Raw genomic sequence first — 55,991 nt, forward strand, 5'->3', positions numbered from 1 at the left:
TCGGTGCGCGCGACGCCGCCCTGCACGAAGGGGTCGCGCGCCAGCACCGCCTCGAGCCCCTCGCGGTCGCCCGAGCGCGCGAGGATCACGCCACCCTTGCGCGGCACCTGGCGCCCCGAGGCCACGAACAGGCCGCTGGCGTAGTGCTTCTTGAGCCAGGTGACATGCGCATCCATCAGCGCGTCGAGTTCCTCGAGCGGGCGGATGTAGGTCAGGGTGACGATGAACATGGCAAAGGCAGGTCGATGCGGAAGATGACCCGATCCTATGACCTCGCCACGACCGTGGCGGGGCGAGAGTGTGTCTCGCGGGTAACTGTCGCATGCGGCATGTGCATGCCGGCCTTGTCGCCCACCGGACCTGCGCGGCGGCGTGCGATCTCGTAGATTCGGTCGTTGCATTCCTCAGTTCATGTCACTTCACCGGAGACCCTGTTCCATGATCCAAGTCGTTGCCGTCATCACCGCCAAGCCCGGCCAGCGCGCCCTGCTGCTCGAAGCCTTCAAGGCCAACCGCGCCGCCGTGCTCGCCGAAGAGGGCTGCATCGAGTACGGGGCCACGATCGACGCGCAGGGCATTCCCCCGTCCAAGGCCAGCTTCGGGCCTGACACCTTCGTGGTGATCGAGAAGTGGGCCTCGCTGCCGGCCCTGCAGGCGCACGCGGTCGCGCCGCACATGGCGGCCTTCAGCGCCCAGACCAGGGAGCTCACCGAGAGCAAGCGCATCCACGTGCTCGAGCCGATCTGACCCTGCTGCGCCGCCGCCACCTTCGCGCGCGGCGCGATGCCTGCTACCCTCGCGCCGGGGAGAAGAAGACATCTCGGACAAGGGGGTTCAAGACATGGCGATCGTCTCCAGACCGCAGGGTCTGCGCTGGCGCACCGGCGCGCTCCTGCTGGCGGCACTGGCCACGGGCTGCGCACAGCTCGGCGCACCGCCGTATGCCGCCGACTACGAGGCGCTCGACCGGCTCGAGGCCCACAACCCCGGCAAGGTCGCGGTGGCCAAGGTGCAACCGACCGACCCGAACGACAAGATCAACACCCTGGGCCTGCGCCGCGCCAGACTCGTGTCGCCCAGCGGCACCTTCGCCCAGTACCTCGAAGACGCGCTGATGCGCGACCTGGGCGAAATCTCGGTCTACGACCCCAAGGCGCCGACGCGCATCGCGGCGCGCATCCTCGTCAATGAACTCGACCTGGGCGTGATCAACGGCTCGGGCCGCATGGACGTCGAAGTCACCGTCACGCGCAACGCCGCGCAGACGCTGCGCAAGACCTACCGCGGCGAGATCGCCTTCGATTCGAGCTACGCCAACATCGTGGCCGTGCCCGCCGGGCAGGCCGCGTACCCGCGCTTGGTGCGGGCGCTGCTGCGGCAGGTGTATGCCGATCCGCAATTCGTCGCGGCCATCGCGCCGCCTGCGCAGTAAGGCCGGGAACGCACCATGTCGCTTCTTTCTTCCCTGACGCCCCGACTGGCCGCCGCACTGGCAACCGCCGTGCTGCTGGCGGGCTGCGCCCACCCGATCACGATGATCACCGAGACCGCACCGCCCCGGTCGGCCGCCCACCTCATCCCCAAGAAGGTGGCCTACGTGATGACCGATGCGCAACGCGATCTGCAGGTGACCACCGCCGGCGGCAGCGGCGACCGCGTGAGCTACTACCCGTACCGCGACCTCGAGAAATCGATCCGCGACGCGCTGCGCGCGGTCTACCGCAACGTGGTCGTGCTGCGCACTGCCGGCGATGCCAAGGCCAACGAGGCAGCGGGCGTGTCGCTGGTGTTCACGCCGCAGATCAAGACCGATTCGAGCTCGTCTTCATGGATCACCTGGCCGCCCACCGCCTTCACGGCCGAGGTGGCCTGCGTGGTGACCGACACCGCAGGCGCCGAAGTCACGCGCGTGCGCGCGGTCGGCAACGGCACGGCGGAGTTCGGCGAGTTCAACGGCGACTACGGCCTGGCCGCCCGGCGCGCGGCCACGCGGATGACGGCGCAGCTCAGCAGCGAGATCCGGCGCAACGAGAAGCTGCGCTGAGCCGTTCAACGACCACTCGCCCAATAAAAAAACGCGCCCGAGGGCGCGTTTTTTGTGGGAGCCGCGAAGTCTTACTTCGACACGACCTTCACCATCTCGAGGCACTTGTTCGAGTAGCCCCACTCGTTGTCGTACCAGCTCACGAGCTTCACGAAGGTGCCGTCCAGCGCGATGCCGGCTTCGGCGTCGAAGATCGAGGTGCGCGGGTCGCCGCGGAAGTCGGTGGCGACGACCTTGTCTTCGGTGTAGCCCAGCACGCCCTTGAGCGCGCCTTCGCTCTGTGCCTTCATTTCGGCGCAGATCTCGGCGTAGGTGGCGTCCTTGACGAGTTCGACGGTCAGGTCGACCACCGACACGTCGGAGGTCGGCACGCGGAAGCTCATGCCGGTGAGCTTCTTGTTGAGCTCGGGGATCACCACGCCCACGGCCTTGGCCGCGCCCGTCGACGACGGAATGATGTTTTCCAGGATGCCGCGGCCGCCGCGCCAGTCCTTGTTGCTCGGGCCGTCCACGGTCTTCTGCGTGGCGGTGGCGGCGTGCACGGTGGTCATCAGGCCGCGCTTGATGCCCCACTTGTCGTTCAGCACCTTGGCCAGCGGCGCCAGGCAGTTGGTGGTGCAGCTGGCGTTGCTGATGATGGCTTCGCCGGCGTACTTCTTGTCGTTCACGCCGTAGACGAACATGGGGGTGTCGTCCTTCGAGGGGGCCGACAGGATCACCTTCTTGGCGCCTGCGTCGATGTGCTTCTGCGCGGTTTCCTTCGTGAGGAAGAGGCCGGTCGACTCGAGCACGATGTCGGCGCCGACTTCGTTCCACTTGAGCTGCGACGGGTCGCGCTCTTGCGTCAGGCGGATCTTCTTGCCGTTGACGATCAGCGTGTTGCCTTCGACCGTGACTTCACCCTTGAAGCGGCCATGCACCGAGTCGTACTGGAGCATGTAAGCCAGGTATTCCGGCTCGAGCAAGTCGTTGATGGCAACGATTTCGATGTCGTTCTTGAAGTTCTGCACGGCTGCGCGCAGCACGTTGCGACCGATGCGGCCGAAGCCGTTGATACCGAGTTTGATAGCCATCTGACTTGCTCCTAAGGTTGAAAAACTTTTGATCGGACGGGAAGAGGACGAACCGCGCGACGCTCAGTCGCGCAGGGCCGCTTCCACGGTGGCGGCCACGTTCTCCGCCGTGAAACCGAAGTGCTTGAACAGCACGGGCGCGGGGGCCGACTCGCCGTAGCTGTCGATGCCGACCACGGCCGCGCAGCCGTACTTCCACCAGCCGTCGGTGCAGCCCATTTCGACCGCGACGCGCGGGATCTTCTTGGGCAGCACGGCCTTCTTGTAGGCCAGGTCCTGGCGGTCGAAGGTGGTGGTCGAGGGCATCGACACCACGCGCACGGCGATCTTCTTGTCGGCCAGCAGCTTCTGGGCGGCCAGCGCGAGCTGCACTTCGGAGCCGGTGGCGATGATGACGGCGGCTGTCTTCTTGTTCTTGAGGCCGACGTTCTCGGGCTCGGACAGCACGTAGGCGCCGCGGCTGATGTCGCCCAGGTCGCTCTTGGCGGCGTAGGCGATGTTCTGGCGGCTCAGCAGCAGCGCGGTCGGTCGCGACTGGTTCTGCAGCGCCACGGCCCAGGCCACGGCGGTTTCGGCCGTGTCGCCCGGACGCCAGACGTCCAGGTTCGGAATGAGGCGCAGCGAGGCGGCGTGCTCGATCGACTGGTGCGTCGGGCCGTCTTCACCCAGGCCGATGGAGTCGTGCGTGAACACGTGCACCACGCGGCGCTTCATGAGCGCGGCCATGCGGATGGCGTTGCGGCTGTAGTCGCTGAAGGTGAGGAAGGTGCCGCCGTAGGGGATGTAGCCGCCGTGCAGCGCCACGCCGTTCATGATGGCGGCCATGCCGAATTCGCGCACGCCGTAGTTGATGTGGCGGCCGATCTCGCCGTGCGGCGGTTCGACGGCATCACCTTGTGCGGCTTCGTCTTCGCCGCCCTGGGGCACCACCGGTGCGGGGGGCGCGTTCAGCACGACGGCGCCGGTCTTGGCGTCGAAGCGCAGCGCGGCGGTGCTCTTGGTGTTGGTGAGGTTGGAGCCCGTGAGGTCGGCGCTGCCGCCGAGCATTTCGGGCAGCGCGGCCGTGAAGGCTTCCAGCGCGAGCTGGCTGGCCTTGCGGCTGGCCACGGTTTCGCCCTTGGTGTGGGCGGCGACCACGGTGTCGAACGCGACCTGGTGGAAGTTCTTGGGCAGCTCGCCCTTCATGCGGCGCGTGAACTCGGCGGCGAGTTCAGGGTACGCGGCCGTGTAGGCGGCGAAGGTGTCGTTCCAGGCGGCTTCGGTCTTGGCGCCTTCGGCCTTGTGGTCCCAGTCGGCATACACCTCGGCCGGGATTTCGAAGGCGGGGTAGGGCCAGCCGATGGCTTCGCGCGTGAGCTTGATTTCTTCGGCGCCCAGCGCCTCGCCGTGCGCCTTGGCGGTGCCGGCGCGGTTCGGGCTGCCCTTGCCGATGGTGGTCTTGCAGACGATCAGCGTGGGCTTGGTGGCTTCCTTCTTGGCCTTGGCGATGGCCTTGGCCACTTCCTTGGCGTCGTTGCCGTCGATGGGGCCGACGACGTTCCAGCCGTAGCCCTTGAAGCGTTCTTCGGTGTTGTCGATGAACCAGGGCTTGACCTGGCCGTCGATGCTGATGCCGTTGTCGTCGTACAGGGCGATCAGCTTGTTCAGGTGCCAGGCGCCGGCCAGGGCGCAGGCTTCGTGGCTGATGCCTTCCATCATGCAACCGTCGCCCAGGAAGGCGTAGGTGTGGTGGTCGACGATGGCCAGGTCCTTGCGGTTGAACTCGGCGGCCAGCAGCTTCTCGGCCAGCGCGAAGCCCACGGCATTGGTGATGCCCTGGCCCAGCGGGCCGGTGGTGGTTTCGACGCCGGGGGTGACGTCGACTTCGGGGTGGCCGGCGGTCTTGCTGTGCAGCTGGCGGAAGTTCTTGATCTCGGCCAGGGGCAGGTCGTAGCCCGTGAGGTGCAGCACCGCGTAGATCAGCATCGAGGCGTGGCCGTTGGACAGCACGAAGCGGTCGCGGTCGAACCAGTGCGGGTTGGCGGGGTTGTAGCGCAGGTGCTCGCCCCACAGGGCGACGGCCATGTCGGCCATGCCCATCGGTGCGCCCGGATGTCCGGAATTGGCTTGTTGAACGGCATCCATTGCCAGCGCGCGGATCGCGTTGGCCATCAGGGCTTGGTTTGCCATGGGCAGTGGGCTTTCGGGGGAAAAGGGTGGGTGGGGGATACGGGAGAACCCGAGATTTTACCGGGCGAGCCGCGCCCGGCCTCGATACAGGGCCAACACCCCACTGATGCTCTCTTGTGTCGCAGGCCCGGCTGCTAGAGTTGCCCCCCATGCAAGGGCTGCACCTCACCGCCGATCTCCACGACTGCCAATGCGGCCTCCAATGGCTCACCGACGGGCGCGCGCTCGGCGAGGTCTGCACCAAGGCCGTGGCTGCCGCGGGGCTGCAGGCCGTGGGCAAGCTGGTCCACGGCTTTCCGGCCACGCCGCAGGGGCCGGGCGGCGTGACGGCCACGCTGCTGCTGGCCGAATCGCACCTGTGCATCCACACCTGGCCCGAGCAGCGCGGCGTGACGCTCGACGTGTACGTCTGCAACTTCGGCGCCGACCACTCGGCCAAGGCGCATGCGCTGATGGCCTGCCTGGTGGCGCTGTTCCAGCCCCGCCACAGCGAACGCAACGAACTGCAACGCGGCCGTGTGGCCGGGTCGGTGCAGTGATGGCGGTGCGCGCGATGATCCTGGCCGCCGGCCGCGGCGAACGCATGCGGCCGCTGACCGACGCCACGCCCAAGCCCCTGCTCGAGGTGCGCGGCAAGCCGCTGATGCAGTGGCCGATGGAGGCGCTGGCCGAGGGCGGCTTCACCGAGCTGGTGGTCAACACCGACTGGCTCGGCGCGCAGGTCGCCGCCCGGTTCGGCGCGCGCCCCGTGCTGGACGGGCGTGGTGCGCTGTCCATTTCGTATTCCGACGAGGGCCGCGACTTCGGCGGCGCGCTCGAAACGGCCGGCGGCATCGTGCGCGCGCTGCCGTTGCTGGGTGAGGTGTTCTGGGTCGCGGCCGGCGACGTGTTCGCGCCCGGCTTCCGCTTCACCCAGGCCGCGGTCGACCGCTTCCTGGCCAGCGGCAAGCTCGCCCACCTGTGGCTGGTGCCGAACCCGGCGCACAACCCCAAGGGCGACTTCGGCCTCTCGGCCGACGGGCTTGCGCTGAACCAGGCGGCCGAAAAATACACCTTCTCGACCATCGGCCTGTACCGCGCCGCGCTGTTCGCGCCGCCGTACTGCGACATCCCGGCTGGCAATCCGGACGGCATCAAGGCCCCGCTGGCACCGATCCTGCGCGCCGCGATGGACAACCAGCAGGTGAGCGCCGAGCTCTACACCGGCGACTGGACCGACGTGGGCACGCCGCAGCGCCTGCAGCAACTCAACGCCGGGGTCGCGCCGGCAGCGGGCGCATGACGCTCGCGCCGCTGCCCGACGCCCTGCGCCTGCTGCCGCAGCGCCTGCACGAGCTGGCCCTGGCCACCGCCGCCGAACGCAACGACGGCGCGCCCGAAGACCCGCTGACCGTGCCGCTCTACGTGAGCGACTTCACGCGCCTGAGCCTCGCGCCCATGCGCCAGGGCTGGCACGTCGAATACTTCGGCGACACCTGGGGCGACGCCTTCGACGAAACCCTGGCCTGCCTGAGCCGGCAGGACGTGGCCGACTGCATCACCTCGCTGTCGTTCAGCGGCCCCGACAGCGGCGCCAACGGCTCGCGCGAATGGATGTTCACGCCGCTGCTCGAGAGCCCGGTGATGTTTCCCCGCCTGCGCTCGCTGTTCATCAAGCCGACGCAGCCCGAGGACCACAACCAGTCGCTCGTCTGCACCAGCGACGGCATCCTCGAGGAAGGCGGCGACATCGCGCGCTGGGTGCGCAAGACGCCGCACCTGAGCGAACTGACGGTGCCGAACGCGCCGAACGCCGACTTCTTCGCCGTGCCGCTGCCGCAACTGACCAGCCTGTGCGTCGGCGCCCATTTCGCCACGCAGCACTTCATCCGCCACCTGGCCGCCGTAACGCAGCTGCCGGGCCTCAGGCTGCTGGATTTTTCCGAATCCACCGAGCAGCAGATGGCGTGGCCGGCCGACCGGACGCCCGGCGGCATCACGGCCTTCGAAGACTACGAGGCCTTGCTGCACAGCCCCGTGGGCGCGCAGCTGCGCGTGCTGAGGCTGCGCAACACCTGCCTCGACCTGGCCCAGCTGCAGCAGCTGCAGGGCGTGCGGCAGCGGCTGCAATTCATGGTCATCCAGTCAACGATCGGCGGCTACGTCAGCCACTTTGCACAGGATGTGTTCCCATGGCGGCATCTGGTACCCGCGGACCCCGGACTTGCACCGTATCGAAAGTGAAATCCCATGCTCAATGACACCACGATCTACGCCGAGCGCCGCGCGCGCCTCGCTTCGCAACTGGGCAAGGACGGCATCGCCATCGTCCCGACCGCGCCCGAGCGCCAGCGCAACCGCGACAGCGACTTCCTGTTCCGCCACGACAGCTACTTCTACTACCTGACCGGTTTCACCGAGCCCAACGCCTGGCTGGTGCTGGCGGGCGACGGCCGCGCCACGCTGTTCTGCGCGCCGAAAGACCTGGAGCGCGAGATCTGGGACGGCTACCGCCTCGGCCCCGATGCTGCCCCCGCCGCGCTGGGCGTGGACGAGGCCTTCTCGGTGAACGACCTCGACGCCAAGCTGCCGAAGCTGCTCGAGAACCGCGCCACCGTGTGGTTCCCCTTCGCCACCCACAAGGGCCTGGAAACCCGCATCGACGGCTGGCTGCAGTCGGTGCGCGCGCGCGTGCGCTACGGCGCGCTGTGCCCCGAGGAGCAACGCGACCTGTGCGGCCCGCTCGACGAGATGCGCCTGGTCAAGGACGCGCACGAGCAGGACATCATGCGCCGCGCCGCGCAGATCAGCGCCCGCGCCCACATCCGCGCGATGCAGCTGTCGGCGCGCATGCTGCGCGAGGGCAAGGACGTGCGCGAGTACCACCTCGACGCCGAGCTGCTGCACGAGTTCCGCCTGGGCGGCTCGCAGTACCCGGCCTACGGTTCCATCGTCGCGGCCGGCGCCAACGCCTGCGTGCTGCACTACCGCGCCGACGCCGCGCCCGTGCGCAAGGGCGAGCTCGTGCTGATCGACGCCGGCTGCGAACTCGACGGCTACGCCAGCGACATCACCCGCACCTTCCCGGCCGATGGCAAATTCAGCGGCCCGCAGCGCGCGCTGTACGACCTGGTGCTGGCCAGCCAGGACGCCTCGGCCGCCGCCACCAAGGCCGGCAACCGCTTCAACGACCCGCACGACGCGGCCGTGAAGGTGCTGGCGCAGGGCATGCTCGACCTGGGCCTGCTCGACGGCAACAAGGTCGGCGGCGTCGACGACGTGATCGACTCGCGCGCCTACTTCCAGTTCTACATGCACCGCACCGGCCACTGGCTGGGCATGGACGTGCACGACTGCGGCAGCTATGTCGAACCCACGCAGGTGGGCGAGGTGAGCGAGCGCAAGGACCCGCTGTCCAACGAACTCATCAAGAACCGCCCGAGCCGCATCCTGCACCCGGGCATGGTGCTGACGCTGGAGCCCGGCATCTACGTGCGCCCCGGCGAGGGCGTGCCCGAGAAATTCCACAATATCGGCATCCGCATCGAGGACGACGCGATCGTCACGGCCACGGGCTGCGAACTGATTTCGCGGGGGGTGCCGGTGAAGGCGGATGAGATCGAGGCGTTGATGCGGGGGTGAACACCGTCCGCAAGCGGCGCGCCAGGCTGGTGGACGACCGCCCGCCGTATTGGATGCAGCAGTGGCTGCTGCATCACAAGGAATCAGACCGGTTCGATGGACGTGAGTACCGCATCTACGACGTCCACGCGTCCAAGGGGGCGCCACTGTCCTCGGTCTGCGCCGAAGGCGTGATTTCGCGGATCAGCGATACCGCACTGGAATTGCGGGAGCCCGAGTCCGTCGTGTCCGCCTATGCGGTCTGGTTCGGTCTGCTGATGGCCGCGCCGCTGGTGGCCTTGCTGTTCCATGTAGACATACCCCAGACGATCATGGGCACGCTGATCGCGCTCTGGTTGATCGGCGTGACGCTGTACGCCGTGATTTTCGGCGCGCGCTCGATTTTTTTGACCTTCAGGGAGGTGCTGCACCCCTCGCCGTTGAACGTCGGGATTCTGTGCGACCGGCGCAACCAAAGGCTGTGGTGGCGCGAGGGAGGGAAGGACCGCTGGGTCGCGTGGGACCGCATCCGTGTCGCCCATCGCAAGGGATGCCCCGCGACGCAGACCTCCGAAGACTTGCGTCTGCTGATGCTGAACAAGGACGATGCCCTCGTCACCACCGTGGAGCAGGGCACGGAGCCATTGACGTTGCCGCTGCCGAGCTGGGGCTTCGGTCATCGATGCACGCAATCGCATGAGAACGAGACGTGCAAGGCCGTCGTCGACTTCATCGCGGTGTTCATGCGTCACGGCCCCGAGCAATTGCCCGCCACCCGCTGGCGGACACCGAAACACGACCGCGAACGCCTGTTCCTGGACCTGGCTGGCACCCTGAATTTTTTCGCCGGGCCTCGTGCGCATGCATCAAGACCGTTGCGCGCCTTCTGCGCCGTGTTGATGGCACTGGCTGCACCGCTCCTGCTACCACCGCAATGGCTGCATGCGCTCGCCGAATTTCGGCGTCGGCCGAGCGAATGGTCAGAAGCCACCCTGCAGGCGGTCGGGATCGATTCGCCGACGACCCGCCTGGCCGTGCCCGCGGGCAGCCGGCCGTTGCACGCGCCGCTCGATCAGGAGCAACGCGCTCTGGCGTGGATCTGGATCGCCACCGCCTTCGCGACCTACCTCATCGTGGGTTGGAAGATCGTCCACTGAGTGCGCGGACGGGTGCGGGCCCGGATGCCCGCGCGATCACAGGCAGAACAGCAGACTGAGAAACGCAACGCCCCCTGCTGCAGACGCGATCCAGTGAAAGCGATGCGGCAACCCGCTCAACAGCCCCACCGTCGCCAGCGCCGCCGCAGTCAGCGCCCCGAGCCACAGCACCCACCCCACCGACCCGCCCGCCGCCTCCAGGCTGGCCCACAGCGACAGGCACAGCAGCGCCGCGCCCCCGAGCTGCAGCCATCGGCGCCAGGCGCCGGGCGTGTGGCCGCGGCCGAAGACGTCTTCGCTGTGGCGGTCCATCGCGAGGCTCAGCGCGCAGAAGCCGGCCAGCGAGGCCGCGAACACCAACCCGAGCAGCGGCATCACGACCCCTGGCCCGAAGCTGCGAGTTCTGTCGGCGGCGGCTTGACGGCTTTCTTGGGCGCCGCCAAGGCCTTGCGGCGCTTGCGCTCCACCAGCCAGGTCGCACCCGCGAGTCCGAGGCCGAGCGCAATCGCCACGAGGTCGAAGCCCGCCACCGAACTCGGCCCGGTGCGCAGGCTCACGGTGAGCGGCGCGGGGCCGGTGAAGGCATTGAGCACCGGCAGCAATGCGAACAGCAGCGCGCCGAGCGCAAGCTGCGCCTGCCACATGCGCAGAGTCGGTCGCAGCAGGCCCAGCACGGCGGTGGCGCCCCAGACGATGAAGAACCAGCGGATCTCGGCCTCGTTGCGGCCGGCCACGTCGACCGGCAGCAGGCGGTTGGCCCAGAAGAAGGCGGCCATCGCCACGGGCAGGCCGGCGATCGCGCCGAGGTTCAGTCCGTCGACCAGCCGCAGGCCGAAGCCGATGCGTCCGCCCTGCTTGAGGGTCTTGGCGTATTTCTGGCGTTCCTTCACGGCCCACAGCAAGAGGCCCGTGGCCACCATCAGGCAGCCCGCCAGGCCCGAGACGAAGAACAGCGCGCGCAGCAGCGGATCGGCAAAACGGCCGATGTGCAGACCGTAGAGCACGCCGCGCGTCTCGGCCGCGGCCTTGGGCACGTCGCCGAAGGTGCCGATGAGCGCGCCGGTCGTGCCGTTGAACTGCATGCTGGGCTGGTCGTACGACAGGTGCCGGCCTTCGGCCCGCGTGAGCGAGACCACGGCGTTGGCGTCGTTCGGCTGGTGCACCACGATGCGGCCGACGGGCGCGCCGTCCCAGTGGGCGGTGGCCTGCGCCACCATGGGCGCGAGGGGCGCCAGCGCGGCCTTCGTGCCCGAGGCCTTGATCTGCGTGCGCACGCCACCCGGGAAGGCCTCGGCGAAGAAGGTGTCGTTGCCGCCGTGCGCCTTGTAGGCCACCTGCGGCCCCCACGGCATGTACATGAACATCAGCGTGACCAGCCCGGTGTAGGTGATCATGGCGTGGTACGGCAGCGCGAGCACGGCGGTGACGTTGTGCGCGTCGAGCCAGCTGCGCTGGCCCTTCTTCGGGCGGAAGGTGAAGAAGTCCTTGAAGATGCGCTTGTGCGTGACGATGCCGCTGACGATGGCCACGAGCATGAACATCGCGCAGAAGCCGACGATCCAGCGGGCCCAGAGCGCGGGCATGTAGTGCAGGTCGAAATGCAGGCGGTAGAAGAACTCGCCGCCGCGCGTCTCGCGCGGCGCGGTGATCGCCTGGCCCGTGGCCGGATCGAGCATGGCGCGATCGAAGCTGCGGCGCCGGTCCACGGGCGGCGAACCGGGTGGCGGCGGCGGCTTGGCCCACAGCAGGCTCACGCCGGGCTCGCGCTCGGTGGGCAGGGTGATGAACCAGCGCGTGGCATCGGGCGCGTGGCGCTGCATGAAACCCAGCGCGTTGTCGGCGGCCACCGGCTGCGGCACCGTGCCAGGCGTCACGGCGTGCAGCTCCGGCTTCATCCAGAAGGTGATCTCGTCCTTGAAGTACGAGGCCGTGCCGGCCGCGAACACCATGAAGAGCACCCAGCCGACCAGCAGGCCCGACCAGGTGTGCAGCCAGGCCATCGACTGACGGAATCCTTCCTTCATGCGGCACCTCCGCCGCCCTGGGTCCACAGCAGCAACAGCAGGCCCTGCAGGGCCGCCGCGATGGCGAGGCCGGTCCAGGCGCGCCACGCCGAGCGCGCCGCGAAGACCCACATCACGGCCACGGCGTAGACGAGGAAGGAGGCCAGCGTGCCGGTCAGCGCGGCTTCGCTGCGCGCCATGTCGAAGAGGACGGGCAGGCCCAGCGCGAGCACGGCGGCCGACAGCGCGGCGACGCCGTAACCGCCCGCGATGGCGGCGACGGCCCGCGACGCGACGCCCATCCGGTAACGGACGCCGGCGCTCACGACGGGCGCCGGACGACGTGCAAGGTCGTTCGGAAATTCATGGGACAGAGGGAGAGGAGAAACCTGGAGAATGAGAATCATACTCATCTTCTCGGTTTTTCTCGCCCCCGCCCATCCCGCGAGCGGGGCCTTGAAAGGCGGGCGGCGCCGTACGCCTTACTTCGCCTGCAGCAACGCGCCGGCTTCGAGCAGCACCAGCTCGTTGTCGTCCGCCTTGTTCGGCTCGCGGCTGCTGGAGAACGGCAGGTTGTTGTCGTTGCCGACCACGATGTGCGTGGCATCGACCACGTCGACGTTCTCGATCGTGAAGAACGGGAACTTCAGCACGCCATCGTTCAGCGGCTTGCGTGCGAGCTTGTCGGGGTCGGCGATGTTCAGCAGGTCGATGTAGCCGATCTTGCGCACCGCGCCGCCCGCGTTCGCGTCGCTCAGCTCGACCTTGTAGACGCGCTTGAACTTCGCGATGTCATGGAAGCAGTCGGTGCGCTTCTGGCCTTCGGGGCAGGCCTTGTCGCTCGTGCCTTCGCCGTTGTCGCGTTCGATGATGAGGCCGGTGGTGCCGTCGATCATGTTGAAGTCGCCGATGGCGTGGCCGTTGGCTTCGAGCACGTACTTCCAGTGGCGGCCCGTCCACTTCTCGGTCGCGACGTCGAACTCCAGCACGCGCAGCGCTTCCTTGCCGTCGAGCTTCTCGTAGTCCTTGGCCTCGGCGTTCCACACCGGGCCTTCGAGCAGCGCATAGAGCTTGCTGCCGTCCTTCGACGACGCCATGCCTTCGAAGCCCTTGGAGCGCTTGATCTGGAAATCGACCGCGCCGCCCGGTGCGCCCGACGTGGTCACCGCGGGATGGTCGGGCGAGCGCACGGCCTTGCCGTCGACCTGCGTATCGAACACCGCGAGCACCTTGCCCTTCAGGTCGGCCTTGATGAGGAAGGGGCCGAACTCCTCGCCGATCCACAGCGCGCCGCCGGCGAACTGGAAGCTCTCGGGATCGAAGTCCGAGCCCGTCAGGTAGCGCTGCTTCGTGCCTTCGTGAACGATGCGGAACGGCACCTTCTTGTCGGGGTCGTGCAGGAAGATGGTGTTCAGGCGATTGAACTTGCCGCTCTTGAAGTCCACCTTGTAGTGGTTCAGGTAGAGCATGAAGTCGGGCGAGTTGGCCTTCGCGCCGGCACCGTTGTCGGTGAGGATCCAGAACGAGCCGTCGTCCATCTTCTTGATGCCCGAGTGGCCCTGCAGCGGCTGGCCCTTGAAGGGCACCGACACGCCGGTGCCACGGCCGGCCGAGAGGCCTTCGACAGTGCCCAGCGCCTCGACGCGCTTGCCCGAGGTGAACTTGCCGCTCGCTTGCAGGTCGGCGGGCGCGTCTTTCGGCGCGGCGACGAAGCTCTGCGCGGGCAGCACGGCGTGGCCGGCGAGCGTGGCAGGGAAGGCGGTCTGTGCGGCCGCGCCACCGCAGGCGAGTGCGGTGGCCAGGGCGATGAAGGAGAGGGAGGCGAGACGCGTCATGGGCAGAAGAAAGGTTTCAGTCGAAACGCGAGACCATGCCGATTGCGCGTGACGGTGCCGTGACATCCACCGGCTTCAAGGTGCGATGTCCACCGTCACTTCGCGCGACTCGGCGCGGCCTTGGTCATCGACCGCGCGCAGCACATAGCGCCGGCCTGAATCGGCCATGTCGGGCATCCACGTGATGCCTTCGCCGGGCGCCGCCTTGCCGACCAGGGCGTCATCGGCGAACCAGTAGATCGTCTGCGTGCCCGCCGCCGCTTCGGCGCGCAGCACGAGCGGCTCGGGCTTCTTCACACGCAGCGTGTGCCGCACGCCGCGCAAGGGCGATGTGATGAGCGGCGCCGTCTCCGAAGCCTCGCCCTTCTCGCAGCCGTCGGTCGGCAGGCTCGCGCGCGGCAGGCCCGCCTGGCGGAACAGCCGCCGCATGTCGCTGCCCCATTGCTCGACCACCTGCTGGCGCGCGTTGGGCTGCGGCCCGCACACCACCTTGCCGGTCGTTTCATCGACCCACACGGCGCGGTGCAGGTTGCTGACCTGGATCGGCGACTTGCCGGCGATGAACCATGTGGTGGTGCGCACCGGGCACAGCGCATCGGGCAGCCCGCCTGTCGCTGTGCACACCTCGACCTGCCGGAGGTCGGCCGGCTGCCGCGTCGCGATCTCGCCGGGATCGAGCCGCTCCGCACGCAGCGCATCGACCATGCGCAGGAACAGCGGCGCGGCTGCATCGACGCCCACGAGCGCGGGGTTGCTGCTGCCGTCGAAGTTGCCGACCCACACCACCAGCACATGGCGGCCGAACACGCCCGCGGTCCATGCATCGCGAAAGCCCCACGAGGTGCCCGTCTTCCATGCGATGGCGGGTCGTGCGGGCAGCGTGGTGTCGGGGCGCGGCGTGTGGCGCAGCATGTCGAGCGTGATGAACGAGGCCTCTTCGCTCAGGAGACGCAGCGGCTGCGTGGGCCGCTCGTCGGGTGCGGGCTGCGTGTAGCGCAGCGGCTGCGAGATGCCGCCGTTGGCCAGCGTGGCGTAGAGGCACGCAAGCTCCTCGGGCGTGACTTCGCCGCCGCCCAGCACCAGCGCGAGGCCGTAGTGCGATTCGCTCTGCAGCTTCTGCACGCCCGCGAGCCGCATGAAGTCGTAAAGCCCGGGCTTCGAGAGCTTCGCGGCGACGGCCACCGCAGGGATGTTGCGGCTGCGAATCAGCGCCTCCTGCGCAGGCAGCGGGCCGGCAAAGCGGTGATCGAAGTTCTCGGGCGTGTAGGGGCCGAAGGAGGTCGGCGCGTCCTTCAGCATGGTCTTCGGATGCAGCAACCCCTGGTCGAGCGCGAGCGCATAGATGAAGGGCTTGAGCGTGGACCCCGGCGAGCGCTTGGCCTGCGTGCCGTTGACCTGCCCCGCGATCGCATCGTTGTGCCAGTCGGCCGAACCGATCAGCGCGCGCACCTGCATGGTCGAGGCGTCGAGCAGCAGCGCGCTCGCATTGGTCATGCCCACGTCGGCGTGCGTGCGCAGGTACTGGCCCATCACGCGTTCGAGCGTGGCCTGCATGCGCAGGTCGATGGTGGTGCGAACTTCCTGCACACCGCGCTCCTGCGCGAGCAGCATGTCGGTGGCGTGCGGCGCGAGAAAGGGGAGGCTGCCGCGCGACTGTGCCGAGAGCGCGAGCTGCGCATCGGGCGCATGCTGCTTCGCGGTCGGATCGCGCTCGGCCCACAGCGCCCACAGGCGTTCGCGTGCCGACTGCAGCTCGGCATTGCGGCCGCGCTCGGCAATGCGCTTGACCGGGTTCTGCGGAATCACCGCGAGCGTCAGCGCCTCGGGCAGGCTGAGCTTGGCGGCGTCCTTGCGAAAGTAGATGAGGCTCGCGGCCTGCACGCCTTCGATGTTGCCGCCGTAGGGCGCGGTGTTGAGGTACGCCTCGAGGATCTCGCGCTTGCTGAAGCGCGCTTCGAGCCAGAGCGCCGCGCCGATCTGCGCGATCTTGCCCATGGCCGTGCGGCTGTCGATGCCGTAGACACGCCGCGCCAGCTGCATCGTGAGCGTCGAGCCGCCCTGCCTGCGCTCGCCGCTGGCGATGCGCCACGCGCTGCGCGCGAGCGCGGCGGGGTTGACGCCGGGGTGCCCGTAGAAGCGGCGGTCTTCGTACAGCAGCACCGCATCGACCAGCGTCGGCGAGATGCGGTCGAGCGGCACCCAGAGGCGGTATTGCTCGTCGCTTGCGAGGGTGAGGCGCAAGAGTTCGCCACCCTGCGCGTACACGGCGCGCGAGCTGCCGACGGTTTCGCTGAGGGGCGCGTGCGGCCAGAGACGCAGCAGCGCAAGCGGGACGGCCACCGCCAGCGCCCACAGCGCGGGCTTGCGCAGCCTTCCCAACTTCACGCTGAAGCGCATGACGGCCCCCGCTGCCTTGCGTCAGTTCGCGACGACCTGGAAGCGCGCACCCGCCGAGCGCGAATACACGCGCCGGTCGTACATCGCCTCGCCATACGCCGCAGGCACCACGAAGTCGCCGACGTTGGTGGCCCGCGCCTTGTAGGTCACTTCGAGCAGGTTCTTGTCGACGGCGCCGTAGAACACCACGCGGTCTTCACGGATGTCGGCGTACTGCACCTTCCACGAACCGCCGCCACCGAGGCGCTTTTTCCAGATCGGCGCATCGGCATTGGCTTCCTGGTCGTCGCCCACGGCCTGCAGCACCGGCTCCAGGCCGCCGGGCAGCAGGTCGACCAGCGCCACATCGTTGAGCTGTGCGCGCTCCAGGCTGCGCACGCGCACCCGCACGGTGACTTCTTCGCCGAGCCTGGCCTTGGTGATCGGGTTGCCCTTGGCATCGAGCACTTCATGGAAGATCTCGAGGCCCTGGTTCACCGGCGTGGTGGGCACGTTGCGCTCGAAGCCCTGTTCGGCCCAGCTGTAGTACAGGTTGAAGTCGCTGTCGTTCGACAGCTTGAGCTTGGCCGTGCCGGCGGGCACCGCGGCGCGCGTGATCGGGTTCACCGAGCCCAGCGCGAGTGCCGCGGCCTGCCCTTGCGCGTTGATGCTCTGCGCCGTGAGCTTGCCCTCGGCGTTCTGCGCCACCGCTTCGAAGTACGCATCGACCGCGAGCAGCATCGAGGCCGACGACAGGCTGTTGTACCAACCGTCGCGCACCATCGCGCCCATGCCCTCCCACACTTCGGGCTTCAGCGTCTTCAGGCGCGAAGGGAAGTGGCGGCCCACCAGGTGCAGCGTCATGCTGTCGTGCACCAGCGGGTCGTAGTAGGCGCCCCACACGTTGCGGCGCTGCTTCTTCTCGGTTCGCGCGAGCAGGTCGGACCACACCGGGTTGAGCAGCTCGTTGGCCACTTGCTCCTGCTTCACGAGCTGGTAGCTCGCGGCGAGGTACACGGCGCCCAGGTCGTCGCTCCAGCCTTGCGTCTGCTTGTTGCGCCACGCTTCGCGCAGGTTGGCCAATGCGGCCGGCGCGATGATGCCCTGGCGCGTGAGCAGGTAGGCCGCCTGCGTGCGCTGGCGCCAGCCGTCGAGCGAGGTGTCGCCGCTGCCGAGCCAGCCCTGCAGGTAGGTGTTCGCCTTCTGCAGCAGGTCTTGCGGCACGGGCAGCTTGTGGTCCTTGGCTTCGATGAGCAGGTGCACCGCGTAGAGCGTGGCGAAGGCGTCGGTGCCTGCGCCGGGCCACAGCGAGAAGCCGCCGTCGGCCGTCTGCCGTGCGCGCAGCTGCACGAGATAGCGCTCGAAGGTCTTGCGCGCCTCGGGCATCGGGCCCTGCTCGGGCGTGCGGCCGCGCGCCATTTCCTTCACCAGCTCGGGCCGACCCGACAACAGCACGGCCGGGAAGGTCTGGCTCGTGATCTGCTCGGTGCAGCCGTGTGGGTACACCTCCAGGTACTGCATGAGGCCGGTCGCGAAGGCCCACGGCGCAGCGGACACCGCGACATCGCTCTTGCGGAAGTTCGGGTACAGGTCGGCCTTGCTGCTCAGCTCGCCCGCGCGCTGGAAGCTGCCCGCCTGCACCAGCGTGACGAACGGCGATGCGGGCCGCACGCTCACTTCGGTCGACAGGCGCGCGCTGAAGGTCTTGTGCGTCGAGGTGAACACCAGCGCCGACGAACCCAGCACCGCCTGCTCGCCCGGCTTGGCGCGCACATTGAACCTGGTGCTCGCTTCGCCGCGCTCGTTGACCTTGAGCGTCTGCGTCGCATCGCCCACCACTTCGAGTCCGCCCGAGGCGGTGAGCGTGAGCGCAATGGGCACGTCCTTGCCCGAACCCACGATGTTGTTCGCGAGGCCCACGCCCACTTCGACCGTGTCGCCGGGCGCCATCGCGAGCGGTGCGTTCGGCAGTATCACCATGTCGCCGCGCACCACGGTGCGGGTGCTCTTGGCGGCGGTGGTCTCATCGTTCACCGCAACAGCCATCACACGCAGGCTGCCGTTGAAGCTCTCGGGCACGGTGTAGCTGAACTCGCGGCTGCCGTTCACATCGACGAGGCCCGACCAGTACGCCACCGGCTTGTCGCGCTTGCGCTTGAACGGGTTCAGGTGCTTGCCGAGCTCGCCTTCGCCGTCACCGCCGGGGGCGGCACCCTGCATGAGCTTCTTGAACTCCGGCAGGATCAGGTCGAGCGTCTGCAAGGTGCCCACTTCGAGCGCCCGCTTCTGGAAGAAGTGCTTGAGCGGATCGGGCGTCTTGTAGCGCGCCACCTGCAGGATGCCTTCGTCCACAGCGAACAGCACGGCGCGCGTGGGCTTGTCGCTGGTGAGCTTCATCTTCACGGTCTGGCCGGGCTTCACGAGTTCGCTGCTGGTGAGCTGCAGGTTGGCGGTGCGCTTGGCCAGGCTGGTGGCGAAGGGCACGACGCCGTACGACAGCGGGCTCATGTAGACCTCGTCCGAGGCCGGGTCGCGCACGAAGTGCACGTTGATGTAGCCGGTGCCCTCGAAGTCCTTGGGCAGCACGATCTTCTGCACCGAGGCGGTCTTGTCGGTCTTGAACCATGCGTGGGCATAGACCTTGTCGCGCTCGATGGTGATGAGGCCTGCGCCGACGTACGGCGCGCGGATGCTCACCTCGATCTCCTGGCCCGGCTCGTAGTCCTTGCGGTCGAGCGTGAGCTGCAGTTCGGCGTTGCGGTCCAGCGAGCGCGAGACGTTCGCGTTGCCTGCCACGCTGTACTCGACGCGGTTCAGCTCCAGCCCGCCGGCATTGCGCACCACGTAGGCGAAGTTGCCGGGCGTGGAGGTGTTCAGCGCAATGGTGTTGCCGGCCGCGACGATGGCCAGCGGCTTCTCGTCGATCACGATTTCCTTCTTGCGCGACTCGTAGCGGTACAGGCCGTTGTCCTGCTTCACGAGCACCGACAGCACCTTGCGCTCCACGCGCTCGATCTTCAGGGCGTCCACGGCGGTCTTCTTCGCCTGCGGGTCGATCGCGATCACGGTGGCATTGCGCGCGGCGCCCTTGCTCACGTAGCTGGTGTCGCCATCGACCTTCACGCCCACGAGGTAGGACATGTCGCTCACCAGCGTCTGCGCCTCGGCCGAGACGCTGCGCCCGCCTTCGGGCTCGAAGGCCTTGGCGAGCACGTGCACCTGGTAGGTGGCCGCATCGAAGCGCGAGAGGCGCAGGTCGAACTCGGCCTTGCCTTCGGCGCTGGTCTGCACGCTGCCCAGGTCGTCGACCTGCTTCTCGGTGGCGCGCTGCGGATCGAAAAAGGCGTAGTCGGCGAACGCGCGGAACACCGGGAAGGCCGGGCTCAGCGTGAGCGTGCCCTCGACCTTGCGGTCGGGCGCGGGCGTGCCGAAGAGGTTCTGCACGTCGATGAGCGCCTTCAGGTCCTTGGGCCTGACCCAGCCTTCGGCGACCTCGCTGCTGAGCTTGGCGACCACCTTGGTGCGGTCGGGCAGGAACTCCTGCACCTTCACCGTGGTGCTGCCGATCAGCAGGCCCTGCACCTCGGGGTTGCCGGGCGAGGATTCGCGCGGCAGGTAGAGGTTGACGGTGTAGTTGCCGGTGGGCGAGGTGTCCTGCGTGGCGTGGGCGATTTCCGCCGCACCGCCGGGGCCGAGCTTGAGCTTCTCGCGGCGCACGCTGAGGCCGCGCGCGTCGATGATCTCGGCCTCGAGCGGCAGGTCGCGCAGCGACGTGGCCCAGTTGCCCGCCTTGACCATCATCGCGATGTGCATGGTGTCGCCCGGGCGGTAGATGCCGCGGTCGCTGAACACGTACGCGGTCATCTGGTTCGGCACGCCGGCCGCGCGCAGGCCGCCGACGTCGAAGCGCGAGATGTCGAGCGTGCGGTCGCTGCGGTTGAAGGGCAGGAAGCTCAGGTCGCCGTCCTTGCGCACCACCAGCACCACGGGCGCTTTCTCGCGCTGGTAGCCGGCGAGGTTGGGCAGCTTGGCGGCGCCCGTGGCGTCGGTGGATTGCGACGCGACGATCATGCCGTTGCGGCCCCACACCTCGACCAGCGCACCGGCCACCGGCTGGCCGTTGGCGATGCTCTGCACGAACACGTCGCGCGTGCCGTCGAGCGACTTCTTGGCGACGATGCCCAGGTCGGTGACGAGCACCAGGCGCTGGTCCTTCTGGTCTTCGGGGTTGCCGCTTTCGGGGTCGCCTTCGCCTTCCGATGGCTGTTCTTCCTGTTGTTCCTCTTCGGCCTGCGTCGCATCGCCTTCGGCCTTCTTCTTGGCCTTGGGGTCGTAGCCCTGCACCTTGAGCAGGAACACGCCGCGGCGGTCGGCCACGTCGCTGCGCAGGTACTGCGCGAAGTCGACGGTCTCGTAGTGCGCCTTGCCGGCGGGAATGCTGAGCGGAATTTCCTTCTGGAAGCGGTCGACGAGGTTGTCCGACTGCAGGCTGCCGTTGAACTGCGGATGCGCGAAGTCGCCGTTGGTCTGCGTGACCAGGTGCTGCAACTGCTGCGGCAGCAGGCGTCCGATTTCCAGGCGGATGCCGGGCAGGTCGCGCACCAGGATCGGCAGCTTGCGTTCACCGGAAAGTGCGAGCAGCGAGCCCTGGCTCATGATGGTGAGCTCGGGCGCGAAGGTCTTGAGCAGGCGAACGTCCTGCCGCGCCGCGCCGAGCTGGTAGCCGCCCGGCGTCTTCAGGCCCTTGGCCACGCGCACCAGCAGGTAGCGGCCGCCTTCGGCTTGCGGGAGACGGAAGCTGACCATCTCGGTCACTTCGCGTTCGCTGGCGATGGGCTGCAGATTGATCTTCTTCGCGCGGCGCAGCACCGCGTCGGTGACCTTCGAAGGATCGGCAGACCAGTCGAACTTTTCTTCCGGGTCGCCCTTGGCTTCTTCCGTGGCGGGCAGCAGCCAGGCCTGCACCACGCGCGCCATTTCGCGCTCGTGCACCGGCATCGAGGCGGTGACGTGCATCACATGCTCGGGCTCGCCGTTCTCGCCGGTGACGATGGTGGGGTCGATGCTCGAGATGTCGAGGCTGAAGAGGCCGGGGATGTCGACCGCGCGCGAGATGTCATTGCGCTGGCCGGGGCCGCCCTTCTGCGCGACCGCGCCGGAGGTGAGGCTGAGCACCACGGGGCGCGTCTTCTCGGGGATGGGCAGCGGCTCGGACTGGAGGGTGGCGGTGAGGCGCAGCTTGTCGTAGCTGACGGTGAACTTCTCGCTCGCGCATTTGCCCACGCTGAAGATCGAGGTGCCGCAGGCCTGGTCATAGGTCAGCACCAGGCGCTTTTCGAACTCTGCCGTGTTGACGGGGTGCGAGAAGCGCACCTGGAAGAGCGCGCGCCGCACGTTGGCTTGCACCGGGTCCTGGTAGAACTCCGCGCCCGCGATGCGCGCGCTGAATTCGGGCGAGGTGAACTCGTACTTGCGCTGCTCGATCTCGATGTGCGGCGCGAGCGCGTCCTTCGCCAGCTGCACCTTGTAGGGCTGGCCGACCGGCCAGTCCTGCGCGGGAAGGAATTCGAGCTTCTTCTGGCTGCTCCACGACCAGCGCCCGGCGATGGCGGGCTCGATGGTGACGCCGGTCGCCTCCTGGCCGATGCGCGCGATGGGTGCGACCGAGGCGGAGAAGTTGATGACGACCGGGTTGGGCCCCTTGTCGTTTTCGATCTGCGTGCGCGGCGGCGGCACGATCTGCGCGGTGGAAACGACGGGCTCGACGCGGTCGGGCGTGAGGCCGTGCCACCACTTCAGCACCTGCGGGCTGGCGAACCAGCCGGCCAGCACCAGCAACGCCAGCAGCACCACCCAGGCCAGCCGTTGCTGCAGCCACTGAAGCCCGAAGAGAAGAAAGGCGCCCACGATGCGCAGCCACCCCGGGGGTCGCCAGGAACCGATGAGTCCGCGTGCCAGCGGACGCAGGAACCCGAGCACGCGGCCCAGTCCGGTGAAGAGCACGTCGCTCAGCGACGCGAGTTTTCGATTGGCAACTTGAAGCATGGACGCTCCCCCGATGTTTTTGTTGGCGCCTGACAGTCTCTGCCCGGTCTGTGAAGCCATGGCGCTGTGTGTGAAGTCTGCGTGAAAACCGCACAGGGCCCGCGCACCGGCCCGGTTCAGATCAAAACGGAATGGCGGGCTTGTTCACCATCAGCCAGAACACGATGGCCATGGCCACGAAGGCCGGGTAGCCCAGCAGTTCCCAGTAGCGCTGGTAGCGCAGATACAGCGACGGCAGCGCGGTGCCCTCGTGGTGCGCCTGCCCCGCGAGGGCCGCCATGCGGATCTGCAGCCACACCACCGGCAGCCAGCATGCCCCCGCGAACGCGAACAGCCCCAGCGACAGCGCCAGCCACGGCGTCGACAGCGGCCAGCCCGCCAGGTGCGCCAGCGCGAAGCCGGTGACCGGCTGCAGGATGACGGTGGGCGTGGTGAACCACCAGTCCGCGCGCACCACCAGCCGGCTCACTACCGCCTGCGCCGGCACGCTGCCGCTGCGGTTGGCAAAGAACATGTAGAAGGCCGAGCCCAGCCCCGTGCCGACCATCAGCACGCTGGAGACGATGTGCAGCCACTTGAGGACGAGGTAGGTGTTCATGGCGTGGCGCGTCGGTACAAGTGCCAGAGCAGCGCGGCGATGGGCAGGTTCTTGAGCAGCGGGCCCAGCGGATGCAGCCACAGGTCCGGCTGCAGCATGGTCGCCACGAGCGTCATGGCGAGCATCAACGCGAAGGCGGCCAGGTAGACGGTGCGGCCGGGTCGCAGCCACAGCGCCAGGCCGATCGCAACATCGGCCGCCGCGCCGCCGACGATCAGCGCCTGCACCAGCCACGGCGGCGAGGCGATGCCCGCATCGGCGAGCACGCGCCGGCTCTGGCCGTCGAGTTCGACGATGCTGGCGACGGCGGTGAAGAGCCAGACGGCGACGAGGCTCAGGCGCAGCAGGCGGTCGTCGTCACGCGTCCTTGTCATGCCGCATCGCTCCCATGCTGTGCCCGTTGCCACTGGACGACCTCGTCCGCATGCCCCGCGAGAAAGTCGCGCATGCGCGCGAAACGCCGCTGTGTCTGCCGCGCGAAGACCTGGGCCACCACGGGCTCCAGCAACCAGCGCAAGGCTTTCGGTCCGGCTTCGATGGTGTAGACGTAGATCAGCACCGAATGACCGGGCTGTGTGTCCTGGTGCCGCATCGATGCGGCCCAGCGGCTGAAGGGAAAGGAACGGCCGACCATCGACGCCGCGGCCACACGCGGCCGGTCGAACGTGACGAAGCGCGTGCGCATCGACAGGCCGCGCAACCAGCCGCCGCCGGTGTTCTCGGTTTCCGCGCCCACGAAGGGGCAGGGCGCGCCGCCCACCACGCGGGCGTTGCCGACCAGCGAGTCCCAGCGCGCACGCCAGACGTGATAGTGGAAGGCATCGAAGACCACGTCGGCCGGCGCCGGCATGTCGAATTCAAAGCGCTGGTGTGCCATGGCCTGCTGCGCTTGCCCCTTCGTCGATCACATCCGTCACCATGCCCCAGCGCGCGAACTCGGGGTCGAACTCGGGCAGTGCGAGCAGGCCGGCGCAGGCGTGCGCGCCCACCGGCAAGGCCTCGCCGTGCGCGAGGCGGCGGGCCAGCAGGATGGCGGCCATGCAGGGAATCTCGGGGCCGTGGTTGTCGTCGGCCGCGATGTGCCAGGCGCGGCGCGCGATGGCGCCGTGCGCATCGGTGCCTTCGACGCGCACCACCATGCCGCCCAGCGCGGTGCCGAACGCATCGAACACGCCGCCCGTCGCGTGCAGCAGCGGCGCCAGCTTCTGCGGTGCGCGCAGCAGGCCCGTGCGGCGCAGGAACGCCAGGAAGGCGAAGGCCTGCTGGGTCAGGCCGACTTCGAGCGCGGCGCGGAACATGACCGACTGCACGCCGGCGTAGCGCGCCGGAAAAAGTTCGAGATCGGGGATGTCGCACAAGGCGCCGCGGCGCGGCTTCATGCGCGCGAACTGCACCTTCGCGGGATGCGCCCAGCCGGGCTGCTCGGTCCAGCGGCCGCCGTGCCAGACACGGATCGGCGCGCCGCAGTAGGCGAGCACGCCCGCGAGCGTGGCTTCGCCGCGCGGTGCGCCTTGTGCCGGCGCGATGCAGATGTCGATGCTGCGGATGCCTTGCCAGCCGGCGGCAAGGTGGTCGACCACTGCCGACGACAGCGCGGGCACGGTGCTGGCGCCGGTCACGGCGGTGCGGCCCGCGCGGCGGAAGGCCGCGTCCATCGCGGCGGGAAAGTCGCAGACGAAGCGCCGGCCGTCAGCGAGGTCGATGTAGTGCGCGCCGGCGGCTGCCACGGCCTGCGGCACGCGGTAGTCCTGGCCCTGGAACGGGCCAGCTGTGTGGATGACGAGGTCCACGCCCAGGTGGCCCAGGCCCTGCGCGAGGTCGGGCGACTGTGCATCGACGCGCACACCGCGTGCACTGCCGCCCAGCGATTGCGCAAAGGCCGTGGCCCGTTCGAGGTCGCGCCCGCCAACCCACAACTCGATGCTCGGGTCCTGCGCCAGCGCGCGGCTGATGCGCGCGCCGAAGTTGCCGTAGCCGCCGAGCACCAGCGTCTTCATGCGAGGCTCGCTCCGGCGATGTGGCCGCGCGTGAAGGCTTCCTCGAAGATCGAATAGCCCGACCAGTCCGCGTGCGCGAACGACAGCCGGCCCGCGGCCACGCGGTCGCCATGCGCGCCGATCTGCGCGAGCAGGCCCGGCTGCGGGATCGACATGGCGTGCCCATAGCGCGTGATCTCGACGCGCGTGGCGAGCGCGGGCAGGTCGGGGTGCGGCACCGACAGCTCGGCCAGGAGCTCGTCGCGCCATGCGGTCCACGGGCGCTCGAGCAGCAGCTGGCGGCCGTCGCCGGTGTCGTAGCCGCTCGGGCCCAGCGGGCGGTACCAGCTCAGCACCGTGCCACGCGGCGTGGGGTCGAGCGTCTGGTGGCGCGCATCGACATACCCGAGGCCGCGCGTGCCGTAGATCACGTTGTCCCAGCTCGGCGCGGCGCCAACGCGGTCGGCCAGCGGGCCGCGCAGGTGCACGTTGGCGACCAGCCACGGCGCATAGTGCACGTGCGCGGCGGCGCTCGTCAGCAGCGAGGGCGGGTTCTCGACCACGCGCGCGGCGATGAACACGGGCAGCGCGACGATGCAGCGCTCGGCCTGCCAGCGCACCATCGATTTCGACGCGGCATCCCATGCATCGACCTCGACGCCCCCGCGCCCTTCGGCGATGCGCGTGACGACCTGGCCGGTGTGCAGGCGCTCGCCCAGCGGCGCGGCCAGCTGCTTGGTGAGCCAGCCGTTGCCTTCGGGCCAGGTGAGCACGCCGTCGCGATCGGGGTTGGTGTCGCTGCCACTGTCATTGGTGCTGCCGCTGGCGTCGCCCGGCGCATGAAAGCCGTGCCGGCTTGCGAAGTAGTGGATGCCGGCCCAGGCCGACACCTGCGCGATGCCGGCGCCGTAGTCGTCGCGGCAGCAGTAGTCGAGGTACCAGCGCAGGTGGGCGTCGTCGAAGCCTTCGCGGTCGAGCCAGCCCGCGAAGGGCAGGGCGTCGAGCGCGAGCAGCTCGGGCGTGACGGCGAAGCGCAGCGTGGGAATGGCGAAGTGGGCGGCGTGCTGGAGCGCGTCGATGCGCTGTGCGAAGCGGCGGTATTGGGCGTGCGTTCCATCGCCCACGTCGTGCACGGGCAGCAGCCCGTCCTGCCATTCGCCGCGGAAGAACAGGCGCTCCTGCGGGCTGTGGCAGAGGTGGCGCTCGTCGTAGGTCCAGCGGCCGGCCACACGACGGCGCAGGCCGAGTTCCTCGAGCAGGTCCTGCACCTCGTGCGCGTCGTCGCCGGGCGTGGGCAGGTAGTGCGCGCCGAGCGGGCAGGCGATGCCGCCGACCGAGCCGCCGCGCGCGTTGCCGCCGGCGGTGTCTTCGAGTTCGAGCAGCGCGAAGTCGTCGATGCCCGCGAGACGCAGCGCGCGTGCGGCCGCCAGGCCGGCAACACCGCCGCCGGCGATGACGACGCGGGTGCGCTTGACGGTGGCCGGGGCCTGCGACTTGAGCGTGGCGTCGCGCATCGCGTGGCCGCGCGCGACATCGATGCCGGTGAAGCCACCTTCGATGGGCGGTGGTGGCGCCTCGCAGCCGGCCAGCGCCAGGGCGCCTGCACCGGCAGCGACGCCAAGAAAGCCACGGCGCCTCATGGCACACGGTTCCTTCGTGGAACACCGCGGAACCGGCTTTGCCGGGCCGCAGGTGTTGCCCCCGGTAGGGGGTTGGCGAAGCGACACGAAGTGCGCGCAGCCTGGGGGCGAGCCATATCAGTGCGCCATGACCTTGCCCCACTCCTGTTCGTAGGTGGTGACGAGGGTCTGGTTCGACAGGCGGTTCACTTCGGTCGGCACGCGTGCCATGTCGAGCGGAAAGTCGAACATCAGGGGCAGCGTCGCCGGCGTGAGAAAGCGCATGCCGCCCGGCAGCGCATCGGGCAGCCGGTAGGGCCGGTGGCTGGCGATGATGTAGCCCCATTCGCCGAAGCTGGGCACGTGCGCGTGGTACGGCGTGGCCTTCAGGCCGACCGACTCGATGGTGCTCGCCACGGTCCAGTAGCTCTTGCGCGCCACCAGCGGCGAGGTGGTCTGGATCACGGCGTAGCCGCTGGCCGACAGGCGCCGGTCGAGCAGCGCGTAGAAGCTGTTGGTGTAGAGCTTGCCGATGGCGAAGTTGGTGGGGTCGGGAAAGTCGACCACGATGACGTCGAAGGTGTCGCCCTCCTGCTGCAGCCACTGGAACGCGTCGGTGTTGACCACCTTCACCTTCGGCGACGAGAGCGCGTGGCCGTTGAGCGCGGCCAGCGTCTCGTGCGTGGTGAAGAGCTGCGTCATGTTCGGATCGAGCTCCACCAGCGTGACCGACTCGACCGAGGGGTACTTGAGGATCTCGCGCACCGCCATGCCGTCGCCGCCGCCGAGCACGGCGACTTTCTTGGGCGCGCCGTGCGCGGCCATGGCGGGGTGCACCAGCGCCTCGTGGTAGCGGTACTCGTCGCGCTCGGCGAACTGCAGGTTGCCGTTGAGGAACAGCCGGTGGCCGAGCGCGCCGCGTGTGACCACGATGCGCTGGTAGGGCGAGCTGGCGCTGAAGACGATGCGGTCCTGGTAGAACTTGTCTTCTGCCAGCGTGGTGATGTGGTCGGCGCCCCAGAAGGCGCCGATGAGCGCGGCCAGCGTGAGAAAGCAGGCCACCGCATGCGCGCCGGCGCGGCGCAGCTCATGGCGGAACAGCCACAGCGCCCACACGGCCACCGCGGCGTTCATCACGCCGAACAGCAGGCCGGTGCGGATCATGCCCAGCTGCGGCACGAGGATCAGAGGGAACGCGACCGACACGGCAAGCGCGCCCAGGTAGTCGAAGGTCAGCACCTGCGACACGAGGTCCTTGAGCACGATGTTGCGCTTGAGGATGCGCATCACCAGCGGGATCTCGAGCCCCACCAGCGTGCCCACCACCACGACGAGGCCGTACAGCAGCAGCCGGAACGCGCCCGGCACGTAGGCGTTGGCCAGGAACAGGATCGCCGGCAGCGCGCCGCCGATCAGCGCCACGAGCAGTTCGATGCGAAGGAAGTGCGCCGGCAGCTGCCGGTCGAAGTAGCGCGAGAGCCACGAGCCCACGCCCATGGCGAACAGGTAGGTGCCGATGATGGTGCTGAACTGCAGCACCGAGTCGCCGAGCAGGTAGGAGCTCAGCGCGGCCGCGCTCAGTTCGTAGACGAGGCCGCAGGCCGCGACGACGAACACGCTGGCGAGCAGCGCGATCTCCACGGGTTGCGGCCCCCGCGCATCCGGGGTGCGCGCGGGCAGGGCCGCGTCGCTCAATGGATGGCTGCGGCGACGATGACGCTGATGCCGAGGCACATGGCGGCCACGACGAGCGCCAGCGCCCTGTTCTGCTTCTCGACGATCTCGCCCCACAGGTCATAGGGGGTGATCTTGTCGATGATCAAGAAGCAGATCCAGAAGACCACCACGCCGATCAGCGCATACACGAGCGATCCGAGGACCACGCCCGGTTTCAGCCATTCAATTCCCATGGGGACCTCCAGTCGTAGCAATAAAGAGAGAAACAAGAGAGCGCCTGCGCGCGATCTTCGTCATTTGTGGCCGCCACCGCTCGAATAGCCGCCGTACGAACCGCCCGAGCTGCGGTACCCGCTCGAGGAGCCGCCGCTGCAGTTGCTCATCATGATCAGCACGAAGAGGATGACCACGATGACGAGGATGATCGTGCCGCAGCCCATGCCCGACGCGGCACTCACGGGCAGCGCGTCGCCGCGCGAGAACAGGTCTTTCTTGGCGTCGAGCTTGAAGGCCGTGGCCACCGCGCCGCTGTCGATCTTGCTGCCCGAGGACCACGTCAGCTCGTTGGCCGAGCGCTCCATCGAGAGCAGCGCGCCGCCGCTGGCGAAGTCGCGGTTGAAGGTCTTCTGCCCGCGCTCGACCTGCCAGTAGAACTCGCCCGCCACGTAGGTGGTCTCGGCGTTGTAGGCGTACTGCTGCTGGTAGCGCTTGTTGAGGTAGGTGGCGGTGGTGCCGTTCTCGGCCATCACGGGCGCGCCGGTGGTCGGCTTGACCATGCTCCAGCCGTCTTCGGCATCGACCAGGAAACTGAAGCCGCGCTTCTTGTTGTACAGCAGGTACTCGTCCCAGCCGAACTGCTCGTCGTCGCCGGGCTCCTGGCCCATGCGGTGCTGGAAGCCCACCACCTGCCACTGCGCGCCCTGCAGCTGGCCCACGCTGCCCAGCGCGATGAGCGGGCGCACTGGCTCGTTCTGCTCGGCGTGCTTGAGTTCGCCGCCGATGCCTTGCGACAGGTCGATGATGCTGTTGCACGAACCGCAGGTGATGCTCTTGCTGTCGGCCAGGTTGACCGTGACGGGCGAGCCGCAATTCGGGCAGTTGAAGCTGCGGCCCTTTTCGTCCTTCGCGGATTCGTCGCGCAGGCCAGTGAGCTGCAGATCGTCCAGCTGCACCGAGCGGCCGAGGTAGGCCGTGGGCGGGGCGGTGCCGTAGTCGATGCTGAGCACCAGCCCCTTGTCGTTGCGCAGCTCGACCATCGCGAACGCTTGGCCGAGCTCGGGCAGGTGCGGCAGTTCGCCCTGCGCGGAGGTCAGCGCCACCTGTTCGTTGGAGGCGACGGTGTAGCTCTGGCCGGCGAAGGCGGTGGTGGCGCTCACGCGCAGGTCGGCGGGCGGTGGCGCGGCGCGCTGCAGGTCGAAGGGCAGTGCAAAGACGTAGGCGCCGTTGTCCTCGCTGAGGACGCCGGTGCGGTCGCCGTCGAGCGCGGCGATCCACTCGGTCCAGCGCCCGCCGGGGTAGGTGTACTGCAGGCGGCCGATCAGCGTGAAGGGCTTGTCTTGGATGCGGCCGGCGGCGAACAGCTGCAGCGGGCTGAAGTCGTCGAACAGCTCGGCCATCTTGCCGGTGCGCGCGAGCGTGTCGCCCTGGCGCACGACGGTGCTCTGGCAATAGGGGCAGACCGCGTGCGTCGATTGCGCCGAGCGGAATTCGACCGGCGCGCCGCAGCCGGGGCAGGGCGCGCGGTAGTAGCGTTGGGAGCCGGTTTCCTCAGCCATGGCGCACCGGGTGCGATGGCGCGGCCGGCCACGAATGATTCAAGCCAAAAAGGCCTCTGACACCCGCTGGGCGGGCGTCAGTCGCTATCGAAAACATTGCGACGAATCAGACGAGCTTTTTCAGCAGTTCGGCCTTCTTGGCGTCGAACTCTTCCTGCGTGAGGATGCCCTTGGTCTTGAGTTCGCCGAGCTTCTCGAGCGTGGTCATCACGTCGGCGGCGCTCACCACGGCCACGGCCGGCTGCTGCGTCGTGGCCGCGGCCTGGGCCGCCGCATTGGGACTCAGGCCCTGCGCGAGGTTCTGCGCCAGCACCTGGCCGAGCGCCACGCCGGCGCCCAGGCCCATCGCGTCGCCCGCGATGCCGCTGCCACCGGCTGCGCCTTCGGCGAACTTGGGAATGGCCTGCGCCGTCTGGTACTGCATGAACTTGCCCATGTCGTTGCCGACCATGCCCATGCCGATCTTCTGGTCGAGGATCTTCTGCAGCTCTTCAGGCAGCGAGACGTTCTGGACCGTGATGTTCTCGAGCTTGATGCCGATCTTTTCGAACTCGGGCACCAGCTGGGTGGCCAGCGCGGTCGCGAACTGGATCTGGTTGGCCGCCAGGTCCAGGAAGGGCAGGCCGCTGGAGGCGATGGCGTTGCTGATGTTCTGCAGCACCAGGCCGCGCAGCTGGCCGTCGAGGTCGGCCACGGAGTAGATGTCGCGCGTGCCGGAGATTTCGGTGTGGAACAGCTTCGGATCGCCGATGCGGAAGCTGTAGTTGCCGAAGGCGCGCAGGCGCACGGCACCGAAGTCCTTGTCGCGGATCGTGATCGGCTGGGGCGTGCCCCACTTCTGGTCGACCTGCTGGCGGGTGCTGAAGAAATAGACGTCGCTCTTGAAGGGAGATTCGAAGAGCTTGTCCCAGTTCTTCAGGTACGTGAGCACGGGCAGTGTCTGCGTCGTGAGCTTGTACATGCCGGGGCCGAACACGTCGGCCACCTGGCCTTCGTTGACGAACACGGCCATCTGCGACTCGCGCACGGTGAGCGAGGCGCCGTTCTGGATTTCCATCTCGGCCATCGGGAAACGCCAGGCCAGCGTGCCATCGCCGGACTCGGTCCACTGGATGATGTCGATGAACTGTTTCTTGATGAAATCCATCAGGGCCATGGTCGTTCCTCTCGAGATGTTGTCGGTTTGTGTCCCAGCCACACATATTGCCACAGGGCTTTGACGGCGCCCCGTGCTTTTGGTCATGCCCGCCACCGGCCATGCGGCGTAGGGCGGTATGGACCGAGGTCTACAATCGGCGCCCCCAGAAGAAGCGCCACCAGGAGCAACGGCACATGTCCGATTCGACCGCATCGTCCCCTTCGACCCCCACCCCGGAAGACAAGCGCGCCCTGCTGCGCCGTGCCGCCCTCGAGTACCACGAGTTTCCCGTCCCCGGCAAGATCGCCATCGCGGCGACCAAGCAGATGGTCAACCAGCGCGACCTGTCGCTGGCCTACTCGCCCGGCGTGGCCGCGCCCTGCGAGGAAATCGTCAAGGACCCGGCCAACGCCTTCAAGTACACCTCGCGCGGCAACCTCGTGGGTGTCATTTCCAACGGCACCGCCGTGCTGGGCCTGGGCGACATCGGCCCGCTGGCCTCCAAGCCGGTGATGGAAGGCAAGGGCGTTCTCTTCAAGAAATTCGCCGGCGTCGACGTGTTCGACATCGAGATCGACGAGAAGGACCCGGTCAAGCTGGTCGAGATCATCGCCTCGCTGGAGCCCACCTTCGGCGCCATCAACCTGGAAGACATCAAGGCCCCGGACTGCTTCTACGTCGAGCGCGAGCTGCGCAAGCGCATGAAGATCCCGGTGTTCCACGACGACCAGCACGGCACGGCCATCACCGTGGCGGCCGCCATGCTCAACGGCCTGAAGGTGGCCGGCAAGAACATCGCCGAAGTGAAGCTGGTCACCTCGGGCGCGGGCGCCGCGGCGCTGGCCTGCCTGAACCTGCTGCTCAAGGTCGGCCTCAAGCGCGAAAACGTGTTCGTCACCGATCTGGCCGGCGTGGTCTACGAAGGCCGCGAAGAGCTGATGGACGACGACAAGCGCCAGTACATGCAAAAGACCGACATGCGCAAGCTGTCGGAAGTGATCGCCGGCGCCGACGTGTTCCTCGGCCTGTCGGCCGGCGGTGTGCTCAAGCCTGACATGGTCGCGAAGATGGCGCCCAAGCCGGTGATCTTCGCGCTGGCCAACCCGAACCCCGAGATCGCCCCCGAAGACGCCCATGCGGTGCGCAACGACGTGATCATGGCCACGGGCCGCACCGATTACCCGAACCAGGTCAACAACGTCCTGTGCTTCCCGTACATCTTCCGCGGCGCGCTCGACTCGGGCGCCACCACCATCACCGACGAGATGGAGATCGCCGCGGTGCACGCCATCGCCGAGCTGGCCCAGGCCGAGCAGAGCGAGCGCGTGGCCGCCGCCTACGCCGGTGAAAAGCTGAGCTTCGGCCCCGAATACCTGATTCCGAAGCCCTTCGACCCGCGCCTGATGATGAAGATCGCGCCGGCCGTGGCCAAGGCGGCCGAGGAAAGCGGCGTGGCGCTGCGTCCCATCAAGGACCTGGACGCCTACCGCGACAAGCTGCAGAGCTTCGTCTACGCCTCGGGCACCACCATGAAGCCGATCTTCGACGCCGCCAAGCGCGCGCCGAAGAAGCGCGTGGCCTACTGCGAAGGCGAGGAAGAGCGCGTGCTGCGCGCCGCGCAGATCGTGGTGGACGAAGGCCTGGCGCGCCCGACGCTCATCGGCCGTCCGGCCATCATCGCCCAGCGCATCGAGAAGTTCGGCCTGCGCCTGAAGGAAGAGCTCGACTACGACGTCGTCAACGTCGAGCAGGACCACCGCTACCGCGACTTCTGGCAGACCTACCACCGCATGACCGAGCGCAAGGGCCAGACGGTACAGACCGCCAAGATCGAGATGCGCCGCCGCCTCACGCTGATCGGCGCCATGCTGCTGCACAAGGGCGAGGTCGACGGCATGATCTGCGGCACCTGGGGCACCACGCTGATCCACCTGCACTACATCGACCAGGTGATCGGCAAGCGCCCCGGCGGCTGCGCCAGCACCCCGCAGGACGTGCCGGTGTACGCCTGCATGAACGGCCTGCTGCTGCCCGACCGCCAGGTGTTCCTGGTCGACACGCACGTCAACTACGACCCGACGCCCGAGGAACTGGCCGAGATCACGACCATGGCGGCCGAGGAAATGATGCGCTTCGGCCTCAAGCCGAAGGCCGCGCTGCTGTCGCACTCCAACTTCGGCACCAGCAACGAGCCCAGCGCCGTCAAGATGCGCAAGACGCTCGACCTGCTGCGCGTGCAGGCGCCCTGGCTCGAGGTGGACGGCGAAATGCACGGCGACGTGGCCCTGGACAGCAAGCAGCGCGCGGTCGTCATGCCGCACAGCGCGCTCGCGGGCGACGCCAACCTGCTGGTGTTCCCCAACATCGACGCCGCCAACATTTCTTACAACCTGCTCAAGACCGCGGCCGGCGGCAACATCGCCATCGGCCCGGTTCTGCTCGGCGCGGCCAAACCTGTGCACATTCTCACGGCGAGCGCGACTGTTCGCCGCATCGTGAACATGACAGCCTTGACAGTGGCCGACGCAAACGCCGAGAGATAGGCCATTTGACGAGAGTGGACGCCAACTTAAGGCGTCGCTTTCCGTCCCCGCGACTGCTCAAACTTTGGGCAGTCGCTTGCTATTTTCGCCAGCGTGGTGCACACTCGCGGGCTTGGATTTGCGGGTTAACCCCGAGGTTGAGCGCAATTCAAACCCCCCGCTCTTTTCTTGTGGTGCCCCATGGCGGCTTACGCCTCGATCACGTCCTCTGTCACTAAGTTTGCGCTCACCAGCTTGATGCTGGTGGCTCTGACGACGGGGGCCGAGGCCCGCGGATGGTTCGGCGCCGACAAAACGTCCTCCGAGGCATCGATTGCCCTGACCGATCTGCCGGTCCAGGGCCAGCGAACCTACCAGGCCATCCTTGACGGTGGCCCCTTCCGGTACGACAAAGACGGCACGGTATTCGGCAATCGCGAACGCATCCTGCCAGCGGCACGCCGCGGGCATTACCGCGAATACACGGTGCCAACGCCCGGTGCGCGCAACCGCGGTGCCCGGCGAATCGTTTGCGGTGGCGAGCAGCGCACGGCGCCCGAAGCCTGCTGGTACACGGCGGACCACTATGCGAGTTTCAGACGGATTGCGCCATGAGCGATGACAACGACCTGAGCGGCGCCCCGAAGCGCCCCGACGAGATGATGATGACTATGGAAAGACCAGCGGATATGACCTTATCCCTTCGAGCCGTACGCCCGAACATCGTGCAATCGATCCGCGCGTTCCGCGTGAACGACCTGCAGGATGCCGCCAACGCGGCCGGCCAGCACTTCCTGTACGCCAACCTGGGCAACGCCCAGACCAAGCAGGACGTGCTCGACCTGATTGCCCAGCAGTTCACCTTCCCGGCGCACTTCGGCAAGAACTTCGACGCGCTGTACGACTGCATGACCGACCCGTTGCACAAATCGGGCCCGCAGCCTGGCTTCGTCATCGTGCTCGAACAGATCCCGGCCAACGCCAAGTTCGACAAGGAAGCGCGCGAGCAACTGCTCGACATCTTCCGCGACGCTTCGGACTACTGGGGCGATCGCAAGGTCCCGTTCCGCTGCTTCTATTCTTTTCTGTAGCCCGTTCTGCATCCACCAGCCAAGCAGAACGGGCGAACGAGGCTCAGCCGACCGCTGAAACCCTCGATGGCATCGAAGTCAACACCACCGCCACGGCAGCCGTCGCGGCCGCGCCCGCCGCCAGCACCGAGCCGGCCGGCGAGAAAATGCCGACCGACAAGCTCGTCGACGTGTCGCCCCTGGCGCTGCGCATGAGCAGCCCCTTCAACGCGGGCTACTGGCTGGCCGCCGCTTAACAGCAGCGCTCACCGCCACAAAAAAGCCCGTCATCGACGGGCTTTTTTCATGGGGGAACGGCCTGGGCCAGTGCAACGTATTCGGCCACCGGCACCTCCTCGGCCCGGCGCTGGATGTCGAACTCGCCGGTGAAGCCGTGCTCCCCCAGCCATTTGCCCAGCGTGTGCCGCAGGATCTTGCGGCGCTGGCTGAAGGCGACCTGCACGATCTCGCCGAGCCGCGCCGCATCGACCGCCGGCGGCTGCGCGAGCGGCACCATCCGCACCACGGCGCTATCCACGCGCGGCGGCGGGTCGAAGCTCTCGGGCGGCACGAACAGCACGTTCTCCATGTCGTAGCGCCACTGCAGCATCACGCTCAGGCGGCTGTAGTCCGAGGTGGCGGGCCGGGCCACCATGCGGTCGATCACTTCCTTTTGCAGCATGAAGTGCTGGTCGGCGATCAGGTGGGCATAGCCCAGCAGGTGGAACAGGATCGGCGTGGAGATGTTGTAGGGCAGGTTGCCCACCACGCGCAGCGGTTTCGGTTCGGCCTTGGCGGCGAGTTCGGCGAAGTCGACCTTGAGCACGTCCGACTCGATGACATCCAGCTGCGGATGTTCGCGCAGCCGCTTGGCCAGGTCGCGGTCGAGCTCGATGACCGTGAGCCGGCCGAGCCGCTCGACCAGCGGCTGCGTGAGCGCCGCCAACCCCGGCCCGATCTCGACCATCGCATCGCCGGGCTGCGGCGCGATCGCCTGCACGATCCCGTCGATGATCCCGCCGTCGGACAGGAAATGCTGCCCGAACCGCTTTCTTGCAATGTGCTGTGCCATCGCGGCCTAGAGCGCTGCCGCGGCCATCAGGACTGCGGCGTCTCGCGGTATTCGACGTAGGCGCGCGCGCGCACTTCCTGCACCCAGGTGGTGAAGGCTTCTTCGACGCGCTGTTCGCGCAACGCGGCACGTGCGGCTTCGCGCTGCTCCGACTGGCTCAGCTTGGCTTCGCGGCGGCCGACCACCTGGATCAGGTGGACACCGAAGCGCGACACCACGGGGTCGCTGATCTGGCCCGGCGTGAGCCGGTCCATGGCTTCCTCGAACTCGGGCACGAACTGGCCGGGGCGCGACCAGCCGAGGTCGCCGCCTTCCTTGGCGCTCGCGTCCTGCGAGTTGTCGCGCGCCAGGCCGGCGAAATCGGCGGTGCCGGCCTGCACGCGGCGCTTGAATTCCTGCAGCTGGGCCACCGCCTGCGCGGTCGTGCGCTTGGGGTCGTTCAGCAGCAGGATGTGGCGCACCTGGGTCTGGGTGATGGACGCATCCGACGAGCCCACCTGTGCCTTGGTCAGCACCTTGAGCACGTGGAAGCCGGCGCCCGAGCGCACAGGCCCGGCGATGCCGTTCACCGCGGTCGATTGCGTGGCCTCGACGAACACGGGCGGGTAGCGGTCGGCGCTGCGCAGGCCGAGCGCACCGCCGTTGGCACGGTCGGGCGAGTCGGAGTTCTCGCGCACCAGCTTGGCGAAGTCTTCGCCGCTGCGCGCGCGCTGTGCAAGGTCGGTGGCCTTCTTCTGCGCGGTCGCGACCTGCGCCTCGGTGGCGTTCTCGGGCACGGCCACCAGCAGCTGGGCGATGTTGAGGTTGAGCAGGGCGTTGTTCTTGACGGCGCTTTCGCGCTGTTCGCGCAGGTACTCGTCGGCCTCGATGTCGCTGATCTTGACCTTGGACTCGACCTCGCGGTCGCGCAGGCGCGTGAGCAGCAGCTGGTCGCGCAGGTCGTTGCGGAATTCGCGCGGCGAGATGCCTTCGGCCGCCACGCGGCTGCGCAGCTCGGTGAGGCTGATCTCGTTCTGGCGGGCCACGGTCTGCTCGGCCTGGTCGATCGCCACGTCATCGACCTTGATGCCGTTTTCCTTCGCCAGCTGCAGCTGCGCGCGCTCGGTGATCAGGCGCTCCAGCACGAGGCGCGTGAGCTCGGCGCGCGGCACGCGCTCGGCGTCCGGGTTCTCGCGGATCAGGCGCGTGACACGCGACTGCACCTCGGTGTTGGTAATCGGCTCGGAGTTGACCAGCGCCACGATGTACTCGGCCGCGCGCTGCACCGGCGCCGCCGCGGGAGCTGCAGGGCGCGCCGCCGGCGGCACGATCCGGGGACCGGCACGCATGATGTCCGTGATGCCGCTGCCGGAACGAAAGCCCTGTGCGCCGGCCGTTGCGGCGATGGCCGCAAGGCAACCCAGGGTGATGAGGGAACGGATGTGTTTCATGGCGTGAACGGTCGTCGTTTCAGTCGTAATTGGTGAAGCGGCTCGGCGCTTCGGTCGGTTGACGCAGCGGCTGGTAGCGCTGGATGTTCTGTCGCAGCGCCTGCATCGGGCTCGATCCGATGCTGGAGAAACCGACGAATTCGAGCTGGAACATGATGCGGGTGTTGGCCGTCACCTGGCCGGTGGTGATGCGCTGCAGCACCACGCGGCTGATCCAGCAGCAGCCGTCGTACTCGACCCCGAGCACGCCGTCCGTGAGCTTCTTGTCCTGCAGGCTGTAGTTCAGGCGGCCCACGGCGTACCAGCGGCCGCCGCCTTCGCCCTTGCCCGGCCCGAGGTCCTTGCCCTTGTCGCCCCACAGGTCGTTGAGCGGCCATTGCCAGCCGAAGTCGATCGACTTGTTGCCATCGGTGGCGGTGGGCGTGCTCGGCGCCTGGTAGCGGAAGGCGGCGCTGAGGTTGCGGTATGGCCCCGGGTTGTAGCGCGCGCTGATCGCGCTGCGCGTGGAGCGGCGCGAATCGGGGTTGTACTGGAGCAGCGTGTCCAGGCTCCACTTGGGCGTCCAATTGATCTGGGCGCCCAGCAGCAGGTCGCTGGTGCGGTCGGTGACCGGCGCGACGCCCGGCAGCGTGACCTTCTGATCGGCAAAACGGAAGCGCTGCGCGATGCCGAAGCGCACGGCTTCGACGCCGGTGCCCGGGTCGATCAGGCGGGACGTGACGCCCAGCGTGAGCGCGTTGGTGTCCGAGATGCGGTCCGCGCCCGAGAACGCGTTCTCGGTGTAGATGGTCGCGAAGCTGAAGTCGTTGGCGGCCGAGTCGTAGTTCGGCAGCATGCTCTGGTTGCGGTACGGCGTGTACACGTAGTACGCGCGCGGCTCCAGCGTCTGGCGGAAGGCACGGCCGAAGTAGCTGGCATCGCGCTCGAAGACCAGGCCGCTGTCCAGGCTGAAGGTCGGCACGACGCGGTTCGACGAGGTCGGGAAGAAGTACAGCTGGCTCGGGTTGTACGGCATCCCGTTCACGTAGTCGATGCCGTTGACCGACACCTTCGGAATGGACGACTGCGGCAGGTAATAGTTGTACGAGGTCGCGTGCAGCTGCAGCTTGGGGATGACGAAGGAGCTCGGTGTGAGGAACGGCCGGCTGATCGCCGCCTGCGCGAACACGCGGTCGCCGTCGGGCTGCGACTGCTGGAGCAGATCGAAGCCAGGCTGGCCGGCCAGGATGCTGTTGACGCGAAAGCGCGAGTAGTCGGTGTTCAGCGAAACGTCGAAGCCGTGCCAGTCGTACTTGGCGTAGTTGGCCGTGATCTGCGGCATGCGGTCGTACGACGGCACGACCGGCGACAGGTTGTACTGCAGCGTCTGGTAGCGCAGGGCACGTACGGCGCCGCTCCAGTCGCCCTTGGTCCAACTCACCGCACCCTCATTCGGCAGCTGGCGCTGCGCAAGCGTCGGCGTGCGCGTGAAGTCGCGCCAGTAGTCGTTGTCGCTGACACGGTTGATCGTGAGGCTGGCCGACAGCGAGTCCAGGCCCAGCGCCTTGGCGTCGAAGTCGTGGCGATGGTTGAGCCACAGGCCCCAACGCTTGCTGCTGTCGGGCGGCTTGCCGAAGTTCAGGTCCTTGAGCGCGATCTCGCCGTTGTTCAGCTTCTGCAGCTGCTCGGCGCGCGCCTCGTTGTAGCGCTGGCCCACGAGGCGGTCGCTGCCCATCAGGTCCAGGCGGATGCTGCCGCTGTAGTCCTTCTCGAGGTAGCGGAATTCGCTGGCCAGGTTGAGCCCGCGCTTGCTCATCAGCGTGGGCGTGAAGGTGGCGTCGCGGTTGGGCGCGATGTTCCAGTAGTAGGGCTGTGCGACCTCGAAGCCGTTGGTGTTGTCCAGTCCGATGGTCGGCGGCAGCAGGCCGCTCTTGCGTTCGTTGGACAGCGGGAAGGTCACGCGCGGGATCGGCGGCGTCGTGATGCCCATGAAGCTCATGCGCGCATCGATGGCGACGCCCTCGTTTTCCTCGGTGTCGGTGGTCAGCGTGGCGGCGGTCAGCAGCCAGGCCGGCATCCAGCCGGGAAAGTCCTCGCGGCGGCAGGTGGTATAGCTGGCGCGCCGCGCGATCGAGACGTTGGAGTCGACGAAGTCGATGCGCTCGGCCTCGCCGTGGCCGCCGGTCGCGAGGAAGCGGTAGCGCACGTTGTTGAAGAAGCCCTCGAAGGTCTCGAGCTTGAGCTCCAGCTCGGGGCCCTCGTACACGTTGCCGGCCTGGTTGACCCGCACGTTGCCGGTGGCCTTGGCGCGGTCGTCCGGCTGGTAATACTCGAGGCGGTCGGCCGTGATGGCGACCGGGCCACGGCGCAGCGTGGCGTTGCCCTCGACCACGGTCTCGAGGTCGGGGCGGCCGGAAATGCGGTCGCCAGTGACGAGGCTGGGCAGCTGGCTGCGTTGCACGGGCGTCAGCGTCTCGGTGAGCAGCGGCGTGCGCTTCAGCGTGAGCGGTCCCTCAAGCACACCGGCTTGCTGGGCAAAGGCGCCATGCGCGTGCAGCAGCGCCAGCGACAGCACGGCCAGTGGCAGCGGCGGGCTCGAACGTCGCAAGGCAGCGCGTGGGGTCGTAGGCATCGATTCGGAACGAAAAATCGTCGGGACGGCGCGGCAAGCCGGCGGGTTGCGGGGTCCGGCAGCCACCCCGCCCGGTCGGATCGACCTCGAGCAGGGGTGCCGCGCCAGGCGGATTTGTAGAATTGATTATCCATGACAGCACCTTCGACCCCGGCGTCCACGACCCCACACCCCGCCCAGGCCATTCTCTGGACAGATCCGCAGCGGGCCGAAGCGTTCCGGGGCTGGCTGGCCGGCATTGCCGACGCCCGGCAACTGCGCCCGGACACCGTCCGGCTGGCCTCGGCCGACGCGAGCTTTCGCCGCTACTTCCGCCTCGACACCACCGACGGCCGCACGCGCATCGTGATGGATGCGCCGCCCGACAAGGAAAACAGCGCCCCCTTCGTGCAGGTGGCGCAGCTGATGACCGAGGCCGGCGTGACGGCGCCGCAGGTGCTCGAATGGGACCGCGACCACGGCTTCCTGCTGCTCGACGACCTGGGCCGCCAGACCATGCTCGACGTGATCGACCCGGCCCGCCCGGACGCCAACCGGCCGCTCTACGACCTGGCCATCGACGCGCTGATCCGCTGGCAGCTGGCCTCCAGGCCCGGCGTGCTGCCGCCCTACGACCGCGCGCTGCTCGAGCGTGAACTGGCACTCTTTCCCGAGTGGTACATCGGCAAGCACCGCGGCGTGGCCGTGGAAGGCCAGCTGAAAGAGCGCCTGGACCGCGCCTTCGCGCTGATCGTCGAGAACAACCTCGCGTCGCCGAGCGTCTACGTGCACCGCGACTTCATGCCGCGCAACCTGATGGTGGGCGACGATGCCGGCCAGCCGCTGGGCGTGCTCGACTTCCAGGACGCCGTCTACGGCCCGATCACCTACGACATCGCCAGCCTGATGCGCGACGCCTTCCTGAGCTGGGACGAGGAGTTCGTGCTCGACATCACCATCCGCTACTGGACCGCCGCGCGCAAGGCCGGGCTGCCGGTCGACGAGGACTTCGGAGCCTTCTATCGCGCGGTCGAATGGATGGGTCTGCAGCGCCACCTCAAGGTGGCCGGCATCTTCGCGCGCCTCACGCTGCGCGACGGCAAGCCGCGCTACCTGGCCGACACACCTCGCTTCATCGCTTACATCCGCGCCACCGCCAGCCGCTACGTCGAGCTGAAGCCGCTGCTGCGCGTGATCGACGAGGTCGAGGGCACCACGGCCGTCACCGGCTTCGCCTACGGCCGAGTCTGAAGAGAAACTGAAAAAAGCCGAAAAAGAAAATCGCTGTAGCGCCCGTACCACGGGCGCCATCAGCTCCTGATCTCATCGCATGCCCCGTTTTCACTGCTCCGTGCCGCTGACCGCCGGCGCCAGCCTGGCGCTGCCGCCGGGCGCCGCGCGCCATGTGCAGGTGCTGCGCATGCAGCCCGGCGACACGCTCACCCTGTTCGATGGCGCGGGCGGCGAGTACGCCGCGACGGTCGAGCGCATGGGCCGCAGCGAGGTCGCGGTGACGGTGGGGGCCCACACGCCCATCGAGCGCGAAGCGGCCCGCGCTGTGCACTTGGCGGTCGGCATGCCGGCCAACGAGCGCATGGACTGGCTGGTCGAGAAAGCCACCGAACTCGGCGTGACCAGCATCCAGCCGCTGGCCACGGCGCACGGCGTGCTGCGCCTGTCGGGCGAACGCGCCGAGAAGAAGCGGGCGCACTGGGAAGCCATCGCCGTTGCGGCCTGCGAGCAGTGCGGTCGCAACCGCGTGCCGGTGATCCATCCGGTGCAGTCCTTCGCGGGCTGGCTCGGCGGCGCTGCCGCCGCGGATACGGCATCGACGCGACTGGTGCTGAGCCTGGCCGAGGGCACGCGCGCCGTCACCGCCGTGGCCGCAGAGACACCCGCTACGCAACCCGCGCTCGTGCTCAGCGGCCCCGAAGGCGGCCTCAGCGCCAGTGAAGAGCACGACGCCATCGCGCGCGGCTTCGCACCGGCCACGCTCGGTGCGCGGGTGCTGCGCGCCGAAACCGCGGCGCTCGCAGCGCTGGTGTCGCTCGTCGGCGCCTGAACTGTTTGGGGGGTGTTTTCCGCGAGGCGCACACCGGGCGCCTGCGGAACAATGGCCGCTTCGTTTTTCCTTGTTCACTCCGCCTCCCGGAAGGACCGCTCCCCCCATGCCTCGTTCATCCCGCGCGTTTCGTCTCGCCCCCCTTGTCCTGGCCGCGCTGTGCGCCATGCCCACCGTTCACGCCCAAAGCCAGGCCGTTGCGCCCACACCGGCGCAGGTCAGCCCCGCGGTCGACCAGGCCTACACCCAGCTCATGGCGTCGCCCGCGATCCGCAAGCTGCTGGAATCGGTCAAGGCCGACCACGAACGCACAGTCGAAGAACTGAAGACGCTGACCGAGATCGAGGCGCCGCCCTTCAAGGAACAAAAGCGCGCCGAAGCCTTCCTGGCGCGCCTGAAAGCGCTCGGCCTGCCCGACGCGAAGATCGACGCCGAAGGCAACGTGATCGGCCTGCGCAAGGGCACGGGCAACGGCCCCAAGCTGCTCATTTCGGCGCACCTGGACACCGTCTTTCCGGCCGGCACCGACGTCAAGGTGAAGGAGCGCGACGGCAAGCTCTTCGCGCCCGGCATCGGCGACGACACGCGCGGCCTGTCGGTGCTGCTGTCATGGCTCAAGGTGCTCAACGACAACAAGATCCAGACCGTGGGCGACCTGATGATCGTTGCCAACGTCGGCGAGGAAGAACTGGGCAACCTGCGCGGCATGAAGGCCATCTTCCGTGACCACCTCGACATCGACGGCATGGTCGGCCTGGAGCCCTCGCCCGACGGCCACGTGCTGGTGCTCGGCACCGCGAGCCACCGCTACGAAGTGACGTTCAAGGGCCCGGGCGGCCACAGCTTCGGCGCCTTCGGGCAGGTGCCCAGCGCGATCCACGGCATGGGCCGCGCCATCGCCAAGATCGCCGAGGTGCGCACGCCCAGCTTCCCCAAGACCACCTTCACCGTCGGCACCGTGGGCGGCGGCACCTCGGTGAACACCATCGCGCCCGATGCGCGCATGGCCATCGACATCCGCTCGGACGATATGGCCTCGCTGCTCGAGACCGAGAAGAAGATCCTCGCCACGCTCGACGAGGCCGTGGCGGAAGAGAACAAGCGCTGGAACGTGACCAGCCTGAGCGTGAGCACCAAGCTCATCGGCGACCGCCCGGGTGGCCGCACGGCGCCCGACTCGGTGATCGTCGAGGCCGCCACGCGTGCCAACAGTGCTTTCGGCCACAAGACGCTGCTGCGCGGCGGCAGCACGGATGCGAACGTTCCCATTTCGCTGGGCATCCCGGCCATCATCATCGGCGGCGGCGGCAAGTCGGGCGGATTCCACTCGCTGGCCGAGTCGATTGACGTGACAGATGCATGGAAAGGCGCGCAGAATTCGCTCGTCACCGTGCTCGGCCTGGTCGGTGTGCAGGGCGTCAGTCCCGCGCTCCTGCCGAAACGCGCAGCACGCAGCAAGTAATTTGTCACGTTGCCAGTTCGAAAGTGGCCGCGCCACTTTCGGCAAGCGGGTCGCCACATTGGAAAATGTGAGCGTTTCTGTCACACACCAAGGAATGGTCATGGGGTTGCTCGATTCGGTACTCGGTCAGGTGCTAGGAGGCGCTGCACAGCAGCAGCAACCGCAAGGCGGTGGCCTCGGGGGATTGGGAGATCTCGGAAGCCTCGCCGGCGCCCTGGGCGGCCTGCTTGCCAACAACGGCGGGCAGGGCGGCCTCGGCGGCATGGTCTCGAAATTCGAGCAGGCGGGCATGGGCGACGTGATCGGCTCGTGGATCGGCAACGGTGAAAACAAGCCGGTGTCGGGCGATCAGTTGCAGAACGCGCTGGGCGGCGACACGATCGCCGCCATCGCTTCCAAACTCGGCATCAACGCACAAATGCTGCTGCCGATGCTGGCCACCATGCTGCCGGCCCTCATCAACCAGCTCACGCCGCAGGGCAAGGTGCCCGAGCAAGGCCTCGGCAACCAGGACGACCTGCTGGGCTCGCTCAGCGGACTGCTTCAAGGCAACAAGCCGACCTGACCTGCCACCCGGCGAATTTCATTCTCAGAATTCCGGCGCCCGCGAGGGCGCTTTTTTTTGGCCGGCGCCTTGCCTTCGCCGGCCAATCGCGTAGAACCGCGCCCCATGAATCGCAATCTGTGGCTCCTGGCCATCTGCCAGGGCCTGCTCCTGACCAACAACGTCACCTTCATCGCCATCAACGGTCTCGTGGGCCTGGGCATCGCGCCGCAGGGGTGGATGGCCACGCTGCCTGTGATGGGTTACGTGGTGGGCGGCGCGCTGAGCACGGGGCTGGTGGCGCGCACACAGCAGCGCTTCGGCCGCCGCGGTTCGTTTCAGATCGGGCTGGCGGTGGCGGTCGGCTCGGCGCTGCTGTGCGCCTACGCGGCGTCCTCGAAGAACTTCTGGCTGCTGTGCTTCGCCACCCTGGTCGCGGGCTACTACAACGCCAACGCCGGGCTCTACCGTTTCGCGGCGGCCGAACTGGCACGGCCAGCCTGGCGCGAGAAGGCCGTGTCGATGGTGATGGCCGGCGGCCTGATCGGCGCGGTGGCGGGGCCGAACCTGGCGACCTTCACGCGCGAAGCGCTCTCCGTGCCCTTCGCCGGCGCCTACATCGCGCTGGCGGCGGTGGCGCTGCTCTCGATGGCGGTGATGCATTTCATCGAATTCCCGCCCTCGCCGACCCGCAAGGAAGCCGGCGGCGGCAGGCCGCTGGGCGAGATCATGCGCCAGCCCGTGTTCATCGTGTCGGCCGCCGCAGGCGCGCTGAGCTACGGCGTGATGAACCTGCTGATGGCCGCCACGCCCATCGCGATGCAGATCTGCAGCCTGCCGTTTTCCGACGCGGCGCTGGTGCTCGAATGGCACGTGATCGGCATGTTCGCGCCGGGCTTCTTCACCGGCCACCTGATCCGCCGCTTCGGCGCGCTGCCGGTGATGGGGGTGGGGCTGGCGCTGAACCTCGGCTGCATCGTGGTGGCGCTGTCGGGCGTGGACCTGCACCACTTCCTGGTCGCGCTGTTCCTGCTGGGCGTGGGCTGGAATTTCCTGTTCACCGGCAGCACGACGCTCTCGCTCACGGCCTACACGGCCGAGGAGCGCGACCGGGCCCAGGGCGCGCTCAACTTCTGCGTGTTCGCGACGCTGGCGCTGACCTCGTTCGCCTCGGGCGTATTGGTGACCACGCAGGGCTGGCAGCTGTTGAACTACGGCTCGCTGGTGCCGGTGGCCCTGACCGGCGCCGCGCTGCTCTGGCTCGCGCAGACACAGCGCCGGCGCGCGCCGGTGGTCAAGGCCTGAGCCTCAGGCCACGCGCGCGGGAACAACAGCCGCCGCCGGAAACCGCCGGTCGAGCCAGCGCTGCAGCGTGTCGAACACGGGCTCCGCATCGAGCTCGTTGAAGAGCTCGTGGTACAGCGCGTCGAAGCACTTCGCCTCGACGTTGCCGCTGGGCGCCGCGGCCACCGCGAAGGCACGGCTGGCGGCCGGCCGCACGAGCCGGTCGTCGCCCGCGTAGATCAGCAGCGTGGGCACCGGCCAGCGCGCCGCGTGCTGCTGCACCGTGGCGCCTTCGTACGCGAGAAAACGCGCCAGCCGGCTGCCGATGCGGTCGTGCGTGAGCGGATCGTCGCGGTAAGCCTGCACCACCACCGGGTCGTGCGAGAGGTAGTTGTCGTCGAGCCCGTTGCTCACGCGCAGGTTGGGCGCGATGCGCGGCAGCACGGCCAGCAGCATCTTCTGGACGCCGTTCAACCCCGGGTCGAGCCCCGGCGACGACAACACCAGCGCATCGACCGGCCGCACGCCGCGCGCCACCAGGCTCGCGGCGACCAGGCCGCCCAGGCTGTGGCCCAGCAGCACCAGCGGCACGCCGGGGTTCTCGCGGCGCGCATCGTCGATCACGAGGGCCAGGTCGTCGACCAGCCGCAGCTCGCTGGGCAGGCCGCCGCGCGCACCGGTGGATTCGCCGTGCCCGTGGTGGTCGTGCGCCCAGACCGCGAAGCCCCAGCCGTGCAGCTGCTTGGCCAGACCGTGGTAGCGCCCCGCGTGCTCGCCCAGCCCGTGCACCACGACCACCACGGAGCGGGGCCTGCCGGCGGCGGGCAGCCGCCGCAGCGCCAGCGTCTCGCCGTCCGGCGTGGTCAGCGACACGCGATGTGGCAAGGGCAGCGCGTCGTTCATGGGTGCACCCTTGGCGCTGCGCGCCTTCCCGCCAGGCGGGAGCGAGCTGGCTTGGGGCGGCCCGGCGCGGCGCTCAAGCCGCCACCGGCTCCGCAGCCGCGGCGCGGTGCGCCACCGGCAGGGCGGCGATGACCTCGGCCACGGCGGCCGTCAGCTTCTTGGCATAGGGCACGTGCAGGAACTCGTTGGGGCCGTGCGCATTGCTCTTCGGGCCCAGCACGCCGCAGACCATCATCTGCGCGGTCGGGAAGCCGGCGCTCAGCATGTTCATCAGCGGGATCGTGCCGCCCTGGCCGATGTAGCCGCAGGAGGCGCCGAAGTGCGCGCGCGAGGCCTTGTTGAGCGCATCCTCGAACCACGGCGTGATGGTGGGGGCGTTCCAGCCGGTGGCGCCGCCGCCGCTCTCGAAGGTGACACGTGCCTGGTAGGGCGCGTTGTCTTCGAGCAGGGCCTTGAGCTTTTGCACCGTCTCGGCCGCATCGACCAGCGGCGGCAGGCGCAGCGAGAGCTTGAAGGCGGTGTAGGGGCGCAGCACGTTGCCCGCGTCCTTCAGGGCCGGGAAGCCTTCGGCGCCGGTGACCGACAGCGTGGGCTTCCAGGTGCGGTTGAGCAGCGCCTCGACCGGGTCGGTGGTGGTCGGCAGCGCGAACATGGTCGAGCCGCCGCAGTCGTAGTGCGCCCACGGGAAGCGCTTGTAGACCTCGTCGCCGAGGATGGCGGCCGTGGCCTTGGCCTGCGCGAGCCGGTCGGCCGGCACTTCGCAATGGAAGCTCGCGGGCAGCAGGCGGCCGGTGGCGCTGTCTTCGAGGCGGTCGAGCACCTGCCGCATGATGCGAAAGCTCGAGGGCACCAGGCCCGAGGCGTCGCCCGAGTGGATGCCTTCGGTCAGCACCTCGACCTTGAGCGTGCCGCTGGCCATGCCGCGCAGCGAGGTCGTGAGCCACAGCTGGTCGTAGTTGCCGGCGCCCGAATCCAGGCAGATCACCAACTCGACCTCGCCCAGGCGCGGACGCAGCGCGTCGACGTAGGGCAGCAGGTCGTAGGAGCCGCTTTCCTCGCAGGTCTCGATGAGGCCGACGATGCGCGGGTGCGCCACGCCCTGGGCCTTGAGCGCCTGCAGCGCGGCCACGCTGGCGTACACGGCGTAGCCGTCGTCGGCGCCGCCGCGGCCGTAGAGCAGGCCGTTCTCGTACTTGGGCGTCCACGGGCCGAGGTCGTTGCGCCAGCCGGTGAATTCGGGTTGCTTGTCGAGGTGGCCGTACATGAGCACGGTCTCGGTCATGTTCGTGCCGGTGGCCGGCACTTCGAAGAACAGCACCGGCGTGCGGCCTTCCAGGCGCACGATCTCCAGCTTCAGGCCCTCGACCTTCTGCGCCTCGACCCAGGCCGCGGCGTTGCGCAGCACGGTCTCCAGGTAGCCGTTGGCCGACCAGTCCTTGTCGAAGCCGGGCGACTTGGCGGGAATGGCGATGTAGTCGGTGAGTTGCTTGACGATGTCGCCGTCCCATTGGGCGGTGACATCAGAGAGGGCGCGCGTCGCGTCGAGCGTGCCGGCGGGCATTTCACGGTGCAGGGGGGCGTTCATCGGGGGGTTCTCCGCGGGGACGAAAAAACGCATTTTGCGCCTCACGGCGAGCGCGCGTAGAGTGCGGGCGATCTCAAAACCCGGAGCGCAATGTGAGCAAGGCAACATCGACGCGGATCAAGGCAGGGATAGGCGGCTGGACCTTCGAGCCCTGGCGCGACAACTTCTACCCCAAGGGCCTCGCTCACGCGAAGGAGTTGAACTACGCCAGCCGGCAGGTCAGCGCCATCGAGATCAACGGCACCTACTACAGCACCTTCAAGCCCGAGACCTTCCGCAAGTGGCGCGACGACACGCCCGACGACTTCGTGTTCTCGATGAAGGCCTCGCGCTTCACCACCAACCGCAAGGTGCTGGCGACCGCGGGCGAGTCGATCCAGCGCTTCATCGACAGCGGCGTGGCCGAGCTCGGAGACAAGCTCGGGCCGATCGTCTGGCAGTTCATGCCGACCAAGCAGTTCGATGCGGAAGACTTCGAAGCCTTCCTGGAACTGCTGCCCAAGAAGGAAGGCAGCCGCGTGCTGCGCCACGTGATGGACGTGCGCCATGAAAGCTTCATCACGCCCGCCTACAAGGCTCTCGCGAAGAAGCACAAGGTGTCGACCGTGTTCACCGACGCCGACAAGTTTCCGTCCTTCGAGGAGCCCGAGGGCGATGTCGCCTACGCGCGGCTGATGATGGCCGACGCGTCGGTCGCGACCGGTTACGCGCCCAAGGCGCTGGACACCTGGGCTGCGCGCGCGCAAGGCTGGACCACGACGCCGAAGGCGCGCGACGTGTTCGTGTACTTCATCAACGGCGCCAAGGAAAGGGCACCGGCCGCGGCCGGTGCCTTGCTGCAGCGCCTGGGGTGGGCGCCGCCGGCCGCAGACGCAGCAATGGCCGCCGCCGCGGACAAGCCGAAGCCGGCGGCCAAGAAGGCCCCACCGAAAAAGAAAGCGCCCTGATCGACGGTCGTCAGACCGGGCGCGTCAGGTGCCTCAGGCGGCGGCCTGCAGCGACGGCTTGGCGCCGAAGCTGATTTCGCCGGACAGCTGGCCGCCTTCTTCGATCACGATCTTGCCGTAGCGGATCTTGCCGGTGACCTTGCCGGTCGAGTGGATGACGAGCTTTTCGCGCACGGTGAGGTTGCCGTCGAACACGCCGCGGATCTCGGCGATGTCGATCTCGGCCGAGCCCTTGAACTCGCCCTGTTCGGCGATCTGCATCAGGCGCGAATCCATCGTCGCCTCGACCAGGCCTTCGACCACGAGCGTGTCGCAATCGGTGATCTCGACGCCCTTGAGCTTGATGTTCGGGCCGACGGTGAGCTTGCTGCCGCCTTCCTTGACGGGCGCAGCCGCCGGGGCCAGGCCGGCCTGTGCGGTCAACGAGGAGGGATTGACGGGAGTGCCCGAGAGATTGGTGCCCGAACCAACCAGCGGTGCGGGACGGGACGTCAGCGAGTCGGTGTCACGATCACGCTTGCCGAAAAAGGGGGACTGTGTGGCCAATGGGGAGCTCCTCAAGAAAGGGGACTATCGTAAGAACGCACTCACGGCATGCGGCACTTCATTGCGCAATAAGCGTAACTGAATAAGTCGCCCGGGGCCCCTGACAATGCCCCGCATGACCCGCCTGATCCGACCGAACATCGAAGCCCTGTCCACGCCCGCCGCCACCGACTCGCGGTTCGACAAGCCCGCGCGCGGCTGGCGGCGCACGCTGTTCACCGTGATCTTCGAGGCCGACACGCCCGCCGGCCTGTGGTTCGACCTGACGCTGATCGCGGTGATCGTGATGAGCGTGCTGGTCGTCATCCTGGACAGCGTGCAATCGATCCGCGACCAGTGGCGGCCTCTGTTCAATGCGCTCGAGTGGGTGTTCACGATTCTCTTCACGCTGGAGTACATCGCGCGGCTGTGCTGCGTGAACAAGCCGCTGCGCTACGCGCTGAGCTTCTACGGCGTGATCGACCTGCTGGCGCTGCTGCCGACCTTTCTCGTGGCCTTCGCGCCCGAGCTGGCGTACCTGATCGACGTGCGCATCCTGCGGCTGCTGCGCGTGTTCCGCATCTTCAAGCTATCGCGCTATTCGGTGGAGTACCGCGCGCTGGTGTCGGCGGTGGCATCGAGCCGCCGCAAGATCACGGTGTTCGTGGGCTTCGTGATGCTCGTGGTGCTGGTGATGGGCACGCTGATGTACGTGGTCGAAGGCCCGACGCACGGCTTCACCAGCATTCCGGTGGCGATCTACTGGGCGATCTCCACCATGGCCACGGTCGGCTTCGGCGACCTCGTGCCCAAGACCGACCTGGGCCGCGCGATCGCCTCCGTGATGATGCTGCTGGGCTGGGGCGTGCTGGCGGTACCCACCGGCATCGTCACCGCCGAGATGACGCGGCGCGGTGTCGACGACGACCTGGCGGAGCCGATCGCGCTCGCATCGCGCGGCGTGCTCGCGCTGGCGGCAGAGCCGACGCCAGGCAAGGCGCCGGCGAAGCGGCTCACGCCGTCGGCCAGACGACGCGCCCTTGCGCAGCATCGTCGAGGCGCGCGATGAAGGCATCGGCCTCGGGTGCGGGGAGCGCGAAGGCAAAGCGCACGTCGTCGCCGTGCTGCACGTCTTCGAGCACCGCGCCGATGGCGGCCAGCTCGCGCCGCACCAGCCCCTCGAGCGCATAAGGCACGGCGCACTGCAGATGGCGCTGGCGCACGAGCGGCACCAGCGTGGCGCCGAGCAGCGCCTGCGCCACGGCATCGGTGTAGGCCCGCACGAGGCCGCCGGCACCGAGCTTCACGCCGCCGAAGTAGCGCACCACGGTGGCGAGCGCGCCTTCCACCTGCTGGTGGCGCAGCACCTCGAGCATGGGGCGCCCGGCCGTGCCGCCGGGCTCGCCGTCGTCGTTCGCGGCCGACTGACCGCCGGCCATCAGGGCCCAGCACACGTGCGCAGCGCCCGGGTGTTCGGCGCGCAGCGAGGCGACCACCGCCAGCGCGGCCGCGCGGTCGGGCACCGGTTGCACGCAGCCGATGAAGCGGCTTTTCTTGATGAGCAGGTCGCTGTGAACCGGCTGCGCGAGCGTGAAGCTCATTCCGACCCGATGTCCGTGCGGTGCAGGGGCGGCGTGCTCAGCCGCCCCGCTCGAACTTGAACACCGCCGTGCTGGCGCGCGCGTTGGGCAGCCAGCGCACGTCGCGGCCGTTCTGCAGGCCGAAGGCGTCGAGCACGCGCAGGTTGTTCTTGCCGGCCAGCACCTCGAAGTCCTTGTAGGTGCCGACGCGGATGTTGGGCGTGTCGTACCACTGGTAGGGCAGGCGGCGCGTCACGGGCATGCGCCCGCGCGCCACGCTCAGGCGGTTGGGCCAGTGCGCGAAATTGGGAAAGGCGACGATGCCGAAGCGGCCCACGCGCGCGGTCTCGCGCAGCATGACCTCCGCATTGCGCAGGTGCTGCAGCGTGTCGATCTGCAGAACCACGTCGAAGGTGGCGTCGTCGAACATCGCCAGGCCTTCGTCGAGGTTCAGCTGGATCACGTCGACGCCGCGGCGGATGCATTGCAGCACGTTGCCGTCGGCGATCTCCACGCCGTAGCCGGTGCAGCCGCGCTCGCGCTGCAGCAGGTCGAGCAGGGCGCCGTCGCCGCAGCCCAGGTCGAGCACGCGCGAGCCCTTCGGCACGAGCTCGGCGATCAGTCGTTGATGTGCAAGGTCGCTCATTGGAATTCCTTGGCGACGCGTTCGAAGTACGAGCGCACCACGCCCATGTAGCGCACGTCGTCGAGCAGGAAGGCGTCGTGGCCGTGCGGCGCGTCGATCTCGGCGTAGCTCACGTTGCGGCGGTTGTCGAGCAGCGCCTTCACGATCTCGCGGCTGCGCGCGGGCGAGAAGCGCCAGTCGGTCTTGAAGCTCACGAGCAGGAACTTGGCCGTGGCCTGCGCCAGCGCGGTGCTGAGCTGGCCGCCGTGGTGGCGCGCGGGGTCGAAGTAGTCGAGCGCGCGGGTGATCAGCAGGTAGGTGTTGGCGTCGAAGTACTCGCTGAACTTGTCGCCCTGGTAGCGCAGGTAGCTTTCGATCTGGAACTCGATGTCCTGCGTGGAATAGCGGTAGTCGAGCCCCGCCACCTCGCCCTCGACGGCACTGCGCAAAATGCGCCCGAACTTGGCGTTCATCACGTCGTCGCTCAGGTAGGTGATGTGGCCGATCATGCGGGCGATGCGCAGGCCGCGCTTGGGCACCACGCCGTATTCGTAGAAGTGGCCGCCGTGGAAGTCGGGGTCGGTCACGATGGCGCGGCGCGCCACCTCGTTGAAGGCGATGTTCTCGGCCGTGAGGTTGGGCGCGCTGGCCACCACCACGGCATGCCGCACGCGGTCGGGGTACTGCAGCGTCCACGACAGCGCCTGCATGCCGCCGAGGCTGCCGCCCATCACCGCAGCGAGCGTCCGGATGCCGAGCGCGTCGAGCAGCGCCGCCTGGGCGTCGACCCAGTCTTCGACCGTGACCACCGGGAAGTCGGCGCCGTAGACGCGGCCGTTGGCGGGGTTCACGTGCATCGGACCGGTCGAGCCGAAGCAGGATCCGAGGTTGTTGACGCCGATCACGAAGAAGCGGTCGGTGTCCAGCGGCTTGCCCGGGCCCACCATGTTGTCCCACCAGCCCTCGGAGCGGGCCTGGCCCTCGTACACGCCCGCGACGTGGTGCGAGGCGTTGAGCGCATGGCACACCAGCACCGCATTGCTGCGCTCGGCGTTGAGGGTGCCGTAGGTTTCGTAGGCGAGCGTGTAGCCGCTGATCGAGGCGCCGCTGCGCAGGGCCAGCGGGCCTGCGAACTGCATCGACTGAGGGGTGACGACCAAAGGTGACGACGACGACATGAATGAAAAAACCCGGCCTCGCCAAAAACGAGCCGGGTTCGGCAGCCGTCTTTAGCAGAATTTATAAAGCGCCCGCAAGCTGAAGCAAATCGGCGCAGGGCAAGTATAGCCCCGTGACTTTTTCCTGCTACCAGCCAATGATCATCACGACGCCCAGCACCAGGAAGATCGCCGCCGAGATGCCGTGCACGAGCTTGATCGGCACACGCCGCACGATCTTGTCGCCCAGCCACACCACCGGCGCATTGGCCAGCATCATGCCCAGCGTGGTGCCGACGACGACCCAGGCGTAGTCCTGCGTGAAGCGGGCGGCCAGCATGACGGTGGCGATCTGGGTCTTGTCGCCCATCTCGGCCAGGAAGAAGGCGATCACGGTGGTGCCGAAGACGCCGAACTTCGAAACGCCGGGGGCGTCGTCTTCATCGAGCTTGTCGGGAATCAGCATCCAGACGGCCATCGCGATGAACGAACCGCCCAGGATCCAGCGCAGCACCTCGGGGCCGAGCCAGCGCGTGATGTAGTTGCCGACCGCGCCGGCCAGCGCGTGGTTGATGACCGTGGCGACAAAAATGCCGAGCACGATCGGCCAGGGTTTCCTGAAGCGCGCGGCCAGCAAAAGGGCCAGGAGTTGGGTCTTGTCGCCCATTTCGGCGAGCGCAACCACGCCCGTTGCAACGAGAAAAGCTTCCATGATGGATGTGGGGTTCCTTGGGCCGAAGGACGCAATTGACCGCACAACACCTTCGGCCATATTCCCGAAGTTGTGCGGTCAAAGGTCTCGCCAGGTGTGTTCACTGCACGCGCCATGTCCTCGTGGGGCAAGGACAAGTCTGTTGACGCGGGCCCTTCTCGTATGCGGAAGGCGGCTACTCCCCAATGACCGGCGAATTGTAGCCGCATCGTCAATTCCCCCGGCTCAAACAGGTAGGCGTGCGCTAACTTCTACTAGTTTCGAAAGGTGCTACCTCAAGACGCAAATTCCTGCTTGCTTTTTTGATATTTCACCCATAATGCACGAGCATCCCTCTTGATTTTGGGCGGGAGCAATTCGGTGATCGGTCAGTTTCGCGCGGCTCGGCGGCTCTCGTTTGAGTGATGCTTTCGGGACTCCATCGCTTTTCTTGATGTGTTTATAGGAGTCCCTTGATGGGCAACAAACTCTACGTCGGCAACCTGCCTTACTCGGTGCGCGACGGTGATCTCGAGCAGGCCTTCGGCCAGTTCGGCGCAGTGACCAGCGCCAAGGTCATGATGGAGCGCGACACGGGTCGCTCGAAGGGCTTCGGCTTCGTCGAGATGGGCAGTGACGCGGAAGCACAGGCCGCCATCAACGGCATGAACGGCCAACCCCTGGGCGGCCGCAGCGTGGTCGTCAACGAAGCACGTCCCATGGAAGCACGTCCCCCCCGCAGCGGTGGCGGCGGCTACGGCGGCGGCGGTGGTGGTTATGGCGGCGGTGGTGGCGGTGGCTACGGCGGCGGCGGTGGTGGTGGCTACGGTGGTGGCGGCGGTGGCCGCTCCGGCGGTGGCGGCGGCTACGGCGGCGGTGGTGGTCGTTCGGGTGGCGGCGGCGGTGGTGGCGATGGCGGTTTCCGCAGCCCCTACGGCGCAGGTCCCCGTGGCGGCGGCGGTGGTCGCAGCGGCGGTGGCGGCTACGGCGGCGGCGGCAACGGTGGGTACTGAACCCCGTTCACTCCTTCGCATGCCTCACGGCACACAAACACAAAAGGCTCCCTCGGGAGCCTTTTTCTTTGCCTGCGTGCGGTTCAGCGAGGAAGCTCAGGCTTCGCCGCTGCGCTTCTTGCGCGCCCGGCCCTGCACCGCGCGGTCGAGCACGGCATTGGGCAACAAGCGCATGACCTTGGCGACCACGCCCATCTGCCAGGGAATCACGCGGTAGCTCGTGCCGGCCTCGATGGCGCGCAGCGCCTGAGCTGCGAAATCCTCGGGCTGCATGAGAAAGGGCATGCCGTAGCGGTTGCCCTGCGTCAGCGGCGTGTCGATGTAGCCCGGGCAGAGCGTGACGACCTTCACCCCGCTGTTGTGCAGTTCCCCGCGCAGGCTCTCGCAGTACGCGACCACGCCCGCCTTGCTCGCGCAGTAGGCGCCGTGCCCCGGCAGCCCGCGGATGGCGGCGACGCTGCCGATGCCCACGAGCCGCCCGCTGCCGCGCTGCACCATGGCCTGCACGAAGGGATGGAAGGTGGCGGCCAGCCCCACGTTGTTGACGGCGAAGGTGCGCGCCAGCACGTCGAGGTCCGAACGCTCGGCCGTATCGATGCCGATGCTGATGCCGGCGTTGGCGATCACCACGTCGGGCACGCCCTGGCGCGCGATGCAGTCGGTGCCGGCGGCCACGATGCTGTCGGTGTCCGCCACGTCGGCGCCGTAGACCTGGTAGCGGCCCGCGTCCAGCTGGAGGCCCGTCGCCCAGGTGTCGATCTCGCCCGTGCGCCGCGCGACCAGCGCCAGCCGGTAGCCGGCGTCGTAGAAGCGCGCGGCCAAGGCCTGGCCGATGCCGCTGGAGGCGCCGGTGATGAAGACGAGCGGTGCGGCGGTGGTCATGCGTGGATCGTCTCCCGGGAACTTGTTCTTGTGTGGCAGCCGCTCAGCGCGGCTTGCCTGCGGCGGCCGACGGCACCAGCACGCCGCGCACGCGGCCTGTGAGGTTGGCCACGCCGCTCAGGTTGTCGTAGTCGAGCGTATCGCCCGTGAACTGGTCGCTGCCGCGGATGAGCGTGACCGGCTTGTTCGACTGCACCTTCTCGGTGTCGAGGAACGCATGCAGGAACTCGCCGCGGAACTCCAGCCGCGGCGTGGCCTTGCCGCTGGCGCTCACCGCCGGTTCGCGGATCACGATCGCGTTGCCGAACAGCTGGATCTCGCTGCCGTCGGAATTCGACAGGCCCCGGTTCGCCGACGAGCGCGTGACCAGCCCCTCGGGCGACACCGAGCGCATGCGCACCTGGTCGACCTCGATGGTGTCGGTGTCCGGATAGTGCCGCCCCTCGGTGCCGTGCAGCTCGCTGCGCAGGTCGCCGTTGGGCAGGAAGTTCTTGATGACGAAGTCCCGCATGAAGTAGTCGGGCTCGTGCGTGGGCGCCGCCTTGACGGTGGGCTCCAGCAGCTTGGGCGCATTGCGCACCAGCCAGTAGGTGCCCAGCGCCACGCCTGCCATCAGGATGATCGGCAGGTAGATGGTGGTGCGGTCGAGCACATCGCGCGTCAGGTTCCAGGCGCGTCGCAGCTGCGGGCTCATGGTCGGGGGCCCAGGGCAGCGTCGAGCAGCGGGCGGTACTGGCCGCAGGCCGTCAACAGCAGGTCGCAGAATTCGCGCGCCGCGCCTTCGCCGCCGCGTGCGGTGGTGACGTAGCGCGCCACCGCGCGCACTTCGGCGTGCGCGTTGGCCGGTGCCGCCGCGAAGCCGACGCGGGTCAGCACGGGCAGGTCGGGCCAGTCGTCGCCGATGGCGGCGGCCTGCGCCCAGGTGAAGCCCAGCTGCTTCAGCATGGCTTCGGCGGCGGGCA

50 protein-coding genes and 1 riboswitch (2 of these 51 running past the window's edge) are annotated in these 55,991 nt (G+C 68.2%); of the genes, 19 read left to right on the forward strand and 31 right to left on the reverse strand.

Annotated features, from left to right (window positions below):
- Window positions 1-230, reverse strand: partial view of a YciI family protein gene (locus AC1RGU_RS24590; RefSeq protein WP_062473524.1) — the 5' portion only. It extends 61 nt beyond the left edge of the window; 230 of the gene's 291 nt are visible here — the first part of the coding sequence; the start codon lies at window positions 228-230; the stop codon falls past the left edge of the window.
- Between the two features lie 208 nt (window positions 231-438).
- On the opposite strand from AC1RGU_RS24590, the gene AC1RGU_RS24595 reads away from it, so the two are divergent.
- The 3 genes from AC1RGU_RS24595 (at window position 439) to AC1RGU_RS24605 (ending at window position 2,044) form a co-directional block, all read left to right on the forward strand.
- A complete protein-coding gene (locus tag AC1RGU_RS24595) occupies window positions 439-747 on the forward strand; it encodes a putative quinol monooxygenase (protein WP_369630709.1) in 309 nt (102 codons plus the stop codon).
- A gap of 94 nt (window positions 748-841) precedes the next feature.
- Complete coding sequence (locus AC1RGU_RS24600; protein ID WP_139702926.1) at window positions 842-1,432, forward strand: hypothetical protein; 591 nt, start codon at window positions 842-844, stop codon at window positions 1,430-1,432.
- Between the two features lie 15 nt (window positions 1,433-1,447).
- On the forward strand, window positions 1,448-2,044 hold the full coding sequence (locus AC1RGU_RS24605; RefSeq protein ID WP_492698510.1) for a hypothetical protein: 597 nt from the start codon (window positions 1,448-1,450) through the stop codon (window positions 2,042-2,044).
- A gap of 71 nt (window positions 2,045-2,115) precedes the next feature.
- Here the strand turns inward: AC1RGU_RS24605 and gap are convergent, their stop codons facing one another.
- Complete coding sequence (gene gap / locus AC1RGU_RS24610) at window positions 2,116-3,117, reverse strand: type I glyceraldehyde-3-phosphate dehydrogenase (protein ID WP_056575024.1); 1,002 nt, start codon at window positions 3,115-3,117, stop codon at window positions 2,116-2,118.
- 63 nt (window positions 3,118-3,180) lie between these two features.
- Window positions 3,181-5,286 carry a transketolase family protein gene (locus AC1RGU_RS24615; RefSeq protein ID WP_070063328.1) on the reverse strand — a complete coding sequence of 702 codons (2,106 nt, stop codon included), beginning with the start codon at window positions 5,284-5,286 and terminating at the stop codon, window positions 3,181-3,183.
- A gap of 149 nt (window positions 5,287-5,435) precedes the next feature.
- Here AC1RGU_RS24615 and AC1RGU_RS24620 point away from each other — a divergent pair, with 149 nt between their 5' ends.
- The 5 genes from AC1RGU_RS24620 to AC1RGU_RS24640 are packed head-to-tail and all read left to right on the forward strand — an operon-like array spanning window position 5,436 to window position 10,043.
- Window positions 5,436-5,825, forward strand: coding sequence for an S-adenosylmethionine decarboxylase family protein (locus tag AC1RGU_RS24620; protein ID WP_062473535.1), 390 nt, complete (start codon window positions 5,436-5,438; stop codon window positions 5,823-5,825).
- A 14-nt stretch (window positions 5,826-5,839) separates the two neighbouring features.
- Window positions 5,840-6,568, forward strand: a complete 729-nt coding sequence (locus AC1RGU_RS24625; RefSeq protein ID WP_492698512.1) for a nucleotidyltransferase family protein — start codon at window positions 5,840-5,842, stop codon at window positions 6,566-6,568.
- Window positions 6,565-7,509, forward strand: a complete 945-nt coding sequence (locus tag AC1RGU_RS24630) for a hypothetical protein (RefSeq protein WP_492698513.1) — start codon at window positions 6,565-6,567, stop codon at window positions 7,507-7,509. The genes AC1RGU_RS24625 and AC1RGU_RS24630 overlap by 4 nt, the downstream gene beginning before the upstream one ends.
- A gap of 6 nt (window positions 7,510-7,515) precedes the next feature.
- The gene (locus AC1RGU_RS24635) at window positions 7,516-8,907 is read left to right on the forward strand and encodes an aminopeptidase P N-terminal domain-containing protein (protein ID WP_492698514.1); all 1,392 of its coding nucleotides are present in this window, start codon (window positions 7,516-7,518) and stop codon (window positions 8,905-8,907) included.
- A complete protein-coding gene (locus AC1RGU_RS24640; protein WP_492698516.1) occupies window positions 8,904-10,043 on the forward strand; it encodes a hypothetical protein in 1,140 nt (379 codons plus the stop codon). Before AC1RGU_RS24635 ends, AC1RGU_RS24640 begins: the two co-directional genes overlap by 4 nt.
- Before the next feature lie 36 nt (window positions 10,044-10,079).
- Here the strand turns inward: AC1RGU_RS24640 and AC1RGU_RS24645 are convergent, their stop codons facing one another.
- The 15 genes from AC1RGU_RS24645 to AC1RGU_RS24715 form a co-directional block, all read right to left on the reverse strand.
- Window positions 10,080-10,418 (reverse strand): DUF3325 domain-containing protein, encoded by a 339-nt coding sequence (locus AC1RGU_RS24645; RefSeq protein ID WP_492698517.1) that lies wholly within the window; start codon window positions 10,416-10,418, stop codon window positions 10,080-10,082.
- Complete coding sequence (locus AC1RGU_RS24650) at window positions 10,418-12,067, reverse strand: PepSY-associated TM helix domain-containing protein (protein ID WP_492698518.1); 1,650 nt, start codon at window positions 12,065-12,067, stop codon at window positions 10,418-10,420. Before AC1RGU_RS24650 ends, AC1RGU_RS24645 begins: the two co-directional genes overlap by 1 nt.
- Complete coding sequence (locus tag AC1RGU_RS24655; RefSeq protein ID WP_492698520.1) at window positions 12,064-12,372, reverse strand: DUF3649 domain-containing protein; 309 nt, start codon at window positions 12,370-12,372, stop codon at window positions 12,064-12,066. Before AC1RGU_RS24655 ends, AC1RGU_RS24650 begins: the two co-directional genes overlap by 4 nt.
- Window positions 12,373-12,528: 156 nt before the next feature.
- Entirely contained in the window at window positions 12,529-13,881 is a 1,353-nt protein-coding gene (locus tag AC1RGU_RS24660) for an esterase-like activity of phytase family protein (protein WP_492698522.1), read from the reverse strand.
- Between the two features lie 75 nt (window positions 13,882-13,956).
- The gene (pbpC, locus tag AC1RGU_RS24665; RefSeq protein WP_492698523.1) at window positions 13,957-16,266 is read right to left on the reverse strand and encodes a penicillin-binding protein 1C; all 2,310 of its coding nucleotides are present in this window, start codon (window positions 16,264-16,266) and stop codon (window positions 13,957-13,959) included.
- A gap of 33 nt (window positions 16,267-16,299) precedes the next feature.
- A complete protein-coding gene (locus tag AC1RGU_RS24670) occupies window positions 16,300-22,302 on the reverse strand; it encodes an alpha-2-macroglobulin (protein WP_492698525.1) in 6,003 nt (2,000 codons plus the stop codon).
- A 121-nt stretch (window positions 22,303-22,423) separates the two neighbouring features.
- Window positions 22,424-22,900: a DUF2269 family protein gene (locus tag AC1RGU_RS24675; RefSeq protein ID WP_492698527.1), complete on the reverse strand. Its 477-nt coding sequence runs from the start codon at window positions 22,898-22,900 to the stop codon at window positions 22,424-22,426.
- Window positions 22,897-23,274: a DoxX-like family protein gene (locus tag AC1RGU_RS24680; protein ID WP_492698529.1), complete on the reverse strand. Its 378-nt coding sequence runs from the start codon at window positions 23,272-23,274 to the stop codon at window positions 22,897-22,899. The genes AC1RGU_RS24675 and AC1RGU_RS24680 overlap by 4 nt, the downstream gene beginning before the upstream one ends.
- Window positions 23,271-23,777: an SRPBCC family protein gene (locus AC1RGU_RS24685; protein WP_492698531.1), complete on the reverse strand. Its 507-nt coding sequence runs from the start codon at window positions 23,775-23,777 to the stop codon at window positions 23,271-23,273. Before AC1RGU_RS24685 ends, AC1RGU_RS24680 begins: the two co-directional genes overlap by 4 nt.
- Window positions 23,758-24,897, reverse strand: coding sequence for a saccharopine dehydrogenase family protein (locus AC1RGU_RS24690; RefSeq protein ID WP_492698533.1), 1,140 nt, complete (start codon window positions 24,895-24,897; stop codon window positions 23,758-23,760). Before AC1RGU_RS24690 ends, AC1RGU_RS24685 begins: the two co-directional genes overlap by 20 nt.
- Window positions 24,894-26,516 (reverse strand): FAD-dependent oxidoreductase, encoded by a 1,623-nt coding sequence (locus tag AC1RGU_RS24695; protein WP_492698535.1) that lies wholly within the window; start codon window positions 26,514-26,516, stop codon window positions 24,894-24,896. The genes AC1RGU_RS24690 and AC1RGU_RS24695 overlap by 4 nt, the downstream gene beginning before the upstream one ends.
- A 117-nt stretch (window positions 26,517-26,633) precedes the next feature.
- Window positions 26,634-28,190 (reverse strand): polyamine aminopropyltransferase, encoded by a 1,557-nt coding sequence (locus AC1RGU_RS24700; RefSeq protein ID WP_370869692.1) that lies wholly within the window; start codon window positions 28,188-28,190, stop codon window positions 26,634-26,636.
- Window positions 28,187-28,405 carry a DUF350 domain-containing protein gene (locus AC1RGU_RS24705; RefSeq protein WP_062473571.1) on the reverse strand — a complete coding sequence of 73 codons (219 nt, stop codon included), beginning with the start codon at window positions 28,403-28,405 and terminating at the stop codon, window positions 28,187-28,189. Before AC1RGU_RS24705 ends, AC1RGU_RS24700 begins: the two co-directional genes overlap by 4 nt.
- A 60-nt stretch (window positions 28,406-28,465) precedes the next feature.
- Window positions 28,466-29,947, reverse strand: a complete 1,482-nt coding sequence (locus AC1RGU_RS24710; protein WP_492698537.1) for a DUF4178 domain-containing protein — start codon at window positions 29,945-29,947, stop codon at window positions 28,466-28,468.
- Window positions 29,948-30,053: 106 nt separating this feature from the next.
- On the reverse strand, window positions 30,054-31,103 hold the full coding sequence (locus AC1RGU_RS24715) for an SPFH domain-containing protein (protein ID WP_062473577.1): 1,050 nt from the start codon (window positions 31,101-31,103) through the stop codon (window positions 30,054-30,056).
- 176 nt (window positions 31,104-31,279) lie between these two features.
- Here AC1RGU_RS24715 and AC1RGU_RS24720 point away from each other — a divergent pair, with 176 nt between their 5' ends.
- The 3 genes from AC1RGU_RS24720 to AC1RGU_RS24730 all read left to right on the forward strand — a co-directional run bounded on the left by AC1RGU_RS24720 (window position 31,280) and on the right by AC1RGU_RS24730 (window position 34,698).
- Complete coding sequence (locus AC1RGU_RS24720; RefSeq protein ID WP_070063343.1) at window positions 31,280-33,628, forward strand: NADP-dependent malic enzyme; 2,349 nt, start codon at window positions 31,280-31,282, stop codon at window positions 33,626-33,628.
- 180 nt (window positions 33,629-33,808) lie between these two features.
- Complete coding sequence (locus AC1RGU_RS24725) at window positions 33,809-34,222, forward strand: guanyl-specific ribonuclease (RefSeq protein WP_056574987.1); 414 nt, start codon at window positions 33,809-33,811, stop codon at window positions 34,220-34,222.
- Between the two features lie 50 nt (window positions 34,223-34,272).
- Window positions 34,273-34,698 carry a barstar family protein gene (locus AC1RGU_RS24730; protein ID WP_095747788.1) on the forward strand — a complete coding sequence of 142 codons (426 nt, stop codon included), beginning with the start codon at window positions 34,273-34,275 and terminating at the stop codon, window positions 34,696-34,698.
- A gap of 283 nt (window positions 34,699-34,981) precedes the next feature.
- On the opposite strand, the gene rsmA is transcribed toward AC1RGU_RS24730, so the two are convergent.
- From rsmA to AC1RGU_RS24745, 3 genes are read right to left on the reverse strand one after another with little or no spacing between them, the layout of a single operon-like run.
- Window positions 34,982-35,749 carry a 16S rRNA (adenine(1518)-N(6)/adenine(1519)-N(6))-dimethyltransferase RsmA gene (gene rsmA / locus AC1RGU_RS24735; protein ID WP_139702942.1) on the reverse strand — a complete coding sequence of 256 codons (768 nt, stop codon included), beginning with the start codon at window positions 35,747-35,749 and terminating at the stop codon, window positions 34,982-34,984.
- Window positions 35,750-35,775: 26 nt separating this feature from the next.
- A complete protein-coding gene (locus AC1RGU_RS24740) occupies window positions 35,776-37,179 on the reverse strand; it encodes a peptidylprolyl isomerase (RefSeq protein WP_492698540.1) in 1,404 nt (467 codons plus the stop codon).
- A 19-nt stretch (window positions 37,180-37,198) separates the two neighbouring features.
- The gene (locus AC1RGU_RS24745; protein ID WP_070063346.1) at window positions 37,199-39,790 is read right to left on the reverse strand and encodes an LPS-assembly protein LptD; all 2,592 of its coding nucleotides are present in this window, start codon (window positions 39,788-39,790) and stop codon (window positions 37,199-37,201) included.
- Window positions 39,791-39,922: 132 nt separating this feature from the next.
- On the opposite strand from AC1RGU_RS24745, the gene AC1RGU_RS24750 reads away from it, so the two are divergent.
- The 5 genes from AC1RGU_RS24750 (at window position 39,923) to AC1RGU_RS24770 (ending at window position 45,142) form a co-directional block, all read left to right on the forward strand.
- The gene (locus tag AC1RGU_RS24750) at window positions 39,923-41,020 is read left to right on the forward strand and encodes an aminoglycoside phosphotransferase family protein (protein WP_492698542.1); all 1,098 of its coding nucleotides are present in this window, start codon (window positions 39,923-39,925) and stop codon (window positions 41,018-41,020) included.
- A 79-nt stretch (window positions 41,021-41,099) separates the two neighbouring features.
- On the forward strand, window positions 41,100-41,831 hold the full coding sequence (locus AC1RGU_RS24755; protein ID WP_492698544.1) for a 16S rRNA (uracil(1498)-N(3))-methyltransferase: 732 nt from the start codon (window positions 41,100-41,102) through the stop codon (window positions 41,829-41,831).
- Window positions 41,832-41,937: 106 nt separating this feature from the next.
- Window positions 41,938-43,293, forward strand: coding sequence for a M20/M25/M40 family metallo-hydrolase (locus tag AC1RGU_RS24760; RefSeq protein WP_492698546.1), 1,356 nt, complete (start codon window positions 41,938-41,940; stop codon window positions 43,291-43,293).
- Between the two features lie 100 nt (window positions 43,294-43,393).
- Window positions 43,394-43,858 carry a YidB family protein gene (locus AC1RGU_RS24765; protein WP_095948391.1) on the forward strand — a complete coding sequence of 155 codons (465 nt, stop codon included), beginning with the start codon at window positions 43,394-43,396 and terminating at the stop codon, window positions 43,856-43,858.
- Window positions 43,859-43,963: 105 nt separating this feature from the next.
- Window positions 43,964-45,142 (forward strand): MFS transporter, encoded by a 1,179-nt coding sequence (locus AC1RGU_RS24770; protein ID WP_492698548.1) that lies wholly within the window; start codon window positions 43,964-43,966, stop codon window positions 45,140-45,142.
- A gap of 3 nt (window positions 45,143-45,145) precedes the next feature.
- Here the strand turns inward: AC1RGU_RS24770 and AC1RGU_RS24775 are convergent, their stop codons facing one another.
- Entirely contained in the window at window positions 45,146-46,024 is an 879-nt protein-coding gene (locus AC1RGU_RS24775) for an alpha/beta hydrolase (protein ID WP_492698550.1), read from the reverse strand.
- 73 nt (window positions 46,025-46,097) lie between these two features.
- Window positions 46,098-47,609, reverse strand: a complete 1,512-nt coding sequence (locus AC1RGU_RS24780; RefSeq protein ID WP_095948394.1) for a M20 family metallopeptidase — start codon at window positions 47,607-47,609, stop codon at window positions 46,098-46,100.
- 92 nt (window positions 47,610-47,701) lie between these two features.
- Between AC1RGU_RS24780 and AC1RGU_RS24785 the strand changes: the two genes are divergently transcribed.
- Window positions 47,702-48,556 carry a DUF72 domain-containing protein gene (locus AC1RGU_RS24785; RefSeq protein ID WP_492698552.1) on the forward strand — a complete coding sequence of 285 codons (855 nt, stop codon included), beginning with the start codon at window positions 47,702-47,704 and terminating at the stop codon, window positions 48,554-48,556.
- A gap of 33 nt (window positions 48,557-48,589) precedes the next feature.
- On the opposite strand, the gene AC1RGU_RS24790 is transcribed toward AC1RGU_RS24785, so the two are convergent.
- On the reverse strand, window positions 48,590-49,102 hold the full coding sequence (locus tag AC1RGU_RS24790) for a bactofilin family protein (RefSeq protein ID WP_095948395.1): 513 nt from the start codon (window positions 49,100-49,102) through the stop codon (window positions 48,590-48,592).
- 115 nt (window positions 49,103-49,217) lie between these two features.
- Here AC1RGU_RS24790 and AC1RGU_RS24795 point away from each other — a divergent pair, with 115 nt between their 5' ends.
- Window positions 49,218-50,150, forward strand: a complete 933-nt coding sequence (locus AC1RGU_RS24795) for an ion transporter (RefSeq protein WP_307695316.1) — start codon at window positions 49,218-49,220, stop codon at window positions 50,148-50,150.
- On the opposite strand, the gene AC1RGU_RS24800 is transcribed toward AC1RGU_RS24795, so the two are convergent.
- The 4 genes from AC1RGU_RS24800 to AC1RGU_RS24815 all read right to left on the reverse strand — a co-directional run bounded on the left by AC1RGU_RS24800 (window position 50,095) and on the right by AC1RGU_RS24815 (window position 53,155).
- Window positions 50,095-50,682: an IMPACT family protein gene (locus AC1RGU_RS24800; RefSeq protein ID WP_095747369.1), complete on the reverse strand. Its 588-nt coding sequence runs from the start codon at window positions 50,680-50,682 to the stop codon at window positions 50,095-50,097. The two genes, AC1RGU_RS24795 and AC1RGU_RS24800, sit on opposite strands and share 56 nt — an antisense overlap.
- 37 nt (window positions 50,683-50,719) lie before the next feature.
- Window positions 50,720-51,307: a methionine biosynthesis protein MetW gene (gene metW / locus AC1RGU_RS24805; RefSeq protein ID WP_062473606.1), complete on the reverse strand. Its 588-nt coding sequence runs from the start codon at window positions 51,305-51,307 to the stop codon at window positions 50,720-50,722.
- The gene (gene metX, locus AC1RGU_RS24810) at window positions 51,304-52,464 is read right to left on the reverse strand and encodes a homoserine O-succinyltransferase MetX (RefSeq protein ID WP_062473608.1); all 1,161 of its coding nucleotides are present in this window, start codon (window positions 52,462-52,464) and stop codon (window positions 51,304-51,306) included. The genes metW and metX overlap by 4 nt, the downstream gene beginning before the upstream one ends.
- Window positions 52,465-52,591: 127 nt before the next feature.
- Window positions 52,592-53,155 carry a TMEM165/GDT1 family protein gene (locus AC1RGU_RS24815; protein WP_070063359.1) on the reverse strand — a complete coding sequence of 188 codons (564 nt, stop codon included), beginning with the start codon at window positions 53,153-53,155 and terminating at the stop codon, window positions 52,592-52,594.
- Window positions 53,156-53,164: 9 nt separating this feature from the next.
- Window positions 53,165-53,351, reverse strand: a riboswitch (yybP-ykoY riboswitch).
- A gap of 259 nt (window positions 53,352-53,610) precedes the next feature.
- Between AC1RGU_RS24815 and rbp the strand changes: the two genes are divergently transcribed.
- Window positions 53,611-54,147, forward strand: coding sequence for an RNA-binding regulator (gene rbp, locus AC1RGU_RS24820; protein WP_070063360.1), 537 nt, complete (start codon window positions 53,611-53,613; stop codon window positions 54,145-54,147).
- Window positions 54,148-54,243: 96 nt separating this feature from the next.
- Here rbp and AC1RGU_RS24825 read toward each other — a convergent pair whose 3' ends face one another.
- The 3 genes in view from AC1RGU_RS24825 to AC1RGU_RS24835 are tightly spaced (at most 43 nt apart) and all read right to left on the reverse strand, a layout consistent with a single transcriptional unit that may run on beyond the window.
- The gene (locus tag AC1RGU_RS24825; RefSeq protein ID WP_492698556.1) at window positions 54,244-55,029 is read right to left on the reverse strand and encodes an SDR family oxidoreductase; all 786 of its coding nucleotides are present in this window, start codon (window positions 55,027-55,029) and stop codon (window positions 54,244-54,246) included.
- Between the two features lie 43 nt (window positions 55,030-55,072).
- Window positions 55,073-55,723, reverse strand: coding sequence for an LPS export ABC transporter periplasmic protein LptC (gene lptC / locus AC1RGU_RS24830; RefSeq protein ID WP_070063362.1), 651 nt, complete (start codon window positions 55,721-55,723; stop codon window positions 55,073-55,075).
- Window positions 55,720-55,991, reverse strand: partial view of a KdsC family phosphatase gene (locus AC1RGU_RS24835; RefSeq protein ID WP_062473615.1) — the final stretch only. The gene runs 277 nt beyond the window's last position; only the last 272 of its 549 coding nucleotides appear in the window; its start codon lies off the right edge, out of view — the gene reads right to left on this strand; its stop codon occupies window positions 55,720-55,722. The genes lptC and AC1RGU_RS24835 overlap by 4 nt, the downstream gene beginning before the upstream one ends.

The organism is Variovorax sp. GW823-FHT02B07 (genome assembly GCF_058797695.1).

Bases quoted from the DNA above. Each gene is read 5' to 3' on its own strand.
- AC1RGU_RS24595 (WP_369630709.1), top strand. From the start codon at position 439: ATGATCCAAGTCGTTGCCGTCATCACCGCCAAGCCCGGCCAGCGCGCC.
- AC1RGU_RS24600 (WP_139702926.1), top strand. From the start codon at position 842: ATGGCGATCGTCTCCAGACCGCAGGGTCTGCGCTGGCGCACCGGCGCG.
- AC1RGU_RS24605 (WP_492698510.1), top strand. From the start codon at position 1,448: ATGTCGCTTCTTTCTTCCCTGACGCCCCGACTGGCCGCCGCACTGGCA.
- gap (WP_056575024.1), bottom strand. From the start codon at position 3,117: ATGGCTATCAAACTCGGTATCAACGGCTTCGGCCGCATCGGTCGCAAC.
- AC1RGU_RS24615 (WP_070063328.1), bottom strand. From the start codon at position 5,286: ATGGCAAACCAAGCCCTGATGGCCAACGCGATCCGCGCGCTGGCAATG.
- AC1RGU_RS24620 (WP_062473535.1), top strand. From the start codon at position 5,436: ATGCAAGGGCTGCACCTCACCGCCGATCTCCACGACTGCCAATGCGGC.
- AC1RGU_RS24625 (WP_492698512.1), top strand. From the start codon at position 5,840: ATGATCCTGGCCGCCGGCCGCGGCGAACGCATGCGGCCGCTGACCGAC.
- AC1RGU_RS24630 (WP_492698513.1), top strand. From the start codon at position 6,565: ATGACGCTCGCGCCGCTGCCCGACGCCCTGCGCCTGCTGCCGCAGCGC.
- AC1RGU_RS24635 (WP_492698514.1), top strand. From the start codon at position 7,516: ATGCTCAATGACACCACGATCTACGCCGAGCGCCGCGCGCGCCTCGCT.
- AC1RGU_RS24645 (WP_492698517.1), bottom strand. From the start codon at position 10,418: ATGCCGCTGCTCGGGTTGGTGTTCGCGGCCTCGCTGGCCGGCTTCTGC.
- AC1RGU_RS24650 (WP_492698518.1), bottom strand. From the start codon at position 12,067: ATGAAGGAAGGATTCCGTCAGTCGATGGCCTGGCTGCACACCTGGTCG.
- AC1RGU_RS24660 (WP_492698522.1), bottom strand. From the start codon at position 13,881: ATGACGCGTCTCGCCTCCCTCTCCTTCATCGCCCTGGCCACCGCACTC.
- AC1RGU_RS24670 (WP_492698525.1), bottom strand. From the start codon at position 22,302: ATGCTTCAAGTTGCCAATCGAAAACTCGCGTCGCTGAGCGACGTGCTC.
- AC1RGU_RS24675 (WP_492698527.1), bottom strand. From the start codon at position 22,900: ATGAACACCTACCTCGTCCTCAAGTGGCTGCACATCGTCTCCAGCGTG.
- AC1RGU_RS24680 (WP_492698529.1), bottom strand. From the start codon at position 23,274: ATGACAAGGACGCGTGACGACGACCGCCTGCTGCGCCTGAGCCTCGTC.
- AC1RGU_RS24685 (WP_492698531.1), bottom strand. From the start codon at position 23,777: ATGGCACACCAGCGCTTTGAATTCGACATGCCGGCGCCGGCCGACGTG.
- AC1RGU_RS24690 (WP_492698533.1), bottom strand. From the start codon at position 24,897: ATGAAGACGCTGGTGCTCGGCGGCTACGGCAACTTCGGCGCGCGCATC.
- AC1RGU_RS24695 (WP_492698535.1), bottom strand. From the start codon at position 26,516: ATGAGGCGCCGTGGCTTTCTTGGCGTCGCTGCCGGTGCAGGCGCCCTG.
- AC1RGU_RS24705 (WP_062473571.1), bottom strand. From the start codon at position 28,405: ATGGGAATTGAATGGCTGAAACCGGGCGTGGTCCTCGGATCGCTCGTG.
- AC1RGU_RS24710 (WP_492698537.1), bottom strand. From the start codon at position 29,947: ATGGCTGAGGAAACCGGCTCCCAACGCTACTACCGCGCGCCCTGCCCC.
- AC1RGU_RS24715 (WP_062473577.1), bottom strand. From the start codon at position 31,103: ATGGCCCTGATGGATTTCATCAAGAAACAGTTCATCGACATCATCCAG.
- AC1RGU_RS24720 (WP_070063343.1), top strand. From the start codon at position 31,280: ATGTCCGATTCGACCGCATCGTCCCCTTCGACCCCCACCCCGGAAGAC.
- AC1RGU_RS24725 (WP_056574987.1), top strand. From the start codon at position 33,809: ATGGCGGCTTACGCCTCGATCACGTCCTCTGTCACTAAGTTTGCGCTC.
- AC1RGU_RS24730 (WP_095747788.1), top strand. From the start codon at position 34,273: ATGACTATGGAAAGACCAGCGGATATGACCTTATCCCTTCGAGCCGTA.
- rsmA (WP_139702942.1), bottom strand. From the start codon at position 35,749: ATGGCACAGCACATTGCAAGAAAGCGGTTCGGGCAGCATTTCCTGTCC.
- AC1RGU_RS24740 (WP_492698540.1), bottom strand. From the start codon at position 37,179: ATGAAACACATCCGTTCCCTCATCACCCTGGGTTGCCTTGCGGCCATC.
- AC1RGU_RS24745 (WP_070063346.1), bottom strand. From the start codon at position 39,790: ATGCCTACGACCCCACGCGCTGCCTTGCGACGTTCGAGCCCGCCGCTG.
- AC1RGU_RS24750 (WP_492698542.1), top strand. From the start codon at position 39,923: ATGACAGCACCTTCGACCCCGGCGTCCACGACCCCACACCCCGCCCAG.
- AC1RGU_RS24755 (WP_492698544.1), top strand. From the start codon at position 41,100: ATGCCCCGTTTTCACTGCTCCGTGCCGCTGACCGCCGGCGCCAGCCTG.
- AC1RGU_RS24760 (WP_492698546.1), top strand. From the start codon at position 41,938: ATGCCTCGTTCATCCCGCGCGTTTCGTCTCGCCCCCCTTGTCCTGGCC.
- AC1RGU_RS24765 (WP_095948391.1), top strand. From the start codon at position 43,394: ATGGGGTTGCTCGATTCGGTACTCGGTCAGGTGCTAGGAGGCGCTGCA.
- AC1RGU_RS24770 (WP_492698548.1), top strand. From the start codon at position 43,964: ATGAATCGCAATCTGTGGCTCCTGGCCATCTGCCAGGGCCTGCTCCTG.
- AC1RGU_RS24775 (WP_492698550.1), bottom strand. From the start codon at position 46,024: ATGAACGACGCGCTGCCCTTGCCACATCGCGTGTCGCTGACCACGCCG.
- AC1RGU_RS24780 (WP_095948394.1), bottom strand. From the start codon at position 47,609: ATGAACGCCCCCCTGCACCGTGAAATGCCCGCCGGCACGCTCGACGCG.
- AC1RGU_RS24795 (WP_307695316.1), top strand. From the start codon at position 49,218: ATGACCCGCCTGATCCGACCGAACATCGAAGCCCTGTCCACGCCCGCC.
- AC1RGU_RS24800 (WP_095747369.1), bottom strand. From the start codon at position 50,682: ATGAGCTTCACGCTCGCGCAGCCGGTTCACAGCGACCTGCTCATCAAG.
- metW (WP_062473606.1), bottom strand. From the start codon at position 51,307: ATGAGCGACCTTGCACATCAACGACTGATCGCCGAGCTCGTGCCGAAG.
- metX (WP_062473608.1), bottom strand. From the start codon at position 52,464: ATGTCGTCGTCGTCACCTTTGGTCGTCACCCCTCAGTCGATGCAGTTC.
- AC1RGU_RS24815 (WP_070063359.1), bottom strand. From the start codon at position 53,155: ATGGAAGCTTTTCTCGTTGCAACGGGCGTGGTTGCGCTCGCCGAAATG.
- rbp (WP_070063360.1), top strand. From the start codon at position 53,611: ATGGGCAACAAACTCTACGTCGGCAACCTGCCTTACTCGGTGCGCGAC.
- AC1RGU_RS24825 (WP_492698556.1), bottom strand. From the start codon at position 55,029: ATGACCACCGCCGCACCGCTCGTCTTCATCACCGGCGCCTCCAGCGGC.
- lptC (WP_070063362.1), bottom strand. From the start codon at position 55,723: ATGAGCCCGCAGCTGCGACGCGCCTGGAACCTGACGCGCGATGTGCTC.